Annotated in this window: 59 protein-coding genes and 2 pseudogenes (1 of these 61 only partly in view); 15 read left to right on the top strand and 46 right to left on the bottom strand. The window is 43.3% G+C overall.

The genetic code is table 11. The features are described 5' to 3' along the window. Positions 1-138: 138 nt before the first annotated feature. Both ybaL and D3222_RS04515 read right to left on the bottom strand, forming a co-directional pair. Complete coding sequence (gene ybaL / locus D3222_RS04520; RefSeq protein ID WP_118985073.1) at positions 139-1845, bottom strand: YbaL family putative K(+) efflux transporter; 1707 nt, start codon at positions 1843-1845, stop codon at positions 139-141. A gap of 241 nt (positions 1846-2086) precedes the next feature. Continuing rightward, positions 2087-3304 carry an MFS transporter gene (locus tag D3222_RS04515; protein ID WP_118985072.1) on the bottom strand — a complete coding sequence of 406 codons (1218 nt, stop codon included), beginning with the start codon at positions 3302-3304 and terminating at the stop codon, positions 2087-2089. Positions 3305-3557: 253 nt separating this feature from the next. Here D3222_RS04515 and ushA point away from each other — a divergent pair, with 253 nt between their 5' ends. Continuing rightward, positions 3558-5216, top strand: a complete 1659-nt coding sequence (gene ushA / locus D3222_RS04510; RefSeq protein WP_118985071.1) for a bifunctional UDP-sugar hydrolase/5'-nucleotidase UshA — start codon at positions 3558-3560, stop codon at positions 5214-5216. A 61-nt stretch (positions 5217-5277) separates the two neighbouring features. On the opposite strand, the gene ybaK is transcribed toward ushA, so the two are convergent. Continuing rightward, positions 5278-5754 carry a Cys-tRNA(Pro)/Cys-tRNA(Cys) deacylase YbaK gene (gene ybaK, locus D3222_RS04505; RefSeq protein ID WP_118985070.1) on the bottom strand — a complete coding sequence of 159 codons (477 nt, stop codon included), beginning with the start codon at positions 5752-5754 and terminating at the stop codon, positions 5278-5280. Between the two features lie 216 nt (positions 5755-5970). Continuing rightward, the gene (locus D3222_RS04500; protein ID WP_118985069.1) at positions 5971-6783 is read right to left on the bottom strand and encodes a TraB/GumN family protein; all 813 of its coding nucleotides are present in this window, start codon (positions 6781-6783) and stop codon (positions 5971-5973) included. A gap of 101 nt (positions 6784-6884) precedes the next feature. Here D3222_RS04500 and D3222_RS04495 point away from each other — a divergent pair, with 101 nt between their 5' ends. Continuing rightward, the gene (locus D3222_RS04495; RefSeq protein WP_118985068.1) at positions 6885-7052 is read left to right on the top strand and encodes an AbrB/MazE/SpoVT family DNA-binding domain-containing protein; all 168 of its coding nucleotides are present in this window, start codon (positions 6885-6887) and stop codon (positions 7050-7052) included. A 90-nt stretch (positions 7053-7142) separates the two neighbouring features. Here D3222_RS04495 and copA read toward each other — a convergent pair whose 3' ends face one another. Then, positions 7143-9878, bottom strand: a complete 2736-nt coding sequence (copA, locus tag D3222_RS04490) for a copper-exporting P-type ATPase CopA (protein ID WP_118985067.1) — start codon at positions 9876-9878, stop codon at positions 7143-7145. Positions 9879-10020: 142 nt separating this feature from the next. On the opposite strand from copA, the gene cueR reads away from it, so the two are divergent. Then, entirely contained in the window at positions 10021-10422 is a 402-nt protein-coding gene (gene cueR / locus D3222_RS04485; protein ID WP_118985066.1) for a Cu(I)-responsive transcriptional regulator, read from the top strand. On the opposite strand, the gene D3222_RS04480 is transcribed toward cueR, so the two are convergent. The 5 genes from D3222_RS04480 to tesA form a co-directional block, all read right to left on the bottom strand. After that, a complete protein-coding gene (locus tag D3222_RS04480; protein ID WP_118985065.1) occupies positions 10416-10871 on the bottom strand; it encodes an NfeD family protein in 456 nt (151 codons plus the stop codon). The two genes, cueR and D3222_RS04480, sit on opposite strands and share 7 nt — an antisense overlap. A gap of 2 nt (positions 10872-10873) precedes the next feature. Continuing rightward, entirely contained in the window at positions 10874-11794 is a 921-nt protein-coding gene (locus D3222_RS04475) for an SPFH domain-containing protein (RefSeq protein WP_118985064.1), read from the bottom strand. A gap of 24 nt (positions 11795-11818) precedes the next feature. Continuing rightward, positions 11819-12676 carry a co-chaperone YbbN gene (locus D3222_RS04470; protein ID WP_118985063.1) on the bottom strand — a complete coding sequence of 286 codons (858 nt, stop codon included), beginning with the start codon at positions 12674-12676 and terminating at the stop codon, positions 11819-11821. A gap of 68 nt (positions 12677-12744) precedes the next feature. Next, positions 12745-13530, bottom strand: coding sequence for an SDR family oxidoreductase (locus tag D3222_RS04465; protein ID WP_118985062.1), 786 nt, complete (start codon positions 13528-13530; stop codon positions 12745-12747). A gap of 51 nt (positions 13531-13581) precedes the next feature. Then, positions 13582-14214: a multifunctional acyl-CoA thioesterase I/protease I/lysophospholipase L1 gene (gene tesA, locus D3222_RS04460; RefSeq protein WP_198672742.1), complete on the bottom strand. Its 633-nt coding sequence runs from the start codon at positions 14212-14214 to the stop codon at positions 13582-13584. Here tesA and ybbA point away from each other — a divergent pair. Both ybbA and ybbP read left to right on the top strand, forming a co-directional pair. Next, a complete protein-coding gene (gene ybbA, locus D3222_RS04455; protein WP_118985061.1) occupies positions 14185-14871 on the top strand; it encodes a putative ABC transporter ATP-binding protein YbbA in 687 nt (228 codons plus the stop codon). The two genes, tesA and ybbA, sit on opposite strands and share 30 nt — an antisense overlap. Further along, the gene (ybbP, locus tag D3222_RS04450) at positions 14868-17300 is read left to right on the top strand and encodes a putative ABC transporter permease subunit YbbP (RefSeq protein ID WP_118985060.1); all 2433 of its coding nucleotides are present in this window, start codon (positions 14868-14870) and stop codon (positions 17298-17300) included. The genes ybbA and ybbP overlap by 4 nt, the downstream gene beginning before the upstream one ends. A gap of 77 nt (positions 17301-17377) precedes the next feature. Here the strand turns inward: ybbP and D3222_RS04445 are convergent, their stop codons facing one another. The 3 genes from D3222_RS04445 to D3222_RS04435 form a co-directional block, all read right to left on the bottom strand. Beyond that, the gene (locus D3222_RS04445; RefSeq protein WP_118985059.1) at positions 17378-18433 is read right to left on the bottom strand and encodes an LLM class flavin-dependent oxidoreductase; all 1056 of its coding nucleotides are present in this window, start codon (positions 18431-18433) and stop codon (positions 17378-17380) included. Between the two features lie 65 nt (positions 18434-18498). Next, entirely contained in the window at positions 18499-19770 is a 1272-nt protein-coding gene (locus D3222_RS04440) for an MFS transporter (RefSeq protein WP_198672738.1), read from the bottom strand. Between the two features lie 55 nt (positions 19771-19825). Beyond that, entirely contained in the window at positions 19826-20713 is an 888-nt protein-coding gene (locus D3222_RS04435; protein ID WP_232832395.1) for an outer membrane protein OmpK, read from the bottom strand. Between the two features lie 744 nt (positions 20714-21457). Here D3222_RS04435 and D3222_RS04430 point away from each other — a divergent pair. From D3222_RS04430 to D3222_RS04400, 7 genes are read left to right on the top strand one after another with little or no spacing between them, the layout of a single operon-like run. Continuing rightward, complete coding sequence (locus D3222_RS04430; protein ID WP_118985057.1) at positions 21458-22978, top strand: gamma-glutamyltransferase; 1521 nt, start codon at positions 21458-21460, stop codon at positions 22976-22978. A gap of 1 nt (position 22979) precedes the next feature. Further along, positions 22980-24344: an MFS transporter gene (locus D3222_RS04425; protein ID WP_118985056.1), complete on the top strand. Its 1365-nt coding sequence runs from the start codon at positions 22980-22982 to the stop codon at positions 24342-24344. Next, a complete protein-coding gene (locus D3222_RS04420; RefSeq protein ID WP_118985055.1) occupies positions 24345-24785 on the top strand; it encodes a bifunctional diaminohydroxyphosphoribosylaminopyrimidine deaminase/5-amino-6-(5-phosphoribosylamino)uracil reductase RibD in 441 nt (146 codons plus the stop codon). Next, positions 24782-25381 (top strand): GTP cyclohydrolase II RibA, encoded by a 600-nt coding sequence (gene ribA, locus D3222_RS04415; protein WP_118985054.1) that lies wholly within the window; start codon positions 24782-24784, stop codon positions 25379-25381. The genes D3222_RS04420 and ribA overlap by 4 nt, the downstream gene beginning before the upstream one ends. A 7-nt stretch (positions 25382-25388) precedes the next feature. After that, positions 25389-26249 carry a 3-keto-5-aminohexanoate cleavage protein gene (locus tag D3222_RS04410; protein WP_118985053.1) on the top strand — a complete coding sequence of 287 codons (861 nt, stop codon included), beginning with the start codon at positions 25389-25391 and terminating at the stop codon, positions 26247-26249. A 23-nt stretch (positions 26250-26272) separates the two neighbouring features. Continuing rightward, positions 26273-27058 carry a class I SAM-dependent methyltransferase gene (locus tag D3222_RS04405; protein ID WP_118985052.1) on the top strand — a complete coding sequence of 262 codons (786 nt, stop codon included), beginning with the start codon at positions 26273-26275 and terminating at the stop codon, positions 27056-27058. A gap of 2 nt (positions 27059-27060) precedes the next feature. Beyond that, complete coding sequence (locus D3222_RS04400) at positions 27061-27681, top strand: riboflavin synthase subunit alpha (RefSeq protein WP_118985051.1); 621 nt, start codon at positions 27061-27063, stop codon at positions 27679-27681. 191 nt (positions 27682-27872) lie between these two features. On the opposite strand, the gene D3222_RS04395 is transcribed toward D3222_RS04400, so the two are convergent. The 5 genes from D3222_RS04395 to ppiB all read right to left on the bottom strand — a co-directional run bounded on the left by D3222_RS04395 (position 27873) and on the right by ppiB (position 31208). Beyond that, a complete protein-coding gene (locus D3222_RS04395; RefSeq protein WP_118985050.1) occupies positions 27873-28109 on the bottom strand; it encodes a hypothetical protein in 237 nt (78 codons plus the stop codon). A 107-nt stretch (positions 28110-28216) separates the two neighbouring features. Beyond that, on the bottom strand, positions 28217-29305 hold the full coding sequence (gene purK, locus D3222_RS04390) for a 5-(carboxyamino)imidazole ribonucleotide synthase (RefSeq protein ID WP_118985049.1): 1089 nt from the start codon (positions 29303-29305) through the stop codon (positions 28217-28219). Continuing rightward, a complete protein-coding gene (gene purE, locus D3222_RS04385) occupies positions 29302-29832 on the bottom strand; it encodes a 5-(carboxyamino)imidazole ribonucleotide mutase (protein WP_118985048.1) in 531 nt (176 codons plus the stop codon). Before purE ends, purK begins: the two co-directional genes overlap by 4 nt. Positions 29833-29980: 148 nt before the next feature. Continuing rightward, on the bottom strand, positions 29981-30703 hold the full coding sequence (gene lpxH, locus D3222_RS04380) for a UDP-2,3-diacylglucosamine diphosphatase (protein ID WP_118985047.1): 723 nt from the start codon (positions 30701-30703) through the stop codon (positions 29981-29983). A gap of 10 nt (positions 30704-30713) precedes the next feature. Further along, entirely contained in the window at positions 30714-31208 is a 495-nt protein-coding gene (gene ppiB, locus D3222_RS04375; RefSeq protein WP_118985046.1) for a peptidylprolyl isomerase B, read from the bottom strand. 268 nt (positions 31209-31476) lie between these two features. Here ppiB and cysS point away from each other — a divergent pair, with 268 nt between their 5' ends. After that, positions 31477-32862, top strand: coding sequence for a cysteine--tRNA ligase (gene cysS, locus D3222_RS04370; RefSeq protein WP_118985045.1), 1386 nt, complete (start codon positions 31477-31479; stop codon positions 32860-32862). 62 nt (positions 32863-32924) lie between these two features. Here the strand turns inward: cysS and D3222_RS04365 are convergent, their stop codons facing one another. The 5 genes and pseudogenes from D3222_RS04365 to D3222_RS04345 all read right to left on the bottom strand — a co-directional run. Then, on the bottom strand, positions 32925-34502 hold the full coding sequence (locus D3222_RS04365; protein ID WP_118985044.1) for a phage tail protein: 1578 nt from the start codon (positions 34500-34502) through the stop codon (positions 32925-32927). 443 nt (positions 34503-34945) lie between these two features. Further along, entirely contained in the window at positions 34946-35605 is a 660-nt protein-coding gene (locus tag D3222_RS04360; protein ID WP_118985043.1) for a CoA transferase subunit B, read from the bottom strand. A 6-nt stretch (positions 35606-35611) separates the two neighbouring features. Beyond that, on the bottom strand, positions 35612-36268 hold the full coding sequence (gene atoD / locus D3222_RS04355) for an acetate CoA-transferase subunit alpha (protein ID WP_118985042.1): 657 nt from the start codon (positions 36266-36268) through the stop codon (positions 35612-35614). A gap of 249 nt (positions 36269-36517) precedes the next feature. After that, a pseudogene (locus D3222_RS04350) lies at positions 36518-37543 on the bottom strand (sigma 54-interacting transcriptional regulator); the annotation flags it as partial. Between the two features lie 437 nt (positions 37544-37980). Beyond that, a pseudogene (locus D3222_RS04345) lies at positions 37981-38278 on the bottom strand (transposase); the annotation flags it as partial. Positions 38279-38559: 281 nt separating this feature from the next. Here D3222_RS04345 and cspE point away from each other — a divergent pair. Beyond that, positions 38560-38775: a transcription antiterminator/RNA stability regulator CspE gene (gene cspE / locus D3222_RS04340; RefSeq protein WP_118985040.1), complete on the top strand. Its 216-nt coding sequence runs from the start codon at positions 38560-38562 to the stop codon at positions 38773-38775. 241 nt (positions 38776-39016) lie between these two features. Here the strand turns inward: cspE and D3222_RS04335 are convergent, their stop codons facing one another. The 23 genes from D3222_RS04335 to sctN all read right to left on the bottom strand — a co-directional run bounded on the left by D3222_RS04335 (position 39017) and on the right by sctN (position 57020). Continuing rightward, complete coding sequence (locus D3222_RS04335) at positions 39017-39409, bottom strand: CesT family type III secretion system chaperone (RefSeq protein ID WP_118985039.1); 393 nt, start codon at positions 39407-39409, stop codon at positions 39017-39019. Continuing rightward, positions 39406-40341, bottom strand: coding sequence for a YopT-type cysteine protease domain-containing protein (locus D3222_RS04330; RefSeq protein WP_118985038.1), 936 nt, complete (start codon positions 40339-40341; stop codon positions 39406-39408). Before D3222_RS04330 ends, D3222_RS04335 begins: the two co-directional genes overlap by 4 nt. 158 nt (positions 40342-40499) lie before the next feature. Further along, entirely contained in the window at positions 40500-41117 is a 618-nt protein-coding gene (locus D3222_RS04325; RefSeq protein ID WP_118985037.1) for an HrpE/YscL family type III secretion apparatus protein, read from the bottom strand. Next, positions 41096-41722, bottom strand: a complete 627-nt coding sequence (locus D3222_RS04320; RefSeq protein WP_118985036.1) for a Yop proteins translocation protein K — start codon at positions 41720-41722, stop codon at positions 41096-41098. The genes D3222_RS04325 and D3222_RS04320 overlap by 22 nt, the downstream gene beginning before the upstream one ends. Continuing rightward, positions 41722-42432: a type III secretion system inner membrane ring lipoprotein SctJ gene (sctJ, locus tag D3222_RS04315; RefSeq protein ID WP_118985035.1), complete on the bottom strand. Its 711-nt coding sequence runs from the start codon at positions 42430-42432 to the stop codon at positions 41722-41724. The genes D3222_RS04320 and sctJ overlap by 1 nt, the downstream gene beginning before the upstream one ends. 33 nt (positions 42433-42465) lie before the next feature. Further along, positions 42466-42804, bottom strand: a complete 339-nt coding sequence (gene sctI / locus D3222_RS04310) for a type III secretion system inner rod subunit SctI (protein WP_118985034.1) — start codon at positions 42802-42804, stop codon at positions 42466-42468. Between the two features lie 75 nt (positions 42805-42879). After that, positions 42880-43446 (bottom strand): YopR family T3SS polymerization control protein, encoded by a 567-nt coding sequence (locus tag D3222_RS04305; protein ID WP_118985033.1) that lies wholly within the window; start codon positions 43444-43446, stop codon positions 42880-42882. Next, the gene (locus D3222_RS04300; protein WP_118985032.1) at positions 43439-43792 is read right to left on the bottom strand and encodes a YscG family type III secretion system chaperone; all 354 of its coding nucleotides are present in this window, start codon (positions 43790-43792) and stop codon (positions 43439-43441) included. Before D3222_RS04300 ends, D3222_RS04305 begins: the two co-directional genes overlap by 8 nt. Before the next feature lie 2 nt (positions 43793-43794). Next, a complete protein-coding gene (gene sctF, locus D3222_RS04295) occupies positions 43795-44049 on the bottom strand; it encodes a type III secretion system needle filament subunit SctF (protein ID WP_118985031.1) in 255 nt (84 codons plus the stop codon). Next, on the bottom strand, positions 44042-44254 hold the full coding sequence (locus D3222_RS04290) for an EscE/YscE/SsaE family type III secretion system needle protein co-chaperone (RefSeq protein WP_232832394.1): 213 nt from the start codon (positions 44252-44254) through the stop codon (positions 44042-44044). The genes sctF and D3222_RS04290 overlap by 8 nt, the downstream gene beginning before the upstream one ends. Further along, entirely contained in the window at positions 44251-45522 is a 1272-nt protein-coding gene (sctD, locus tag D3222_RS04285) for a type III secretion system inner membrane ring subunit SctD (protein WP_118985030.1), read from the bottom strand. Before sctD ends, D3222_RS04290 begins: the two co-directional genes overlap by 4 nt. Beyond that, positions 45519-47369, bottom strand: coding sequence for a type III secretion system outer membrane ring subunit SctC (gene sctC / locus D3222_RS04280; RefSeq protein WP_304598665.1), 1851 nt, complete (start codon positions 47367-47369; stop codon positions 45519-45521). The genes sctD and sctC overlap by 4 nt, the downstream gene beginning before the upstream one ends. Continuing rightward, positions 47357-47779, bottom strand: a complete 423-nt coding sequence (locus D3222_RS04275) for a YscB family type III secretion system chaperone (protein WP_118985029.1) — start codon at positions 47777-47779, stop codon at positions 47357-47359. The genes sctC and D3222_RS04275 overlap by 13 nt, the downstream gene beginning before the upstream one ends. Positions 47780-47793: 14 nt before the next feature. Beyond that, the gene (locus D3222_RS04270; protein ID WP_118985028.1) at positions 47794-48627 is read right to left on the bottom strand and encodes a T3SS regulon anti-activator ExsD domain-containing protein; all 834 of its coding nucleotides are present in this window, start codon (positions 48625-48627) and stop codon (positions 47794-47796) included. A 114-nt stretch (positions 48628-48741) separates the two neighbouring features. Then, a complete protein-coding gene (locus D3222_RS04265) occupies positions 48742-49560 on the bottom strand; it encodes a helix-turn-helix transcriptional regulator (RefSeq protein WP_118985027.1) in 819 nt (272 codons plus the stop codon). Between the two features lie 774 nt (positions 49561-50334). Continuing rightward, positions 50335-51390: a type III secretion system export apparatus subunit SctU gene (gene sctU, locus D3222_RS04260; protein WP_118985026.1), complete on the bottom strand. Its 1056-nt coding sequence runs from the start codon at positions 51388-51390 to the stop codon at positions 50335-50337. Further along, complete coding sequence (gene sctT, locus D3222_RS04255; RefSeq protein WP_118985025.1) at positions 51387-52175, bottom strand: type III secretion system export apparatus subunit SctT; 789 nt, start codon at positions 52173-52175, stop codon at positions 51387-51389. The genes sctU and sctT overlap by 4 nt, the downstream gene beginning before the upstream one ends. Beyond that, the gene (gene sctS, locus D3222_RS04250; protein ID WP_049582485.1) at positions 52172-52438 is read right to left on the bottom strand and encodes a type III secretion system export apparatus subunit SctS; all 267 of its coding nucleotides are present in this window, start codon (positions 52436-52438) and stop codon (positions 52172-52174) included. The genes sctT and sctS overlap by 4 nt, the downstream gene beginning before the upstream one ends. Positions 52439-52440: 2 nt before the next feature. After that, positions 52441-53094, bottom strand: a complete 654-nt coding sequence (gene sctR, locus D3222_RS04245) for a type III secretion system export apparatus subunit SctR (RefSeq protein WP_113024615.1) — start codon at positions 53092-53094, stop codon at positions 52441-52443. Continuing rightward, complete coding sequence (sctQ, locus tag D3222_RS04240) at positions 53091-54020, bottom strand: type III secretion system cytoplasmic ring protein SctQ (RefSeq protein WP_118985024.1); 930 nt, start codon at positions 54018-54020, stop codon at positions 53091-53093. Before sctQ ends, sctR begins: the two co-directional genes overlap by 4 nt. Next, positions 54017-55225, bottom strand: a complete 1209-nt coding sequence (locus D3222_RS04235; protein WP_118985023.1) for a type III secretion system needle length determinant — start codon at positions 55223-55225, stop codon at positions 54017-54019. Before D3222_RS04235 ends, sctQ begins: the two co-directional genes overlap by 4 nt. Positions 55226-55236: 11 nt before the next feature. Beyond that, complete coding sequence (locus tag D3222_RS04230; protein WP_118985022.1) at positions 55237-55698, bottom strand: type III secretion protein; 462 nt, start codon at positions 55696-55698, stop codon at positions 55237-55239. Then, a complete protein-coding gene (gene sctN / locus D3222_RS04225) occupies positions 55698-57020 on the bottom strand; it encodes a type III secretion system ATPase SctN (protein WP_118985021.1) in 1323 nt (440 codons plus the stop codon). The genes D3222_RS04230 and sctN overlap by 1 nt, the downstream gene beginning before the upstream one ends. 305 nt (positions 57021-57325) lie before the next feature. Here sctN and sctW point away from each other — a divergent pair, with 305 nt between their 5' ends. Continuing rightward, positions 57326-57671, top strand: partial view of a type III secretion system gatekeeper subunit SctW gene (gene sctW, locus D3222_RS04220; protein ID WP_118985020.1) — the 5' portion only. Its footprint extends 527 nt past the window's final position; only the first 346 of its 873 coding nucleotides appear in the window; the start codon lies at positions 57326-57328; the stop codon falls past the right edge of the window.

The following is a 57671-nucleotide window of genomic DNA, read 5'->3' as shown; positions in this document are numbered from 1 at the left end:
AAGTTTTGCTCCCTCTGAGCTGCCCTTATCATTGGTAGTTAAAGTGATAAGAACGGCTCATATGGTTCATTATAGAATAGAAGGGAAAACCCTACTCAGTAATGAATAGGGAATTATTCCATCAATAGTCGCTTTTCCTCAAAGTAATGGCGAAAAGGACGAGGCAGGGGGAGGCTCAGTTGGATAGCCTTGCTCACTGTTGGCTAATACACTTGCCATTGTTTTGGCAATTTCATGCTCACCAATAATGACGTGGCTAGCCCCACGCTCCGTGATATAGGTAACTTCATCGTCATAGTCAGCTCGGACAATGATATTAATATCTGGGCGTACTTCTCTTGCACAGGCGACAATCTCACCCGCTTCATAGCCATTAGGAATAGTCAGCAGGAGGGAGCAGGCGCAATCCAAGCGTGCCAATGACATAATATCTTTGCTGGCAGCGTTGCCCATGACCGCACTGATACCTTGTTCACCGAGTTCCTCAAATTTGGCTCTGGTGTTTTCAATAACAACCAGAGGGATCCCTTTTTCCTGCAAGCGTTGGCATAGCAAGCCGCCGATACGCCCGTAGCCGACAACGATAGTGTGACCGCAGATATCGACAGGAATTTGCGTCTCTTCTTCCAACGTTTCTTCCAATAACTGTTCTTCAATAGTTTCTGTTTTTTCCAGATAGCGATCCAACAGGCTAAATAGAACTGGGTTTAGCATGATAGAAACAATCGCGCCCGCCAGAACAAGGTTACGGGCATTTCCATCAAGCAGGCCGAGTGCAACCCCAAGACCAGCCAGAATAAAGGCAAATTCACCGATTTGCGCCAGACTGACTGAAATCGTCAATGCGGTCCGGCGTGAGTGGCCGAACATCTTTACGAGTAACATTGCAGCGGCGGACTTACCAATAATAATGATTGCCAACGTTGCCAGTATCGATAGCGGTTGTTGAATGAGGACCATTGGGTCGAACAGCATGCCAACGGAAACGAAGAACAATACGGCGAAAGCATCTCTGAGTGGCAGCGTATCCTGGGCGGCACGGTGGCTTAGTTCTGATTCGTTCAGTACCATACCGGCGAAGAACGCCCCTAGTGCGAATGAGGCATCAAACAGAGCAACGGCACCGTAAGCGATACCCAAGGCGATAACCAACACGGCAAGGGTAAATAGTTCCCTGGAACCGGTACTTGCCGTTTTTGCCAGTACCCACGGGATTAGACGGCGGCCAACAACAATCATCAGCAAGATAAAAGCGATAACTTTGCCGACTGTCATGGCGAGTTCCATAATTAACTGCCCGATATTGGCTTCTTTATTACCAAGAATACCGGCAGCCGCGGGCAGTAATACCAGAGTCAGCACCATCGCCAGATCTTCGACAATCAGCCAGCCAATAGCTATTTGACCTCGTTGGCTATCGATCAATTGGCGCTCTTCTAGCGCTCGTAACAGAACAACGGTACTGGCGGTTGATAGACAGAGGCCAAAGACGATACCGCTAAATAATTCCCAACCCAGTATTGCTGATAGCCCTACTCCAAGTAGTGTCGCGACCAGTATTTGTGCAATAGCACCAGGGATAGCAATGGATTTTACTGCTAGCAGATCTTTGAGTGAAAAATGCAGTCCGACACCAAACATCAATAAGATGACACCAATTTCTGCCAGTTCGGGGGCCAGTGATGCATCAGCGACAAAACCAGGAGTGAAAGGACCAGCGAGTACTCCCGCAGTGAGATAACCAACCAGCGGTGAGATTTTCAGGCGTTGTGCCAACATACCAAGCAGATAAGCGATAAAGAACCCGCCAACGATAGTGGTGATAAGTGGTGTCGAGTGCTCCATTAAGACTCCTTCTTGCTGAGGCTAGTAAATAGCATAGTGAAGAGGTAGGTGTAACTGTATTTTATAGATAATTCGAGGTAAATTCGCTAAAAAAATGAATAAAACATCAAAAAATATGGGTTGAAAGGATTAAATTACCCGTAACAGGTATTTGTGTTGTTCTATTTGAATATTTATGAGGTAAATAAGCACTGTTCCCACATAAAAAGTAAATTTTATGTGGGGTTGTATGGTGATTTTTCTAGTTATTATCTTCTATATTAGGTAATAAAGCGGTAAATATGCCAAGTAACGGTAGAAAAGCACAAATCTGATAAACCAGTTCAATACTTGTTCTGTCCGCGATATCACCAAGTACCGCTGCGCCAATACCTCCCATACCAAAAGCTAGCCCGAAAAACAGGCCGGATACCATCCCTGTTTTACCTGGAATAAGTTCCTGAGCGTATACCAGGATTGCAGAAAACGCAGATGCCAGAATCACCCCAATAATCACTGATAGAATACTTGTCCAGTACAGAGAAGCGTAAGGCAGAACTAATGTAAAAGGTGTAACTCCAAGGATAGACATCCAGATAACATACTTTCTGCCGATCTTATCACCAAGCGGTCCACCAATAATGGTTCCTGCCGCAACTGCGAATAAAAAAATAAACAGGTGAAACTGAGCGCTTTGTACGGAAATGCCAAATTTGTGTATTAAGTAAAAAGTATAATAGCTACTGATACTGGTGAGATAAAAATATTTGGAAAATATTAAGATTAGCAAAATAGCCAAGGAGCCTATCACGGTTTTTCTTGATAAAACTTTGGCGGCAATGTCAGTTTTAGCTTGATTTTTCTTGATGTAATTCTGAGCGTTATACCATTTACTGATCTGTAGTAGCACGATGATGCCCAGTAATGCTGCCAAAGAGAACCAGCCAACGTTGCCTCTGCCATAGGGAGCAATAAATAGAGCGGCTAGCAAGGGCCCAAGGGAGCTGCCAAAATTACCGCCGACTTGAAAAAGAGATTGGGCTAAGCCGTGGCGACCACCGGATGCCATACGTGCTACGCGCGATGATTCCGGGTGGAATACCGAAGAACCTGTTCCGATTAATGCCGATGCTAATAGAATTAATGGGAAATTGTTGGCATAGGCCAGCAGTAATAGACCGGATAAGGTGAAACTCATCCCAATGGGTAATGAATAGGGCTGTGGATGTTTATCAGTATAGAGACCTATCAGTGGTTGTAATAAAGAGGCAGTAATCTGATAGGTCAATGTGATCATGCCGATTTGCACAAAACTTAGGTTGAATTCTAATTGTAGTAAAGGATAAATCGCCAGAATCAGCGATTGGATCATATCGTTCAATAAGTGTGAAACACTGATTGCACCAAGAATAGTAAAAACGGTATTCCTGGTTTTTCTTGGGTGAGATGGAACTGTGGTGGTATTGCTTTGTTCGCTCATATTAGCTGCCAACCTGTCTTAATCAATAGTCAGTATATTGGTTATTTGTTGAATTTTAATACATATTAGGTAGAGAGTTGATTTTTTACTATCTTGGATATAGTTTTATAGTATTCTCGTAAAGACGAAACAAAACATGTTCTAATAACTGCATAACATAACCTGTCTCAAGAAATGACCAATTTATCCCGCCTTGTTAGCTTTTAAAGCTGTTTTTGCATGGCAATTCACTAAAAAAGCATGGAGATATACCATGAAACTCTCGTTCAAGACCTCAGCTTGTGCTTTGGTTGTATCTATAGCACTACTTCCAGCAATCGCAAATGCATGGGAGAAGGATAAAACCTATGACATTACCATTTTGCACACTAATGACCATCATGGTCATTTTTGGCATAACGATTATGGTGAGTATGGTTTAGCTGCTCAAAAAACGGTAGTTGATGAAATCCGTCAGGAGGTCGTAAAAAAAGGGGGTAGTGTGTTGCTGCTTTCCGGCGGAGATATTAATACCGGTGTACCAGAGTCTGATCTGCAAAATGCCGAACCTGATTTTAAAGGCATGAACTTGGTGGGCTATGATGCAATGGCGTTGGGTAACCATGAGTTTGATAATCCTCTGTCAATACTGCGTCAACAGGAAAAATGGGCAACTTTTCCATTTCTGGCTGCCAATATTTACCAGACAAGCACCGGTAAACGTTTGTTCAAGCCTTATACCATTTTCGATAAACAGGGTGTGAAAATTGCAGTTATTGGCCTGACGACTGATGATACGGCGAAAATCGGTAACCCGGCTAATTTTCCTGATGTTGAATTTCGTGTTCCCGCTACAGAAGCCAAAATGGTTGTTGAAGCACTAAAGAGAGATGAAAAGCCAGATGTGATTATTGCCGCAACCCATATGGGGCACTATGACAACGGTAATCATGGTTCTAATGCACCAGGTGATGTTGAAATGGCTCGCAGTTTGCCTGCGGGTTATCTGGATATGATTGTCGGTGGTCACTCACAAGATCCGGTCTGTATGTCTGCGGAAAATAAAAATTATAAGCAGATCGATTATGTGCCAGGAACGCCATGTTCACCGGATCGTCAGAATGGTACCTGGATTGTTCAGGCTCATGAATGGGGTAAATATGTCGGCCGAGCTGATTTTCAATTTCGTAATGGTGAATTAAAGCTGACTCACTATCAGTTGATCCCTATTAACCTCAAAAAGAGAGTACAGAAGGAAGACGGTTCTACTGAGCGTGTTTACTACACTCACGAAATTGCCCAAAATCCGGAAATGATGCAGTTGTTGACGTCGTATCAGGATAAAGGTGATAAACAGCTTGGCGTAAAAGTGGGTTATGTTGAGGGTAAATTGGAAGGTGATCGCAACAGGGTTCGTTTTATTCAGACTAATATGGCTCATGTTGTTCTTTCTGCCATGATGGAACGCGCGGGTGCTGATTTTGCGATTATGAGTGGTGGTGGTATTCGTGATTCGATTGAATCAGGTGATATCACTTATAAAGATGTGTTGAAAGTGCATCCATTTGCCAACACATTGGTTTACGTTGATATGAAAGGCAGCGAAGTCGAACAATATTTGGCGGCGATTGCTAATATGCAAGTTGACTCTGGTGCTTATGCACAGTTTGTGAATGTTAGTCTGATTGCTGATGGAAAAGGTGTTAAAGAGGTAAAAATCGGTGGAAAGCCACTAGAGCCGAATAAAACTTACCGCATGGCAATGCTTGACTTTAATGCTATCGGTGGTGATGGCTATCCACATGTTGATAATTATCCAACCTATGTCAACACCGGTTTTGTTGATGCAGAAGTTTTGAAAGACTATATCGAGAAGCATTCACCATTGAAAGCGGCTGATTATGAGCCAAAGGGTGAAATTATTTATCAATAATCCCTGATAGAAGGATAAATCGAAAGGGTTGCAATTTTGGCAGCCCTTTTGGGGTAATAATTTAAATTTTTGCAATATCAGCGAAATTGCCTCTCACCAACCTACAGAGATCAGACAACGCCAATTCAATATCTAACCCTCGTTTACCACCAGAGACAAATATAGTTGGGAACTGTTGCGCCTGGTTATCAATAACTGTTGGTAAGTGTTTTTTCTGTCCTAACGGACTGATCCCGCCGACGAGATACCCTGTTACTTTCTGGGCGATTTGGGGATCAGCCATCTCTGCTTTTTTGACTTTAAAAACTTTGGCGACCTTTTTTAAATCCAATTCACCTGAAACGGGAGTGACGGCTACCACCAAATTTTTAGTCTCACCATTAAGTGCAACCAGCAAAGTTTTAAATACTTGCCTGGCATTGAGTCTTAATTTCTTTACTGCTTCATCACCAAAGTTATGCTCATTTGTGTCGTGTTCATAGGTATGAAGAGTAAAGCTAACTTTCTGTTTCTCTAACAAAATGATCGCAGGTGTCATGATTTCATTACATAGGATAATTTTGTAATTAAGGATAACGGATGAAATGGAATGATGGAATTGATAATCTAACCATGGCTCTGTTGCTTGTATACAAACAGGTAATATCCCGAACTAAGAATAACGAAAATGACAGGTTATTCCTCTTTGATTGGCCAATACTTCTTTGACTGGGCAACATTTCTTTGACTGGTCAATAGTAATATTGGCCTTTTTTTAATCCTGTTCTTCCGCCAGCATCTGAGGCAAATTCCCTTCACCGTACAGATGCAAAGCACCAACAGCGACAAGATATCGACCGGTAGGTAATTCCCGTAAACGCTTATTCCATCGTTTATTACGTTCAGTCATCAATAGTTGGTATATCTCTTTACTGAAAGTTGTTGGTAAAACATGTTCTTGTTGCTCAGGTTGATAGTCCATCCACCAACTGATCATTGTTTGTAAAGCGCGGGCATTTGCGTGCCAATGGGTTAATGTATCTTCCAGTAGTGGCAGGCCGTTATTGGGAATTTGATTAAGTAAATTAATTTGTGATTCAGTACCTTCTAGTTCAATAATCGTTTTCCCTTGAGCTTTGGCTGCATTCAGTAGCTGATAATCGATACCGTAGTGGGGATGCAATCCAAGGTTTTGTGCTTGTCCAGCTTGTAAAATTAAAGCGATTTGCCATGAGGGTAATAAATTGAGGAATTCTTCCTGCTGTTGGATTTCATTGCAGCAGTCTTGAAAATTCTGATACATTTCAGAAGATAAACGTTGTTCGATACGGTGATATGATTGAAACTCATCATGAAATGGGGAGTCTGCCTGAGTAATATCTGCTTCCACGATTAAGGTATCGGACTGATTAAGCTGTTCTAGCAATATTTCCGAAAGTGGGAACATATTTTTCGTACCCATGTGAATACTGCCTACCAGGTGCAAATGTCTATCACCTGCCAGTATAATATCGTGAGCGGGATAGGGATAACGGTGGGAAGACTTTATTCCCAATATATTGGTAAGGTGTTTAATCAGTCGTCCCATTTGTGTTCCGGTTTAGCATTTATATTTTTAAGGTGACTATCAATATTATAGCTGTACTTCCGCTGTATCTTTATTTATTTCCATAGAATTGGAGATTTGCGGTGACATCTATCTATGAACTTGCAACATTGAATTCCAAAGGTCAGATAACGATACCTAGGTCTATCCGCCAGGCATTAGGCATTGATACAGGTAGTAAGCTGGCCTTTGAGTTGCGTAATGGTAATGTTAACGTCAAGTGGCTAAGCGCTTTGGCCGTTAATTTGTGAATTAGAATGGGGGAAATGTAGAGTGCGATTATTGATACCGCACTTTTACAATCCCCCCAACAGCGCCAAAGCAGATTCATTTCTTGAGGCTTAGGATTTAGGCTTAAACCTCAGTAATCGATTAGCATTACTCACCACCGTAATTGAAGAAAGTGCCATTGCCGCACCTGCTATTACAGGATCTAACAATGTTGCGGTAAAGGGATAGAGCACACCAGCGGCGATCGGAATCCCCAATATGTTGTAGATAAATGCGCCTAATAGGTTCTGTTTCATATTGCGCAGAGTGCCTTTGGACAGTTCAACTGTATCGGCCACACCGTGTAGACTATGGCGCATCAGTGTTATTGCTGCGGTTTCAATGGCAATATCACTACCCCCTCCCATTGCAATGCCCACATCAGCCTGCGCTAAGGCAGGCGCATCGTTAATACCATCCCCCACCATGGCAACCTTGCGACCTGCTGCTTGCAGTTTCTGAATAGCCTCAGCTTTGCCATCAGGCAATACACCCGCAATCACTTGATCAATACCTGCTTCTTTTGCAATCGCATTGGCAGTCACTGGGTTATCACCGGTCAACATCACTAAACGGTAGCCCTGGTGATGTAATCGTTCTAATGCGGTTAGGGTATCTTCACGCAGTGGATCGCGAATTGACAGCACGGCGGCAACTTTGTTTTCTGCTGCCAGAATAACCGGCGTGATGCCTTTTCCTGCCTGTTGCGCAATTAGCGGTTTTAATTCCTGCGTATCAACTTGATTTTGTTCTAGCCATGCTTGATTACCCAGCAACAATGTTGTGCCATTCACTTCACCACTGATACCTAGTCCAGCTAGAGTGCGGAATTGTTCAACTTGCGGCAACGCCAGTCCTGCGGTTTTGGTAAGAATGGCTTTAGCTAATGGATGGTTAGAACCTTTTTCCAGTGCACCCGCCCAACGCAATACCTCTTGTTCACTGCACCCATTGAAAGTATGGATATCAGTCACTTGAGGCATGCCTTCCGTCAGCGTACCGGTTTTATCGAAAACAATGGTATCCAATGTGCTAGCTTGTTGCAGCGCATCGGCATCCCGAACCAGCACCCCAAATTCCGCCGCTCGGCCGACACCAGAGATAATTGACATAGGGGTTGCCAACCCAAGGGCACAGGGACAGGCAATAATCAGCACCGTGGTAATAATAACTAATGAATACATGATCTGTGGTGCTGGCCCTACCAGATACCAAATAGCGCCGGCAATCAGGGCAATCGCGACAACAACGGGAACAAACACAGAGGAAATTTTATCTGCTAACTGACCAATTTCTGGCTTACTGCTTTGTGCCTGACGAACCAGTTTAATAATTCGTGCTAATGTTGTCTGACTGCCGACTGCGGCGGCAGTAAACAGCACTGTACCGTCTTGCACTGTCGTACCGGCATGGATGTTATCGCCTTTGGATTTTTGCTGTGGAATCGGCTCGCCGGTGAGCATTGCCTCATCTATCCAAACTTCACCTTGAACGATTTCACCATCAACAGGGACACGATCACCGGTTGTCAGACGTAACGTCATGCCGGGTTTGACGTCAGCCAATCGCATCTCTTTTTCGCCATCTTCTGTCACCACGCGGGCAGTCGGTGGTGTCAGATCCAGCAGACGTTCCAGAGCTTTTGAGGAGCGCTGACGGGCACGTTGTTCCAGAGCATGCCCCAGATTTATCAGGCCGATAATCATCGCGCTGGCTTCATAATAGAGATGACGGGCTTGTGGTGGAAAACTATCTGGCCATAGGTTAACACTGATGGAGTAAAGCCAGGCCGCACCTGTTCCCAATGCCACCAATGTGTCCATTGTCGCACTACCATTTTTCAGGCTTTGCCACGCATTGCGATAGAAGTGACCACCGGCAAAAATCATCACGGCAAGCGTGATAACGCCAATAGTCAGCCAGATATAATGGTTTTCAGGTGTGAGCATCATATTATCGCCCATCATGCCCCACACCATCACGGGAATACCGACGACCAATGCTAATGCTGACTGCCAACGAAAACGGCGCATATTAGCGTCGGAAACTTGTTGTTGGCGTTCACGCCGCTCAGTTTCGTCCTGAATCAGTTCTGCGCCATACCCGGCTTTTTCTACTGCTTTAATCAGTGCCTCCGATGAGGCACTACCGGTAATTAAAGCGCTGCGTTCAGCAAGATTCACTCTGGCATTTTCCACGCCATCAACACCTTGTAATGCTTTCTGAACTTTATTCACACAGCTAGCGCAAGTCATGCCATCCAACAGCAATTGGATGCTCTCATCGTTATCACTCACAACGGAGGCATCCGTTTTTTCGACCGGAACGGAGGAGATTGCCGCTGCCAACGGTTCCGGTCTGTTTGAAGCAGGTAATGTCAGCGGCTCAGATTTTGGGGAGTTTTGACTAGAAGGCAGTTTTGCGTGGTAACCCGCCTGCTCAACGGCGGCAATCAAGGTATCGGCATCGGCTTTACCGTAAACTTTAGCTGTTTCAATATTCACTTTTGCGGCAATAACGCCATCTACGGCTTCCAGCGCTTTACGTGTTTTACCTGCACAATGCATGCAATTTAGGCCAGAAAGCGCCAGTTCAACATCAGGTTGGTTGGCGATTATCGCGTCGTAACCGGCTGCTTTAATTGTTTCAATTAATGATTCAGCAGAGGCTTCGCCGGTTATTTTGGCATAATCAATCGTAATATCCGCCTGTTCCACATCTGCGCGATTTACTAGTGCCTTTTTCACACTGCTAACACAGTGCATACAGGAGAGTCCCTGCAAGGTTAAAATAGTTGTGTGTGACATAAAAAAACCTCCTAACACATAGTGATGTAATTATTCTTCACATCGGTATGATAATTGATGATGATATCTACACAGTTCAAGTGAATTTCTGACTTGTTGCGAAGGTTAAACCTTCCCACAAGGGTAAGGTCAAGGGGAAAAAATGAACATTAGTGAGATTGCCCAAAAAACCGGTCTTACCAGCAAAGCTATCCGGTTTTATGAAGAAAAAGATCTGATTACACCGCCGGAAAGGGGGGATAACGGCTACCGTTATTATCAGCAGAAACATATTGATGAACTAACGCTGTTGCGCCAGGCGAAACAAGTGGGTTTTACGCTCGATGAATGCCGTGAGTTTTTAGTGTTATTTCGCAACCCCAATCGTCATAGTGCTGATGTAAAAGCGGCAACATTGCATAAAGTGACTGAAATAGAAAGGGCGATTGAAGAGTTGCAAAAAATGAGAAGTAAATTGTTATCTTTGGCGGAAGAGTGCCCCGGTGATGATGGGGCTGCATGCCCCATCATAGATCATTTATCAGGTTGTTGCTCTCATCACTGAGAACTGACTGGCTTTACTTTCAGGGTAATGCCATCAACAGCGATTACTTCTACTTCGGTATGGGCTGGTAGTTCACTATCACAGTGAACTCGCCAGCTTCCATCAGCCAGTTTGACCCGGCTGTAACCATTTTCAGTATCTGTAGTCAGTTTGGCTCGGATACCGATGAGCTGGTGGTCTTTCTGGTTCAGGGTATCGCTGCCTTTTGATGGGCGGCGACGTAACCAGTAGCGCCATAGCATTGCGGAAAGTAGCGTTAGAATGGCAAACAAAATGCCTTGCCATTCCCAGTCTATTCCTGGTAGCAACCAGGTGACAAATGCAACAACGATAGCGGCTATACCCGTCCATAACAGATAGCCGCCGGTTCCCAGAAGCTCTGCAATTAACAGTAAGCCGCCGAAAGAGAACCAGAGCCAAGGGGTTTGTGCCGCAATCTGTGCAATCATGGTTATTTACCTTTTTTGCTTTCGCCAATCAGTTCAGTAATACCGCCAATCGCACCCATTAGGTTGCTCGCTTCCAGAGGCATCATAATGACTTTGCTGTTATTGGAGGCGCCAATACTGGTCAGTGCATCCGTATATTTCTGGGCAACAAAGTAGTTAATTGCCTGCATGTTACCGCCAGCAATCGCATCGGACACCATTTTAGTTGCGCGAGCTTCCGCTTCGGCGGCACGTTCACGTGCTTCTGCCTGGAGAAATGCCGATTGACGTTCCCCTTCTGCTTTCAGAATTTGAGACTGTTTTTCCCCTTCTGCTTTCAGAATAGCTGCCTGACGGATACCTTCCGCTTCCAGAATATCAGCACGTTTTGTGCGCTCCGCTTTCATCTGGGCGTTCATGGCAGAGATCAACTCTTTTGGTGGACGCACATCACGGATTTCAATACGGGTAATTTTCACCCCCCAAGGGTTAGTGGCTTCATCAACAATATGTAATAGACGGCTGTTGATGGAATCACGTTGCGACAACATTTCATCCAGTTCCATTGAACCCAAAACGGTACGGAAGTTGGTCATCGTCAGATTGATGATAGATAGCTCAAGGTTGCTGACTTCATAAGCAGCTCGAACAGGATCGACAACCTGAATAAAGCAGACCGCATCAATGGTAACATTGGCATTATCGCGGGAAATCACTTCCTGTGAAGGAATATCTAGCACTTGTTCCATCACATTAATTTTACGGCCAATGTGATCGATAAAAGGGACGATAATATGCAAACCCGGCAATAAAGTTCGGGTATAACGGCCGAAACGTTCTACCGTCCATTGATAGCCTTGTGGCACTGTTTTTACGCAAGTAAAGACAATAACCACCGCAATGAATATCAGAATGGGTACGGCACCAAAAGCGAATAAATCCATAGCAATTCCTTACAATTAAATAAATCAGTAAAGCAGCGAGTAAACCTGGCGACGATATTTCGAAGCCAGGGTATTACCGGTCCCCATTGCAGACATAATATCCATCATTGTTTTCCGTACTGCACCGTTGGCAGCGGAAAGGTCCTTTTTCAGGAAGCTGAGTAATAATTCCAGAGCTTCTTCATTACGGCTAACTTCGTGCAGTTTCAGCGCGAGCTTAACAGCCAGCTCTGCATTTTCCGGTTGAATGGCGAATTCTTGCTGCAATTGTTGGATCTCTGGTGTATCCGCCGCTTGCTTTTGTAACTCAATTTGAGCCAGTAAACTGTGATAATGAGTATCTTGATCCTGTAATGGAATAACACTCAAAATTTCCTGGGCCTCTTCTATATTATTGAGCATAATTTGCACTTCGGTCAACATAAGTGCAATTTCACTGTTTTTGGGGGCTAATTGCCAGGCTTCTTTCAATAACGGTAGTGCTTCCTGATGTTTTCCTGCTGCGATAAGCTCCTCAGCTTGAGCGGCTTTCAACTCTTCTGGCTTGGGTAATACGCGGGCAAGCATCTCTCTAATAACTTGTTCAGGTTGTGGCCCTTGAAAACCATCTACGGGTTGACCTTGCTGCATAATATAAACCGTAGGAATGGCACGTAAGCCAAACTGGGAAGCGACCATTTGTTCTTTATCGCAATCCACTTTTGCTAATATGAATTGATTTGCATATTCTGCCGCCAGTTTATCCAGTGTTACGCCTAATTCCTGACAATGAGGGCTACGTTCAGACCAAAAATAAAATAAAACAGGCACAGTCATAGACTGTTCAACGGTTTGATGCAGGTTGCTTTCGTTAATATTAATTCCAGTAGAGGTTGGTAACATATAATTAGTCTCTTAAATTTGGTTGTCGCAGGGTATGATTAAATAGATTGAGGTTATTTTCCTAACTTTCAAGTTGTACCACTCTGTTTACTCAATATCTTATCCATGACTCTTCCTGGCAAAATCCGGCGCATGATAGTGACCGCGTGGGTTATCCAAGTCACTGGATAACGTAATTTAGGGTTCGGACTTTCCAAAGCATGAATCAGTTTGCGCACAACAGCTTCGGGGGTTAGGGTAAAATGGCGGGCGATCCTGGAGTTTCTGACAGGTTTATCACTTTGCGTTTGATTCACGTTTTCTGTAAAACGTGTTTTTATCGGGCCAGGGACAATCAGACAAGCTTTGATTCCTGTTCCGGCTAATTCCATTCTTAACGCATCTGACCAGGCTTCCAAGGCATATTTACTGGCAGAGTAAGCACCGCGGCCTGGGGTTGAAATCAGTCCCATAACTGAACTGGTTTGGATAATACGGCCTTCACCATGAAGTTGCATTGCTGGAAGTAATAGACAGGTAAGTTGATGTGTACCAAATAGATTGGTAGAGAATTGCCGTTCTAGTTGTTCACGACTGATAGTATTGAGCGGGCCATAAATACCAAAGCCGCCATTATTAAACAGTCCGTAAAGACGGCCATTGGTTAGCCTGATGACCTCGGCGGCGGCGCGTTCAACACTCATTTTGTCATCAAGATCCAATTCGATAGGTTCCAGTCCTAACTCGCGCATGCGCTGTAAATCTGCGGGTTTCCGGCAAGCTGCCAAGACTCGGTAGCCCCGCTGATGTAGTGTTTTGGCCGCCACCAGACCAATTCCACTGGAACAGCCTGTGATAAGAACTGACTTTTGCATAACTTTAACCTGTTTATAGACATCAATTTGTTGAAACTAATAGTGTACTACTTAAGAATAATTAAGATGTGCTGATAGTGTGTCAGACATCCAGTCGGCGATAAATGGTTGGGCGGCCAGATTAGGATGTAATCCGTCTTGTTGCACCCATTCTGGTTTAATAGCGACTTGTTCCATATAAAACGGGAGTAGAGGGATTTGATTGTGTTCTGCCAGTTTGGGGTAAATCTTGGCAAAAGATTCGGTATAACGGCGCCCATAGTTTGGTGGCAGACGGATCTGCATCAATAAAGGCTGAATATTGGCTTGTTTTACTAAAGCAATGATTTGTTGCAGATCTTGTTCTGTTTGTTGTGGGGGAAAACCGCGTAGTCCATCGTTGGCACCCAGTTCTATCAGTACCCAACGGGGTTTATGTTGTTTAAGTAATTCAGGTAGCCGTGCAAGGCCCTGAGCGGCGGTATTACCGCTGATGCTGCCGTTGATGACCGTGATTTTATTGCCAGATTTCTGCCACTTTTTCTCCATCAGAGCAGGCCATGACTGTTCAACAGGTAGATGGTAACCGGCACTAAGGCTATCACCGAGAATCAGAAGGGTATCAGCCGCGATCGCTCTGGCGCTAAATAGCACCATCAGTAAAAGGAAAAGTAAATGGTAACGGGGAATATTCTTGAAGTTCAGCATCTCAGTAAGCACGTTGGTCAGGGAGAACATAAGATCGCTATATTGCAGGGAATCGAGTTGGTTGTCGAGTCGGCACAGACTATCGCTTTGGTGGGAGAATCGGGTTCGGGTAAATCCACATTGCTTGGCATTATTGCCGGGTTAGATGATGGCGGTGACGGTGAGGTTCGGCTGCTAGGGCATAATTTAAGCCAGATGAATGAAGAGCGGCGGGCGCAACTACGGGCTGAAAGTGTTGGTTTTGTTTTTCAGTCATTTATGTTAATTCCGACGTTAAACGCATTGGAGAATGTCCAGCTTCCTGCTTTATTACGTGGTGAGTCTGAAAATAGTAGTAGGAAACAGGCGGCTGAATTACTTGAACAACTGGGATTGGGGAAGCGCTTGAAACATATGCCAGCACAACTTTCTGGCGGTGAACAACAGAGGGTGGCATTGGCACGGGCATTCAGTAGCCAACCCAAAATTCTGTTTGCTGATGAGCCAACAGGTAATCTGGATCGGCAAACCGGTGATCGTATTGCTGATTTACTGTTTTCTCTGAATCGTGATTATGCCACAACATTAATTCTGGTGACTCATGACAGCCAGCTAGCTGCCCGTTGTCAACGTTGCTTGCGGTTGGTTGATGGAAAATTGAGGGAAGAACGATGATTTGGCGTTGGTTTTGGCGCGAATGGCGTACCCCTTCTTTACTGATTGTCTGGATATCTCTTACCTTGGCGGTAGCTTGTGTACTGGCGTTGGGGAGACTAAGTGATCGCATTGATCAAAGTGTTCATTACCAGAGCCGGGATTTTCTGGCGGGGGATTTAGTCCTGCGTGCGGCTTATCCGGTCGATGATAAGTGGTTACAACAGGCGAAAAACCTGGGATTGAAATTGAGTCGCCAGCTCTCTTTCACCACGATGACTTATGCCGGGGACATTCCTCAACTTGCTAGTGTAAAAGCCGCAGACTATGACTATCCATTGTATGGGGAGCTCGAAACCCATCCTCCGGGTTTGAAAGCGGAAAAAGGCACGGTGCTGGTTGCGCCTCGTTTGCTTGAACTATTGAAAATCAAAGTGGGGGATAATCTCGATGTGGGTGATACCACGCTTAAGGTGAGCGGAGAATTAATTCAGGAACCTGACAGTGGTTTCAATCCCTTTCAGATTGCACCAAGGATTTTGATCAATCTTGATGATGCGCAATCTACCGGGGCGATTCAGCCTGGTAGTCGTCTGACTTATCGTTATATGTTTTCGGGTGATAAAGAAGCGGTTTATCAGTATCAGCAGCTCATTGATCCCCAACTTAAAGCTGATCAGCGCTGGTATACCTTGCAACAGGATAGTGGGGCGCTGGCAAAATCTATTGAAAGGGCACAGCAATTCTTGTTGTTATCGGCTTTGCTGACGTTATTACTCGCTGTGGCGGCGGTAGCAGTATCAATGACTCACTATTGCCGTAGCCGCCATGATTTGATTGCGGTGCTTAAAACATTGGGTGCGGGGCGTTGGGCGCTGCGTAAATGGGTGATTGGTCAATGGCTAGTGATATTGATGGCGGCGGCGTTGGTGGGGACGCTTCTGGGATTGATGTTTGAATATCTGCTTGTACGGATTTTGGCGCCTATGTTGCCGAAGACGTTACCAGTAGCAGGATTCTGGCCGTGGATATGGGCATTAGGCGCGTTATCTGTTATCGCCTTACTGGTGGGAATACGTCCGTACAAGCAGTTAATGGCAACCCAACCATCACGGGTGCTGCGTGATGATATTATCGCGCCTGTCTGGCCGTTGCGTTATTACCTGCCGTTGGCGGCATTAGTGATCATTAGCGGGCTGAGTCTGTTAGTTGGTGCCAAGCCCATGTTATGGGCGCTACTTGCAGGCATGATGATGGTTGCGCTATTACTAGCCGTGTTGGGTTGGGGAGGATTGTGGTTATTACGTCATTTGAAACTCCGCCAACTCAGTTTTCGTCTGGCGGTTAATCGACTACTGCGGCAGCCGTTTCAGACTGTGGCCCAATTGGCGGCTTTCTCTTTATCATTTATGTTATTTGCTTTGTTGCTGGTGGTCCGGGGAGACTTGCTTGATCGTTGGCAGCAACAATTGCCACCGGACAGTCCAAACTATTTTCTGATTAATATGACTGGACAGCAAATTCCACAAGTAGAAAATTTGCTGGCTCAGTATCAGGTTAAACCTACGGCATTCTATCCAGTGGTATTGGCCCGCTTGACGGAAATTAATGGTCAGTCAGCCATGGCGTGGGCAGAGGTCAGAGAATCGGATAGCAACACGGTTCAGCGTGAATTGAACCTGACATGGAAAGAGGAGTTACCCCCGTTTAATACCCTGGTGGCAGGTCACTGGCCGCCAAAGGCAGATGAGGTTTCTATTGAGCAGGGGCTTGCTGAGCGTTTGGCAATCAAAATTGGCGATAAACTAACGTTCAGTGGTGATACGCAGCAATTCAGCGCCATGGTTAGCAGTATTCGGCTGGTGGATTGGGAGAGTTTGCGGCCAAATTTCTTGTTTATTTTCCCGAAACAAGCATTAGAGAATCAGCAGCAAACCTGGCTGACCAGTTTCCATTATGAGGGAGATGGTCGCCTTCTGACGGATCTTAATCGTCAGTTTCCAACATTGAGCCTACTTGATACCGGCGCGATGATTAAGCAAATTCAGGGTATTTTGCAGCAGGTAAGTAAGGCATTGGAGGTCATGGTTGGGTTGGTTATGTTCTGTGGTGCATTACTGCTATTGGCACAGGTTCAGGTAGGGATGCATCAACGGCAACTTGAACTAGTGGTTTACCGCACCTTGGGAGCCCGTAAGCAGTTACTGCGTCGTACACTTTGGTATGAATTTGCTTTGCTTGGATTAATGGCGGGTTTTACTGCGGCACTGGGGGCTGAAGTTGCGCTCTGGTTGTTGCAGACCAAGGTATTTGATTTTCCGTGGCAGCCAGAATGGCAGATGTGGCTGTTATTACCAATAATCAGTAGCTTGTTACTTTCATTGTGTGGGAGTTGGTTGGGGCTCCGATTATTACGGGGTACGGGATTACACCGGCGAGTTCAGGGGTAAAAGAGCGTTCAGGGAATGGGTAAGCTCGTCAAGATGTGGTGAACCCATTCCCAGGCTTATTGGCCTATTATCGTTGTTTAGGTAAATTCTGCTCTAAGCTGCGGCAAGATTTTCTCGCCAAAAGTGGTCAACCCCTGAACATAATCAGGGAAGATCAACATAACCCCATTCAGTTCGCATTCACGCAATAAATCTGACAATTGTTTACGGCACGTTTCCGGGTTGCCAATAGCTGTGTGGGTCATAAAAGCATTTTGAGATCTTTCAACCATAGCATTACTTTTTTCGCCAACATCGACGCCAAAACTGTGCATCATGCTTTTAACTGCGTCGATATCCAGGCCATCTCGATAGAACTGAGCCAGAGTTTCAGCTTCTTCATCTGTTTCAGCGCAAATAATCGTACACATACAAAAGGTTTTGGTGGTTGTTCTGTATTCGGCTGCAAGACGTTTAGCCATCAGACTGATTTGTCGCGTTTCTTCTTCATCTTTACCACCAATGAAACACACATCGGTGTTACGTACACTAAAACGTAGCCCACATTCTGATTGACCGGCACAGACCAAATAAGGGCGTGGAACGGAAATAGGTTTAGGTTCAGAAACACAATTCTTTAAATTAAAGTAGTCTCCCTGATGATTAACTTGCTTCTCACTCCAAAGCTGTTTGATCAATTGGGTCCATTCTTCGGTCATTGCGTAACGTTGATTGTGATCTAAATTGCTATTCCATTCCCCCATCTGTTCAAATTCGTCTTTGAATGAGCCAGAGACAATATTCAGCCCGGCGCGACCATGACTAATTTGATCCAGTGTCGCAATCATTTTGGCTGTTACGGCGGGATTATGCAGCCCAGCATGCATGGTTGCGATAAGTCGGGCATGATGAGTGACTTCGGCAATGCCAGCCATCATCGTAACGGATTCCAGCGAACAGCCCCAATGTTCCGTTTCTCCACCAAAGCCGCGCCATTTACTCATGGACATAATGAAATCCAAACCAATTTGATCAGCCAGAATAGCTGCTTCACGGTTTTGCTGATAGGAAGCATCGAGTGGTGGTGTATTTTTTGAAATAATCCATCCGCCTTTAGCTATGGGTAGAAATACACCGAATTCTTTCTTTGCCATTTATTAATTCCTTGTTTATCTGTTGTAAGGAATATCTTATAGGTTCATTTTATTTTTAAATTCAGTTAAGTAATTGTGTTGTTATCAGAACATTTCTTCACAATTTGTGAAGGTGGTTGCATTATGAGTGTGACAATCAGAATAGTTAGCACCGGTACGGCAATAATGAGAAATGCGGGGGTAAAACTACCTGAATAATCCTTAATTGCGCCCACCAGAAAAGGGGCGATACAAGCGATAGTAGAGATCAGATTCATCACCGAGAACAGTTCCAGGTAAGGCGTGCGTCCAAAATAATTGAACAGCAATATACTGGATGCTAGAAAAGTCATGCCATAACCGATGCCAATGCACAACGTGAATAGGATTAAAAATGTCCATGAAGAGGCAGCACTTAGTGCGATAAGACCACAGATAATTATTGACAGACTGCCGATAAGAAGCTTTTTGGGATCGAGCCATTCACCAACAGCTCCTCCGGCAAATCTTGAAAACGCATTGATAAAAGCCAAAATACTGAGCGAGGAAGCGGCAACAGACTCACTGAATCCATTTTCGGTGATGTGGGCTACAGCAAAACTGTTAACGGTTATTCCGCACAGTAAGAAAGAGGTATAAGCTGCCGCAATGGCATAGAACTGCCAGGTGCGCAGTGCTTGCCGGGCATTCCATATTTCTTTGGTACGATAGATGCTGGAAGTGTCTTGTTCTTGTTGATTTCTGCTGATTTGTTCTGCGTGGGCATTTTCCTTTTTGCCTTCGCGCATAACCAAAATAGTCAGCAGGCTAATCAGCACGAGTAATACACCGGAAATCGCCCAGTGCATGCGCCAGCTTCCCCAGGATACTATTGCTAGGAAATAGATCCACGGACCAACTACACCACCCAATCCGCCAATAGTGAAATAGATACCAAAGGCCAGCGACTGTTTTTCAAAAAGCCGGCTAATGACGTATGTTCCGGGAACGGTAGCCATAAGGCTAAAACCGATCCCCAGCAGCGTTGTGCCGGTGAAATAGGCAGTGATACTGTGGGTATTGTATAGGATGTAAAAACCGGTGATGAAAATTAGCGTACCGATCAGCAAAGTGGCCCGGACACTCGTATGGCGAATAAGCATCGCCGGAAGGTAACTGGACAGCCCACATGACAGGCCAAGTAAAGTGAATCCCAAACCTGCGTCAGTCCAACTCCAGTGTAATTCCTTGATCATGCTGGGTAACACAACGCCCAATGAGGTAAATGTCGTTGCGGTGGCCAAAAAATAAACCAGACCCAAAAGTATCAGCAGGAGCCACTGATAAGTACGTCCGAACTTGTCATGTTGAATGGGCATCTTGACTCCATAATGGATAAAGGTCATCAAAAATTTCTGATATTTTATTTCGGTATCAGAAAAAACTATATCGAATAAAGATCCCGTAGCTAAATTGATCCGTTCGATAATAAGGGGTATCTTTTATTTTGTATTTATTTTTTATTGGGTTCAGGACGATGCCAGTCCATAAGTGACCTGGTTGATTGCTTAGGAATTTTCCTAAATCATAGTGCAACTCGGGTTTGAAATCGATAGTTTTGGGTTGTCCATGTAAGCCTAATGTATAATCGAAAGTCCCGACAACCCGGAAATCACCTAAACGGTTATTGAAGGGAATTCCGTAGTCGATGTGGATTCTCTGATCATTCCAGCTTCCTTTGGCATTATTCTCGAAATAAAAAATTGTCCGTAACCAGCTAATCCAGCTAGCTTGCCAGTCAATACTGATACCGGGGAAATAGTCGTAATCCATCCCCTTGGTTTTGGCAACCCATTGAGCGAACAAAATATCTTTTACCGGCCCAAAAGAGATATCATTACCAGTAACTTTACTCAAGCTCACTCTGGGGACAAATTTATAATAGTAGGTGCTCTTATCACCTTGATAATCACTTTGCAGTGAGTTTTGCCAAATACTATAAACGTACATATCGCCGACACGGTAGTCGCCGAAAGCCTCTAAAATCGGTGAAATCGTTTTTTTGGGATCGACCCGATTTTCAAACTGCATATACAGACTGGTATCAATAGATTGAAAATTAACAAAATGACTGGTTTGAGCTTGAACGATTATTGGTAGTAATAATAACATTGCAGATAATCCACTTTTTTTTAATTTGGCGTTGAGCCAATGCCAGGTTGTTGCCTGATAAATAGTGGGAGAAGATGGAATCGAGGGCCATAAGTCGGAAAAAAACGGTAGACAGTTTTTAGTATCTTGGACTTTCCAAGTAAATAACACGAGGGTTCCCCTTTTCGTACGTTATCGGACTAATAATGGCAATAACATTGAGCTAATGGAGCAGTTTTGTCAAAGGGATATTTGCTTTTATTGATGAATGGTGAGTCGTGTAGAAAAATAAGATTATTCTAACTTTAGTCATTTTTCAGTGTCAGTAATATGTTGATTGTTTTTGATCTTTATTAGTTGTTTTTTTAACTTTAGATAGGAGATATTTTTGGATTTTAAATATTACTATAGCTTACATTCGCATAATAAGTGCAAACGACTTTACCTATACTATAAAATAACTTTCTTTATTTAAGAGTAACTCATTAGGTGTTTTATACCCCAATGTCTTACGTGGGTGATGCGATTTTTTATTTTTCCTCTTTCTGTACCGTTTGCGATAAGGCTTACTTGCAATCCGAAGATGTGTCTATAAATGCATTTCCCTTTGGTGAGTAAGATGCTGAAATATAGCAACTGACCGCCGTTCCTGAGGGATGAAATTATTAATCGAATCCGCTTGGTTATGGGTTTTTATTTTTAAGTCGAAATGAATTAAACAATAATTAGATATGGAATAGTCTTTTCAAGTTATCACAATTATATGAAATAACATTTTGTATAATTGTGATAAATGTCACTGTTTTTTTGATTGTAATATTATTTACTAAATTCTATTTAATAATGAAAGTGTATTTTACATCAATGTAAAATAATAAATAAATTTTTCGGTTCAAATGGTAAAGGATAATAATTATGTCTAACCTGGCTTGGGGTAATAGTATTTGTTTTTCATCACCTCATTACAAATCAACTGTATCAGGTATAAATGAATATATTATTGAAAAAAATAACTCTTTTTCGTTATGTAATGGTGCTATGAAAGTGAGTATGTCTTTATTTTTTAATTTACCACATCTTTGTGGTTTAGGTGGTGACGCTATAATAATGGAAAGAAATAATGGGGAAATATCTGCTATAAATGGAACGGGTAAAACAGGAACATATCAAAATGCAATTTCTTATGAAAGTAAAGGGTTAAAACGCATTCCAAGGAGGGGGATATATAGCACTATGATTTATGGCGCCCCTTATGCGTTTGATATGTTAGCAAGGAAAAGGAATGTAGATCTAAAAAGAATCACAGAAACGTTAATCACAGATGATTTCAATAGAGGGTTTATTAAAATTCCTCAAATTAAAAAATTATTAAATAAAGCCGAATTGGAGTTATCGGAAACCACGGAAATGAATGAATGGAGAATGTTACTTAATGGAGAAAAACATATAAATCATTCATTTATTGATATGATGAGAAGGGTTTCTACGGCGGGTTTCTTGGACTTATACAAGGGGAAATTAGGAGATGAAGTTTACACGCAGTTAGCAAAGTATGATAATAGATTGTATTCTGAATCTGACTTTTTAAACTTCATACCTAATTATAGTGAAGTTAGAACCATGCGCTTTATGGAGTGTAATGTTTTCTGTCATGGAGCGAATAGTCCCTGGAGAGAGCTTTTTCTGTTTTTAAAGATTTATGAATTATTTGCGAAGAAAAATCAAAAAATTGATTATGCGAAAATTTGTAATCTTGCACCGTACATAGAAGAGAAGGCTATCCATATTGAACCTAGTATAATTAATTATGTAGATAAAATTGAGGAAGTAGCAATATCTCTATTTGACATGATTGAAAATAGCTTTTTAGATGAGAAAGATATCATTAATAAACAAAGTCATACGATATTTCTTGCTGGTGTTAATCGAGATGGTGATTTAATAGGGATTTCGAATTCAATTTTTACGCCTTTAGGTGCTCTTTTTGAAGTGAAAAATACAGGGATCTTACTTTCTAATAGATGCTATGCATTTAACGAAATAAGAAAAGGAGATGATTTTAGGAGCTATTCTCCTGTTAAACATACCAATAATTGCGTCATTGTGGAATCAGATGATATTAGTTTTGTAATAGGGACATCGGGTGGTCCGGTGCAGTCTCAAACTTTATCATTTATTATTAACAAAATAATGGCTGAAGAATATCAACCATATGAAGCAATAAAAGAACCAAGATTTGCTAACATGGGATATCACCCAAAAACTAAAGAGATAACTTATCTGACAGAAATGAAAGGACTTGGAAAGCCATTCATTTGTACAAATGGCCTTAGTGATAAATTAGGAGTAGTACAAATGGCTGGTATCAATAAAGTAAATGGATTGCTTTTTTCAATATCAGATCCTAGAAGTTATGGTGTAGCATTAGGTTATTAAAATGAATAAAAATATTAATAACAGAATTGATATTTTTATCGTTTCCGCAGCATTTTTTTTAGAAGTGTTGGATGCGACAATATTTACTCCATCATTGATAGATATATCTGATGATTTAAACGTAACAATAGGGATAACGACAATTGCCATAGCTTCTTATGTATGTTCTTTGGCAGTTTTTACTCCATTGAATATGAATTTTTTTAGTAAAATTAAAGTAAGAAAAAAATTCATTATAGGTATGATTATTTTTTTTATTGCATCTTTTTTATGTAGTATAAGTAATAATATATATATATTGTCTATTGGCAGGGTAATTCAAGGTTTTGGTAGTGCATTAGTTGTACCTGTAGGTAGAGCGTTAGTATTAAGTAAAACGAATAAAGAGGATATACCTATTGTAATGGCATATTTGGTATGGCCTGCTCTATTTGCTCCTGTATTTGCTCCTATTATAGGAGGATATATAACTCAATATTATGGTTGGCGATATATATTTTATTTTGTTTTGTTACTTTCTTTATCGATTATTATGATATCATTTAAATGGTTATCGAATGGTGAGCATTTAGCTAAAGATAATGAAAAGATTAATTTTAGATCATATTATCCTTGGCTTGGTATTGTACTATCTATTTTTGCATTTTTTGGTTTTATAACTAATAAATATATAGAGTTGTCATTTTTTTCAATAATTATTACCTTTTGTTTTGTATATTTACTTGTAAAATCAAAGAACAATAGAATATTTAATGTTGATTTGTTGGTAAACGATTTTTTTAGGATGAATATAGTTATTGGTAGTTTTTTCAGAGTGGCAATATATTGTTTTCCCGTTTTCTTAACGTTGTCATTGATAACTATTTTTGGTTATACGCCACTTGAAAGTGGGGTTTGCATTGTATTTATTTTTTTGGGGAATGTTATTACGAAGCCGGTGGCAGCTAATGTTTTGGTTCATATAAAAAACATAAGATGGTATTTTATATTTTCATCTTTTATGACATTAATTTCAATATTATTTTTCTGGTTTGATTTTATATATAAAAATATTCAACTTGTTTATTTATTGTGTTTTTTACATGGAATTGCTAGGTCTTTTCAATTTCTAGGCTATTCTTCGGTTGCTTTTTATGGATTAAAGAAAGAAATCCTATATCAAGCTAATATATTAAATAGTTCTATAATGCAACTTAATTCTATGCTTGGCCAATCTATCCCTGCGCTATTATTTACTGTTATTGAATTTAATGATGGGTTGACTGTAAATGGAGATTTTTATTTATACTCATATGTTTCAATTATGTTTTTTTTACTTTTAATTCCTTTTTTAAATTCTTTTTTTATTAAAAACAAGGTGAATTAATTGGATGAGATTAATGAGGGTTTTATGAGGATGGCTCTGTATGAGTCAATGAAATCATTACCTATGTGTTTACCCAATCCACCTGTTGGGGCTGTGATAACACATAATAATAATGTGGTAGGAAAGGGGATTACTCAGAAATATGGAGGCAAACATGCTGAAATTATTGCAATAGAGAGTATATCAAAAATACCATTAAATGAATGTGAAATTTATATTACGTTGGAACCTTGTTCTTTTTATGGGAAGACTCCACCTTGTGTGGAAAAAATAATTGAACATAATTTCAAAAGAGTTTTTGTCGGTATTATTGATCCACATTCAAAAAATAATGGGAAAAGTATCAGTATATTGAGAGCTAAAGGCGTTGATGTAAATGTTGGATTATTAAAGGATGAAATAGAAAATTTTATTGAAAAGTATTTATGGAGTGAAGAATGAAAAATATAGAAATCAGAAAAAGAGTACTTATACCAATTGAAAATACATCAAAGGAGACTAATTTTATTACATTTTTTGGTTTGGAAGACGAACATTTTGCAATTAGCATAGGTAAATTGAAAACTAACGTTCCAGTCTTAATAAGGATACATTCTGAATGCTTAACTGGTGATGTTTTTGGCTCACATAGATGTGATTGCGGTTTTCAATTACAAGAATCTATAAAAAAGATAGATGAAAGAGGTCATGGGTTAATTATATATTTACGTCAAGAAGGAAGAGGGATCGGATTGTATTCTAAATTAGATGCCTATGAATTACAAAATAAAGGTATTGATACGTTTACTGCAAATGAGCTCCTTGGTTATAAAGATGATTTAAGGAGCTTTGACGATGCAGTTTTAATACTTAGAGCCTTAAATATTAATGTTGTTGACATAATAACTAATAATCCTGAAAAGGTAGATTGTTTATTATCTGGTGGGATCACTGTAAATCAAGTTATTCCTACTGGAGTATATATAACAAAAGAAAATGAAAGTTATCTGAAAAGTAAAATTGAGAAGAAATTTCACGTAATAAATATTTATAAGTGAGGAGAAAATGAATGATTTCATATTGAACTTTGCCCCTACGGGGATGGTTCCAACAAAGAAAATGAATCCTAATGTACCTATCTCAGTAAATGAAATTGTTGAAGATGTATTGAAGGCATCAGAATATGGTGCTTCGATAGCACATATTCATGCAAGGGATGAAATCACAGGTAAACCGATTATATCTGCTGAAGCATATGGAAAAATAATCTCAGGTATTAGAAGACACAATAAAGATATTATTATTTGTGTTTCTTTGAGTGGGAGAAATGTTACAGATCATCATCAAAGAGCCTCACCTTTGGAGCTGGATGGTAATATTAAACCAGATATGGGAAGTTTAACATTGTCATCCTTGAATTTTATTAATCAAGCAAGTGTTAATTCTCCAGAGATAATTCAATTTCTAGCTGAAACAATGAAAAATAAATCTATCTCACCTGAGGTGGAAATATTTGATCTTGGAATGGCTAATTGTATTTATTTTCTGATGAAAAGGAAAGTAATACCCCAAAAGATATATGCTAACATACTTCTTGGTAATATCTTTGGAGCTCAAAATAGTTTTTCAAATATATCAGCGTTATTGGCAAATATTCCTGATAATGTGACGTGTTCATTTGCTGGTTTAGGAAATTACCAGTTACAGACTACGTCATTAGCACTTGCTTCAGGATACGGTGTCCGTATTGGTTTAGAAGATAATATTTGGTATGACAGAAAGCGAACTGTTTTGGCTACTAATGAAGATCTTATTAAAAGAGTAATCAGATTAGCGGATGAATTAGAAATAACTCCAGCTAAATCTGCTGATGTTCGTCAAAAGCTTGGTTTAGCGCCTGGAAATGGTCAATACGGGTTGCTTTAATAATAATATACGAGGAGTTACTTATGGAAAATGTATGGTTTAAACCTGAAGGATATCAACGTACATCTAAAAATTTACAATTTAAGTGTTTAGAACTGTTGCTAAATTTTTCCGAAATAGAAGGTGATATTTTGGATGTTGGTTGTGGAACGGGGAATGCATTAAATTTTATAAAAGATAGTAATATTAGAAATTATCTTGGGATTGATATTTCACAAGATATGGTTAATTATGCACGTTCACAAAATTCCAGTGAAAAATGTAGTTTTATAGTTTCTGATTTTTTAAATTATCAGGAGACTGAAGTAAAGTTATATGATTCAGTAATTTGTGCGGCTTGTTTACATTGGTTTATCCCCAATGAGCAAGAGGTTATAAATAAAATACTGCACCTTCTACGCCCAGGTGCAAAATTTTTCTTATCGTGTGCTTTTGACTTCAATTTTTCATTAGGAGAGAAAGATATTCAGGGTGAAGTATTACAGAAAATTAGGGAAAAACACCCTCCAATTTCACCTTTGGTCGTGTTCGATGATTATCGGTTTAACAGTGAAAAATTTATTAATTCTACAAAAGGATTTGATATAATCAAAAGCCATAGGATTGAAGAGTCTGTTAACTTTTCAACTTATGAGGATTTTAGAGATTGGCATTTGGGGAGTGGATCTGTTGTATATCAGCAATTTGATAAAGGAGATCAAGAAAATGCCATTAACGAATTTTATGATTCTCTTTATCAAAAATACATTTCTGGAGAACATAAGGTTTCTTATTCAACAGGGTTATTTCTGCTTAAGAAAAAGGAGTGATTATGTATACTGGAATTGTGCAAGGAAAAGAAAACGTATTATCTCTTGAGAAAAGAGAAGGATTTAGTACATTGACCGTCAGTAATGATAACCATTTCTTTGATGATGTTCCTGTGGGGGCTAGTGTTGCGATTAATGGTACATGCCTGACTGTCACGCAATTTAAAAATGATATCGTTTATTTTGATATATCAGATTTTACGGCTGATGTGACCACATTAAAGTTTTTAAATGTAGGGGATGAGGTTAATATTGAAAGATCACATCAAATGAATAAAGAAAATGGCGGTCATAGCTTATATGGACATATTGAAGGTGTAGCAGAAGTCGTTAATTTTATTAAAACTGGTGAAACTTATCGATTAGTGATTAATATTCCTGGAGATAATATAAGATACTTTTTTCATAAAGGTTTTATTGGGCTGCATGGTTGTAGCTTAACAATCAATGGCATAAATGAAGAAGACAAAACCATAGCATTAAATTTAATTCCAGAAACGTTAAGGGCTACTAATTTGGGTAATATTAAAGTTGGTGATTTGCTTAATTATGAAATAGATCAAACAACGAGAACGATTGTAGATACTATATCTAGATCGATTAATACTAATAGAACAATATGATAATTGAAGGAATATAAATGAGCTGAAATGAGTTGAGGTGTGAAGCGGTAAGTCACTTTACTTCCGCTTCCACAATTAATCCCAAGCCATTAAATGACAAACGCCTGATTATTTTGATGTCCATTGGTCATATGTGCCATGATAAATAGTCAACCTGAGTTTTGCTTAAAATAGTGAATTCTGAGCATATTTTATTGGAAAATTTTGCCCCAAAATTCATCTATGGTATCTACACTTGTACCTCCACCACTTTCCAGTTCATGGATAGATATTTGCGTTGTAGCATTAGTAACATGGTGTTCTTTTGTTGCTCTAGTTAATACCAGACGAACAAAGCTAGACATGTCCAAGCTATTATCCTGAGCGGCTTGTGCTACCGCATTTTTCAGATCTCCAGAAACGCGAGCTCTTAACGTGGCTATATTCATATGTGCCTCTCTATCTCTTACTATTTGTATCCTTACTGTAGGGCTATTGTGTACACAAATCAGGATGATCAGTTTAATAAACAAATAATGCCAGTGTCAGACGTTAGTTAAATTAATTTTTCCTGCGCCCATTCAAGGCCACTCTGATATTCAGATGGCAACATGGGGATAAGTTTCTGCAATGTATTTTTTAATTCATTTTTATCAAAGTGAGAAAGATTAAGGTGACCCACTTTACGTGCGGGGCGGACTTCTTTCTCATACCAATGTAAATGTACCAAGGGCAAACTAAGCCATTGTGTATTGATATCTGTACCAATCAAATTGATCATCACTGACGGCTTGGTGACTTCTGGCCGAGGCATGGGCAAATCCAGAATAGCACGGAGATGTAATTCAAACTGGCTGATAGATGCGCCGTTTTGAGTCCAATGACCACTGTTGTGAACGCGCGGTGCGAGTTCGTTGATCAGTAAATTATCATCGACAATAAAACATTCCATGGCCATCACGCCGACATATTTCAACTCGTGCATAATAGCTGACAACATATTCTCGGCCTGTTGTTGTAAATGGTAATGTTGTAGTCGTAAAGGGTAATTTTCCAGAGGAAAGACAACACTGGCACGGAGAATGCCATCTTGATGCAAATTGTGCGCTAATGGGTAGAACACACAATCGCCATTCTTATTGCGGGCACCTATCAATGAAACTTCGCCAGAAAAAGGAATTGCTTGCTCAGCAATACATTCACCATAAATATCGGCGGGTAATTCTGTTTCATCTCCAGGACGAATGCGCCATTGTCCTCGGCCATCATAACCACCAATGCGGCGTTTAACGATAACAAAATTACCGAGCTCAGAGAATAATTGTGGCCATTGGTTGGTATCAGACAATAATTGCCACGGAGCGGTTGCTAACCCAAGGCTATCCATTAACTGCTTTTGTGGCAGACGATCGGCCAGACGGGGAAAGATATCTCGATTAGCGAAAGCCTTATGGTGGGCTAGTTCCTGGGTAAGGGCCGTTTCTGGCCAGCGCTCAATTTCAGCGGTAATAACACTATTCTGATAAGGAACCGCTTCCGGTTCTGCATCCAGACCAACAGGATAAACCGTGATACCTAAAGGTTCACCAGCTTGACGTAACATGCGACCGAGTTGACCATTTCCCAATACACAAACTGGCTTCATGCTTCCTCCCGTGGATCGGGATTATCGAGTACATCCTGAGTTTGTGTTTCACGCCAATGGCTGAGGCGTTTCAGTAAATCTTTATCATGACGAGCCAGAATTTGTGCGGCCAATAGAGCTGCGTTTGCCGCGCCGGCTTTCCCAATCGCAAGCGTGCCGACAGGAATCCCTTTTGGCATCTGTACGATAGAGTAGAGACTGTCTACCCCATTCAGCGCAGCGCTTTGTACCGGTACGCCGAGAACCGGCACCAGCGTTTTAGCAGCCAGCATGCCAGGTAAATGAGCGGCGCCACCGGCGCCAGCGATAATGACATCAAAACCATTTTGTTCAGCTTGGTGGGCAAAACTGAATAGTTTATCGGGTGTACGGTGAGCAGAAACAATTTCAACATGAAAAGGTACATTAAGAGAAATGAGAATATCAGCCGCGTGCTGCATAGTCGTCCAATCGCTTTTAGAACCCATGACAATGGCGATTTTGGCATTGTGTTGAGTTGTTCCTGCTAAATCAGGTTGGGCAGTCATAAATCAAATGCTCCTGTGCTTTAACGTCCACCAGAATGAAAATAACGCTTTAAGGCCGCGGATCATATCATGCTCACAAGCTAAGGAAAACGATTGCGTTACTTTATACTTTCATTAGTGATACCCGGATGTGGGTGTTCCTGGTTAATCAGAATGGGAAAGAGATGAGATCGATTGATTTATCCGTTATTTTGAACATTGATCCCTGATGATGCCATGCACCAAGTACACCACGGTAAACGGTTTTATCATGCAGAGGAACTTCATGTACAAAAGGGCGGTGGGTGTGTCCATGAATCATCCAGTCAGCTTGATGCCGCTTAAAAGTGTCAATAATAGCTTGCTGGTTTACATCCATAATGGCTTCGGATTTTCTGCTGTTGACCGATTGGCTGTTTGCTCGCATTTTGACGGCAATTTTTTGACGGATAGACAGAGGTAATAATAGAAACAGACGTTGGATCCACGGGGTATGAACCCGCTTACGATATCGTTGATAACCTTCGTCATCAGTACACAAGGTATCGCCGTGCAGAATAAGCACTCGCTTACCGTACAGTTCCAGTACTTTTTCCTGTGGAAGAAATATGATGCCACTCTCTTTAGCAAAGCGCGAGCCGAGCAGAAAGTCACGGTTACCATGAATAAAATAACAGGTAACACCTTGTTGTTGCACGGTTTTTAATGCATTAGCGATTTCACGGTGGAGAGGGTTGTTGTCATCATCGCCAATCCAGTAATCGAACAGATCGCCGAGAATATAGAGGCTATCTGCCTGAATAGCATCCTCACGCAAGAAACGCAGAAAACCGGCAGTGATTGCCGGTTCATGTTCGCTGAGATGTAAATCCGCGATAAAAAGTGTGCACATATACAGAGAATTATTCGCTGACGGTGACTTTTTCGACGATAACATCTTCGAGTGGTACATCTTGGTGCATACCGCTGCGGCCGGTAGAAACGCCTTTGATTTTATCAACAACATCCATACCTTCTATCACTTCGGCAAAGACGCAGTAACCCCAGCCATCAGGGCGCTCAGAACGGAAGTTCAGGAAATCATTATCAACAACGTTAATGAAGAACTGCGCTGTTGCTGAGTGTGGATCGTTGGTGCGAGCCATTGCCAAAGTACCACGGTTGTTTTTCAGACCGTTATTGGCTTCGTTTTTGATAGCTGCATCATTCGGCTTTTGTTTCATACCAGGTTCGAATCCACCACCCTGAATCATGAAACCGTTAATAACACGGTGGAAAATAGTATTATCGTAGAAGCTATTGCGGCAGTAGTTCAAGAAATTCTCAACAGTTACAGGAGCTTTATCGGCGAAAGTATTGATTACGATATCGCCAAAATTGGTATGGAAAGTCACCATAATTGAAATCCTAATAATAGTTTTGATTAACCCAGTTTAGGGCATTTGGACCAGGCGGCTTTTATATCACATCTACCATAATGAGTCAGTACCTATTAGTTTCAGTGGGCTATATTGATCGCCAACCTTGCAAAGCGCTTAATATCAGGTTTCAATATCCTATTGGACTATGCCATATCGAGCATTTATTGATGAGATAAGGACATAAATCCAGAATTATCAATTCGTTATTTTTAACACACGTACAGTGAATTTACGGAAAATCTCGATGCTAAAAATTTTCAATACCCTCAGCCGTCAGAAAGAAGAATTTAAGCCAATCCATCCAGGGAAAGTCGGGATGTACGTGTGTGGTATCACGATTTATGATCTGTGCCATATTGGTCACGGCAGAACCTTTGTTTCTTTTGATGTGGTTGCTCGTTATCTGCGCTATTTGGGATACGATTTAACTTATGTACGCAATGTGACCGATGTTGATGACAAAATCATCAAGCGCGCGGCAGAAAACAGTGAAAGCTGTGATGATCTGACCGGTCGTATGTTGGCGGAAATGTATAAAGATTTTGATGCGCTGAATATCTTACGTCCTGAGCTGGAACCTCGTGCGACCCGGCATATCCCGGAGATTATTGAGCTGACTGAATCGTTGATAAAACGTGGTCATGCTTATGTCGCAGATAATGGTGATGTCATGTTTTCCGTCGAGAGTGATCAGGATTACGGGTTGCTTTCCCGTCAGGATCTCAGCCAGTTACAAGCAGGGGCGCGAGTGGAAGTGGCTGATGTTAAGCGTAACCCGATGGATTTCGTATTGTGGAAAATGTCCAAGCCTGGGGAACCAAGCTGGGAATCGCCGTGGGGAGCGGGCCGTCCTGGTTGGCATATTGAATGTTCCGCCATGAACAATAAACAGTTAGGTCATCATTTTGATATTCATGGTGGTGGGGCTGATCTGATGTTTCCGCATCATGAAAATGAAATTGCGCAATCTACTTGTGCCCATGATGGCCCGTATGTGAACTATTGGATGCACTCTGGGATGGTGATGGTGGATAAAGAGAAGATGTCCAAATCGCTGAACAACTTCTTTACTATCCGTGACGTATTGGAATATTACGATGCCGAGACGGTACGTTATTTCTTGCTGTCAGGCCATTACCGCAGTCAGCTTAATTATACAGAAGATAACCTAAAGCAGGCCCGTACCGCACTTGAACGACTTTATACCGCTCTGCGAGGTACAGAGGCTTCTGTACAGCCGGCCGGTGGTAAAGTATTTGAGGTGCGTTTCATTGAAGCAATGAATGATGACTTCAATACGCCAGAGGCTTATTCGGTACTGTTTGATATGGCACGTGAAATCAACCGCCTGAAATCAGAAGATATGGACGCAGCGAATGGTTTAGCGGCTGCATTGCGCAAGTTGGCGGGTATTTTAGGTTTGTTGCAACAACAGCCGGAACAATTCTTGCACCGTGGTGTTCAGGCTGACGATGAAGAGATTGCTAAAATTGAAGCGCTGATTAAGCAGCGTAACGATGCCCGTAAAAACAAAGATTGGGCGCTGGCGGATTCTGCTCGTAATCAATTAAATGAGATGGGTATTGAACTGGAAGATGGGCCGCAGGGGACAAGCTGGCGTCGTAAGTAAGTTCGATGTGTTTTTGGTGTTAATTTATAATTTAGGCTCCTTTTGGGAGCCTGCCTTCATTATTATGGTTTTTCAGGTAGTTGCACACGAATATTAATTACTCTTCCGTCTGGAATATCGCATGGTTCAGCATCATTGTAATAAACGACTTCCCCTGTTGCAGTTACACTTTTTACGCGCTGATTTTGAGCAAATTCCGGAGCGTCTTTATTTTGACGATGGTAACATTCAATTGTTATATCGCCGCTGGCTGTGTCTACCGATTCACGAATCCAAATCAGATTTAACCCGTTGCTGTCTGCCGGGATGATAGTTCCACCGTGAATTCCCCATGCACCATCTTTGGCAAAACCGTTGCAGTCGCTGATACGATATTTCCCTGTATCCATACGTTTAACCGTCACTCCCTCAGCTTCGCTGGTTAACTCGTAAGTTCCGTCTGGGTGAATATCGACAACTGGGCTGGATACTCTGAGAATGCCGTTAGCGTCGGAGCGGGCATTTTTATCTGTCCAAAGTCGGCTAACTTTTGTATTTCCGCCTCCATCATTTCCGTGGATAAAGCTAATACCGGCATTGTCATAATGCGCGACAAATCCTGCCCATATGTCATTCATTCTTGTTATGTAGCCGCCCGACCATGCATACCCAATACCACTATCATTCGCTCCAAATCTGAATGCATGACCGCCCTGCGGCAATGATTTTATCCATGCGGTAAAATCACTTATATTTGCCTGATTAATATATTTTGCTTGGATAAATTCAGATCCCTCGGATTTTGCATATGCCCCAACATCCGCCGCCGTTGGTTTATTTTTTGTTGTATAAATATCAGTCCAATCTTCCTCAAAGCCATAATTATCACGGGCAGAGCGATAAGCAATCCCTCGGTTTTTGTACAGCACTTTCAACTGAAAAGCTGGGCAACTTCCAATGCCATTATTGAAATGAGCAATATGAGCAGAATCTATTCCAGGGTTCAGCAAATCATATAACCCTGTGCCTGCATTCCAAGGGACTTGATTATTAACAGTGTATCTTTCTGTTAATCCGAGCCTAAATGCTCCCACGTCCCCGGCATTCAGAATGACATCCCCGGTTAACGCTTTCCCGTTAATTTTTCTACTATTCGGCACTGCATTTTTAGCTAAGTTGACGGTTTCTGCTAAGCCAAGATTTTTCACAAACGCGTTTTTATCAAGAATGTCTGCGCCATTTTGGTTTTTTGCTAATCTGTTGTTAGCATTATCATTTACATCAGAAACAAGTTTTTGAGTTACTGCAAGTGAATTGCTATTGCCTGTTTTATCTGTGAGTTGAACAATTCCTTTTTGGGTTAGTGAAGCACTTGGAACTTCTGTCGCGATCTTTTTTTCTAAGGCTCTATTTAATTGAGTAGTGAGTTTGATTATATCCCCATCATCCAGAACATCATCGCCATATTGTGTAGCGATAAAGTTAGCTATCACAGATGATATTGTTGAAGATTGACGTAATACTTTATTGAGTAAATGAGTAGTAATATTCTCTGGTGGAAATCCAGTCTTTAAAGCCGGGTTTGTTTCATACCCTTCTTGGCTTACTACGTTAGCATTATTACTAATAGAAAAAGCTTTAAAATCATTCTTGAGACTCATATACTTTCCTTAAATTAAATAATACTATTTTATAATTAACATATTGAATTATTGTAAAAACAATTCCTGCCAACTCACGCCGATCATAGTCTAGTTAGGAACGAGAATAATGGAATATTCTTATATCTTATAAGATTAATTATTTTTGTATGGTTGATAGCAATAAATAACCGGAAATTTTGCAACCAGAAATATATCAAATAATGCCGGATGTTGGGGTGGATTTATTTCTTGAGTGAAAGTAGACAACAAAGCAGCAGCTTGAAAGATGAAGGGTATATATCAAACTGGCAGAATATGAAGGAGAGTTGGGCCTATTCATTCACTGACATTCGGCTCTTTGCTATTTATAATCCGACCAGTGAATATTCATGCGTGGTCGCATCACGGCGATTGGTGAAGTGGTGGAATAGTACGGATAAAACCAGTCAGGATATCGCTAATCATAGACTGTCCTTTGGTATAGGCATGATTTTGAGGTCATGTGCGATATTAAATTCTGCCTCGGTTTTTTCCCGCAGAGTCTCTAATGTGACATTTGGCGCATGTTCTTTCAGGATTAACTGGCCCTGTTCAAAACAGAAAACACCTAATTCAGTAACAATCATGCTGACTTTGTTGACGGCGGTTAGCGGTAGGGTACATTGCTTGAGGATTTTTGCTGAGCCGTCTTTGGTGCAGTGTTCCATTGCAATGATGACTTTGCGGGCACCAGTGACAAGATCCATTGCCCCTCCCATACCAAGGACCATTTTCCCCGGTATTACCCAGTTAGCTAGATTGGCATGTTGATCAACTTGCAGAGCGCCTAGCACACAAGCATCTATGTGACCACCACGTATTAAGGCAAAAGAGAATGCACTGTCAAACATGGCGGCACCGGGCAGGATGCCACAGGGTTTTCCACCGGCATTGACCAGATTCGGATAGGGTTCTATAACGGGACCAAGACCCAGAAAGCCGTTTTCTGACTGGAGGGTAATATGAATGTTATCGGGCAGATAGTTCGCGACTAGCGTGGGAATACCGATGCCAAGATTGACAACGTCGCCATCTTGTAATTCACGTGCAACACGGTTGGCAATAAGTTGTTTGGCGTTCATTATGAGTTATCCTTCTGGATAAATGATGTAATCAATCAATGCGCCAGGTGTCATAACGCAGTCCGGTGCAATCTCACCCACTTCAACCAATGCATCCGGCTCGGCAATCGTGATATCCGCAGCCAGAGCGATCACTGGGTTAAAATTTCGGGCGCTTAACTGGTAGGTCAGGTTACCATGATGATCAGCAAGATGAGCTTGAATCAACGCTAGATCGGCGCGTAGCGGGAGTTCTAGCAAATAGTCTGTTCCATTGAGGGTTATTTTTTGTTTTCCATTTTCTACAATAGTACCCACTCCGGTAGGGGTTAGGAATCCGCCCAGACCGGCTCCTCCGCAGCGAATACGTTCGATCAATGTTCCCAAAGGAACCAATTCTACTTCTATTTCTCCAGCAAGCATTTTGCGTCCGGTTTCCGGATTAGTGCCAATATGTGAGGTGATGACTTTTTTCACTCTGTTATTAACCACAAGGGGGCCGATGCCGGTATCGATACGGCCTGTATCGTTGGCAATCAGAGTCAGATCTTTTACACCAGAGTTTAGTAATGCGGTGATTAAACCAGGAGGTGTGCCTACACCGATAAAACCGCCAACCATAATGGTCATGCCGTCATAAAAATGCGCTATAGCTTGTTGTGTGTTAATGAGTTTATTTTTCATATCGATTCCTATATGTGATATATGGATATAGGCACGTATTAGTAAAGCAATAAGTGTGCCAGTTACTGGATTTAAATAAGGATATTTTATAATTAATTGAAATTTAAATGGTTATATTTAATCTAATTGAGTAATTGAGGAAAGTGTGTGCAGGCTTGTCGAGTAATTGAGAATAGGTGTGCAAAATCTTGCACAGGTGTGCACGTTTTGTTTCGCCATCAGCGTTCTGTTTTGCCGGTGTAGGATTGTCTACTCCGCCAGATTCAGTGGATCAATACGATATTCTTGAAGTTTATACATTAGCGCCCGGCGACTAATACCTAGAATTCGAGCGGTTTGTGCCCGATTGCCCTGATTGCGTGCTAACGCCGCACTGATCAATCTGCGTTCATAGGATTTAATGCTTTCTTTCAGGCTGTGGCCGTGCTCCAGCGTATGTTGAGGCTCGGAACTTAGCGGTGGAGGCGGTTTGAATAACAGATGTGCAGGTAGGTCGTCGGGGAAAATAACCCGTCCAGTGCTCATAATGACTGCACGCTCAAGGGCGTTGGAAAGTTCGCGAACGTTACCCGGCCAGTGATATTCTTCCAGAATTGACAGTGTACTGGCATCCAATTCGATGATCTCTTTATTGTTTTCCGTGCTGAATTTTTGCAGGAAATGATAGGCCAGCAAAGTAATATCTTCAGGACGTTCCCGTAGCGGAGGGGGAGAAAGATGAATAACGTTAAGGCGGTAAAAGAGATCCCGACGAAACTCTCCTTGTTCCACCATGACAGCCAGATCACGGTTGGTTGCTGCGATCAAACGAATGTCGGTTTTAATGGTTCGGCTGCCACCAAGACGCTCGAACTCTTTTTCTTGCAAAATGCGCAACAGTTTGGCTTGTAGGCTAAGGGGCATTTCGCCAACTTCATCCAGTAGTAGGGTGCCTTGATTAGCACGCTCAAATAGCCCCTGACGCTGTATCTGTGCGCCAGTAAAAGCCCCTTTTTCATGGCCGAACAACTCGCTTTCGAGTAAGGACTCTGGTAAAGCCCCGCAGTTAATTTTGATGAACGGTCCTTTAGCCCGCGGACTATGATAATGAATGGCTTTAGCGATGAGTTCTTTACCAGTACCACTTTCGCCAGTAATTAATACCCTGGCGTGGCTACGGGCAATTTTTGCTGTATCACAGCACAACGCCATCATTTTGGGGCTGTTAGTCAAGATACGATCCCAACCGTAGCTGTCGGATAGGGTACGATATCGTTGATTGATTTCCTGTTTCATCAGTTAACCTCCGAGAAACCTCGTCGTTTAGGGTGAAGAAGAGGAAACGAGGCGCTTTTCCTGCTAACGATTAATTTTTGCATTTTTACATTTTCCTATGTATTTCCTATGGTTAGAGAGAGAAATAGTCAACTTTCCGCGCAAGGCACGTGGTGAGAGCGTGTTAACCCATTGTGTAAACCCGATAAAGGCTGAGTGCATAGAAAACAGATCCTAAGTGATAACAGGTACTATGTAACAGAAACCGCAGTGTTAGGAGTATAGAAAGCCTTGCCGAATGGGAGCAAGGGGGAAAATGGGTAAGTGTGAGGGGCTTCTAATGGGTTTAGTTCACTTTAGCCTTATAGGTGTATGGTGCAGGGATGATTTGGTTATACCGAGAGGTACGGCATTGTATTTAATGCCGTACTTTTAATCTATTTGCTAAGGTAATTGTAGGTTAGGATTTCTAAGAGAGTGCCATAACCACCGCGTGAACGACCCTGCGCATGATCGTCAGTGATATCAGGATATTTTTTTCGCCCCTGCGGCATTTTTACTGGCGCGAATATTACTGCCATCCAGACAAATCTCAGACCTGTCAATTAAGCCTTTTTCATCGAGAGTGGACAATAAGTGGTTAAATATTTTGTCGATAATGCCTGATTTTGACCAGCGGTTAAATCGGTTATAAACCGTTTTCCAGGGGCCATAACGTTCAGGTAAATCGCGCCACAGAGCCCCTGAACAGAGAACTCAAAAATTGATAAAGCCGTAATTTAGGAAAAGGTAAAGATCAAATAGGGAAAAATAAATGAAATTAAAATTTGCTAATGACCAATCAATGTGATTTAATAGCGTCACTGGTTTGGAAGTACAGACCTATTTATGAAAAGAAAGTTAAAGCAGTTCACCATTTAGCGCTATCCCCGATACCACTTCATTGCGAATTCCTTCTAATTAGTACCCATAAGTAAAACTGAAAAACAGACCTCATAACGCCTTATGGCAACTTAATAAAATTAAAGGAAAATTCTATGTCTAATGCAATGACTGGTTCAGTAAAATGGTTTAACAACGATAAAGGTTTTGGATTTATTTCTCCGAAAGATGGTAGCAAGGATGTTTTTGTTCATTATTCTGCAATCCAGGGTAATAATTTCAAAACATTGGAAGAAGGTCAGGAAGTTTCATTCTCTGTTGAGAGTGGCGCTAAAGGTCCATCCGCAGTAAATGTTATCGTATTATCTTGATTTAACTTAACTGTTTAAATCTATTAGCGACTTTACGATAGCGATGAAGGTAATATCCTGAGTAGTTAAAGTTGTTAATGAGTAAAAACCCGCTTAGTTGCGGGTTTTTTGCATGGTGACAGAGTAGTATTTTATTTGATTCTCTATTTGGCTTATTTAACTTTTACCTTTCAGTTTAAAGAGGACTAAATATTGAAGTTCCCATTGAACTTATATCCCGGTAGTGGCTTGTATTTAGCGATCAAACCCGCATCAAGGAAGGCGGCAGATTTTTAGGCTGTTGGGTTGTGTTAGGTGTCAGGCGTTGTTCAATATCATCAATAAATCGTTCTAACCAGGCTTGTAGTTCCGCTACATCTACTTCGGCTAAAGGGCGTTGTGACCATAGAATGGCTTGTCCATCCAAATCTCCCTGGACATGAGCCGGCCAATGTTGCCCAAAAAGATTGTTGGCATGACTGACTTCGGACCCTAATTCGCAGAACAACTGTAGCCAGTTGTCGTGATAACAGCCAATCAATACTTGAAAACGTCCATCGACTTCCAGAGTGTAGATATCATCGTCGGTAGGGGACGCGGACACCCCGAGTTTAGAGAACAGCGCTTCTATAAGCTGGTGATAGTCGTGTGTCATAGTGTTTTAGGCTCGAAGTTTGAAATGTAGAAATTTTGACCTAGCCCGATTTCCTTGCTGTACATGGATTTGGACCAGAAATCTTGAGAGAACCAGTTGGAGAATGAAGTTTTGTCCGGGAAGTTGAACTCGCCGAAGTTAGGATCGAAGAAGGTAACTCCCTTCTGGTCATCTACATAGGCGGCTACTGTATGCCCGGCCATTTGTCCTTCAAAACTGATTTTCTTGTAGCCTGATCCTTTATCACCTGTATCCAGGATGGCGTTTAATAGATCTTTTGTACCTTTGGCGCCAGTTTCGCCGCTTACTTCAAGTGGACTTCGTGGTTGGATACCGTTCTCACGGAGCCAGGATTCGGTTATTTGGCTTTGCTCGGCATATGGATCTAGGCCATCCATCTGTAACTGCTTAATGGAAACCAGGGAATCAATATTAAACTGACCTTTTTGGCCGCCCACATAGAGCTGATCGAAGACACTTTCACCTTTGGCATGAGCGCTTATCCAGTGGGCAGAGATGGATTCACAAACCCCGCCGGAGGTGTCACTATGTTTCATGATTTGGTCCAGAAAGGCACCTTTGGTCTGGGCAAATTTGAAAGTCACTTCGCCGCCGTGCTTACTCGCAGAATCCCGAACGCTCCCTAGCTTAGTGCTCACCGCAAAGTGAACAATTCTGTCCTTTATCATGCTGAACGAGAAGCGGCTTTCCTGATTCTTCTTGCCATCGGTAGTTAGTTGGCGATCGAGCATGGAGTGGCCCGGTAGATTGCGTTGAATCGTCGCTGAAAGGCGTTCTAATAATCCTGGTCTGGGTGAAGAGATTTTTAGGGATTTACCCGATAGTTCCCCCTGTGGTTGATTAACGGCTGTGATATCGAGTTGTTGGGTAGGAAATATTCTTTGGTGATTAATACCTGAAATGGGAGACAATGGTCACTCCTTTAGTGGTTTCTTTTGAGGAATATGCGCTTGGATATCAGATAGAGTGAATCATAATGTTTTGTCGAAATAGAGAATATTAATAACGGCAGAAGAAATTTTCACTTTCCGTCGAAAACTGGTTACCTCTTTGAAACGTGATGGCGTCGTCAATTTTGCCATTGATTATTGATGGCTGACATCAGCGCGTCTAATTGGCTATCCAAACTGGCATCAATGATCCCGACTTCTGTTTCTAAAATACAGCCCCCTTGATCGAGACGCTCATCAGCAGTGATCTCTAAGTAGCCGATTTCAGGGAAATCTTTGTGTACCCGTGATATTTGTTCGCGAACTGTTGCGGCCTGTTCAGGATTAACGCGCAGGATAACCTGTTTTTGGTTACTGACTAATGACAGGGCCTCACGAACTACCTGTAAGGTGAGGGAAACTTGGTCATAATTTTTTAGGATTTTACGTACAGCCTGTAATACTACATTGCTCATTTGTTGTTCGACCTGCCGGTAGTATTGCTGGCATTGCAACTGGGTTTGATGAATCAGGTTAGCTTGTTCTGCGCGGGCAGCATCAATGCCTGCTTGCCAACCTAACTCTTTTTGTTGCTCATACACCGCCTGCGCGCCACGTTCAATTTCTTGTGCCTGGAGCCGGGCAGCCTCAAGCAGAGATTTGGCACTGAGGCAGGTTTGATAGTCCGCTTTACGCAGTATTTGGAGTTCAGGAGACAGTTGAAGATGCTCTGCTGTTATTTTAATAAATGGTAACATTCTGTGTTCACTTGCTTAGCCAATTTGAGACACAATGCTTGTGCCAACGGTCGTTCTGCCTGGCTGATAGGCCAGGCCGCGAGGTTTTCATGAGAGGGAAGCCGCAGGCTCAGGCGCTTAGCGAAATCGATAGGAGGAGACTCCATCGCCGTTAGCCAGAACTGTAAGGCACTGGTACGAAAATAGTTTGCATTGATTTCTGATGGTAATGAGCGCTGCCAGCCAGTCGGCCAGTTGCCGATAATGATGTCGAGATACTTTAAGCAGAAGTGATGTCCCTCTTTTCCTAGTGAGCCATGTAAGTGGCGAAGTTCTGCCGCCATTAGGCAATGGCGGATAGCTTGCCCGTGAAGTAAAGCGCCTAGCCAGGTAAGAAGTTGTTCTAAGCACGATTGCTCTAACAGGGCGATGTTTCCCAATCCAGTTGGTAATTCATAATCCACATTCAGATCAAATTGGGTTAGTAGTAGTCCATTAAGCCTGGGAGAGTTTCTCCACTCAGGTAGGGAAGATAAGACTGCAAGCCATTCTGGTGATAGATGATCAGAATGAATATAGCTGGCAGGGCAAAACCGAAACTGATAGGGCGTTAATGCTGTTACCATTATTGCATCCTGCTTCGGTGCCACAGGAATTGTGCCAGATTGCTGATAAATAACAGGGCCAATAATAGCACAAACAGTCCAATCAGCCGCCCTTGTGACTCTTCAGTCACTTGGATAGAGAACAGAGTGGAGTAGCGTGGTGCCAGCGGTACTTGACGTACGCCTGCTGCGGGTACTAATACGACACTGATCCGATCATAACTCAACCCTTCAATGCTGTTATTAACCAGTTGCTTGATTTGAGGGATGTAAGTGTCGAGTTGTACGTCCGCTGCGTGTTTGATAAACACCGAGGAAGAGGCTGGCGATAGCTTTTTGCCCAATCGGTCTTGCTCCTCGGGTAAAACAACGTGTACTCGTGCTACAAGCACGCCATCGATTTCGGAAAGTGTTCGGGCAATCTCCTGCGCTTTGGCGAAGTTGAGCCGCGCACGTTCTTCTATTGGCGAGGAGATAAGGCCGTCCTTGGGGAAGACATCTTGTAACGAAGAGAAGTTCTCCCGTGGATATCCTTTACGTTTGAGCACTTCAACAGCTTGTGCCACATCAGACTCTTCGACTAACAACTTGATATTGCCATCTTTGTCTGGTTGCTTATCAGAGGAAATGCCCGCTTCCCTGAGCAAGGCCAGCATTTCGTTGCCTTCTTTTTGGCTCACATCGGTATAGAGTTCGATTTTACAGCCAGTTAGCATCAGGATAGCGAGCATAACGCAGATTATATAGTGTTTCTTCACAGCTCCTCACTGGGCTTTCATTAGGGTTTCAATGTTTTGATTGAGTCGTCCTACCGTTTTGGCAATCAGCTCTTCTTGCAGGGTGATCCGCATCAGAGACCACTGCATTTGCATCAGGCTGTTAGGATCACTGCTAGGGACCGCTAGCTGTGTTTCCAGATCTTGTTTCGCCTGAGTAAGTTGTTGCCTGATCTGACCTAATTCATTGATCAGATTGTTTTCAATCCCCTGATCTTGATTGGACATAGCAAGTTCAAAACTCGCAATATTTTCGGCACTGGCCTGAGATGTGTTGAGTTCATCCAGGCTGGTGATCAGTGTCTCGCTTATATGTGGTAGATCCATTGTTCCTCCAAATTTAAGGTGTGTTGAGTTTATCTAGGTTGTCTATCCTTGTTTTACTGAGTGGCGGTAGATCCATTATTCTTCCAAATCAGGTTTGTGTGAGTTTCGCATCAGGTTATCCACCATACCGTTACGGGGGATCAATGTTTTCAACTCCTGCCGGATAAGGTCACTCAGGTACTCATTGCCAGGAATAGGTTCAATCTTGCCGAGTATCTTGAGGAGCACTGTCTCCTGTTGTCGACCTGTGGGGGCGAATTCACGAACAATCTTTCTAAGTTCTGGCATATCCAGTGATGGCTTGATATTGCCTGTCAAGCCACCAAACTGTGACCATAGCTGCTCTTGTACCGGAGCGATCAGCTTGTCTTCTAACTGAGCACGTTGGGAAGGCTGTTTGTCAGACGATAAAGCCTGATACCACTGCCATGTCACTTTGCGCTGTGTCGCTGGATCGAAGTCGGCTAAAACGTTTTCCAGCGGTTCTCCCTGAAGCCAGCGTTGCTGGCGCTCTTTCAGCATTTGCTGATCAGGCGTGGTTTCCAGTGCTTGCTCAAAGCTGTGCTGGTGCTTGGAACTGACCGAAGGCTGTACCGTTGGTTGCGACACGGTGTTATAGGATGGTCCTTCAATCCTATTCATGAGCCAGTTGTTCCCGCATGCCGTCAACGAAGGAGAGCAATTGTGGATCGTCGCTGCCCGCCATTCGCGTCAGTCTCTGCTCCAGAGCTGATGCCAAACCCAAACGCCACTCACACAACGCTAACCACGGTTCCAGACTGGGCCAGGGAAGATCCCGACCAAAATCCAGAGCCTGTTGATATTTGCCTTGGTTCGTTAGAGAAGAGAGCCGAATCAGGTTTGCTGCTTCTTGTCCTTCCTCGCTTGACATCAGCCAGTCGGCAATAATATTGGCTTCGTCATGACAGTGATGGCCGCTTCCAACCAGAGCAATATCTGCCAGTAGTCCTTTGAGTGAACGTGTCATGATTAGATCTTCTGTAATATGCCCTGCATCAGGTCTTTCATGGACCGGGTGACAGTAGAGTTAATGTTGTAAATTACCGACCACTTGTTGATTTTGTGTTGTAAATCAGCTAGCAAAGCAGGGTTATCAGGCCCGCCGCTGAGGGCGGCGATTGCGTCATTAACGTCGGAGTTAGCTGTGTTGGCTTGGGTCTTAAGCTGCTCAGCAACCTTATCGAGAGTATTCACTGTTGTTGCGGAAGTAAAAATTTCAGCCATGATGGTTTCCTTCTGTTGTGTTAAGTATTGTGATTGCAGCTTGGATGGCATCAGCCTCCAGTTGCCATTGTTGGTATTCTTGTACTGAACCGCCGCGTCTCAGGCGTTGTTTGATATCGTTCAGCGCCTGAGCGAGACGGTGTTGCATTTCGTTGACATAAGTGGGATTAGCACCAAACAGTCGTGCTTCCAGGGATGTCATCATGAAGCTGGGCTCCTGTTAAGTTTGACGATAAATTGTTGTCCACCCTTGATGATAACGATTGCATCTTGACGGATGGCCTCAATTCTTAAACCGTTTTCTGTGGTTGCTCCAACCGGGTAACGTAGGTTGTTTTTAAGTACCACATAGGGTACACGCCCGAAAGAAACAGCCCGGACGTCGAAATTGAGCTCATCATTGCGAGTGAGACGCTTATTATTCAGTAATACCAGTGTTGGCCGGCTGCCGAACTCTTGTTTAAATACCTGCTGTAAGCGGTAGAAGTTATGCGTCTGGTGCTCATCCAATTGACCAGTGAACTCGATACGATCATTTTTATCTTTGTAGATCAGCGAGTCGGGTAAATCATGTTTAGCCAATAACATATCCAGTCGCTTGAGGTGATTACCGGTGAACTTCGTCTGGTTTTCTATACCAAGTAAGCCCGGAACATCACGTTTGAGTAGTGACTCGATATCGTTCCATTGCTGGCTGGTATCAGTGACTTCTCCCGTAAGGCGGATCCAACCGGGTTGTTTGCCATTGCGGCTTTGCACCTGGGCATAGCCTAATTTTTGTAAAATGAAATCCACCCCCTGACGTAATTCTTCCATCGTACGCAACTCCAGCCGATAACTGAGAGAGTGAGTATCGAGATACTGTTGCAGCGCCAGCCGTTGTTGATTGAGGTCCACATAACCTTTGAGCAGTAGTGGCCCATGATCGGGCATCATTTGTACACTTATCTGGCGATAGGCTGAATCGCCATTGAGAAAACGGCGTAGTTCTTGCTCGGCGAGGCCATTGGACATGTTGCTCCTTTGCCATCCTTCATGCCCAAGCAGTGCCAGAAGACCGAGTGCCAATACAAGACAAAGTATCAACATCCCGCCTGCTACCCGGCTACGATTTTGGCGGGCAGGGCGCTGGCGTGGTGTGACCGCCAGTTCAGCGAGTTGGTTCGGGAATGCATGTTGTTGGTCACAAAAAGCCCACAATAACGGGCCAGCCTCCTGACGGGCCAGCGCTTGCAATGTCGCACCCGGTGACAGCGGTTCGCCATTCTGACTTGGTGCGACTTCACCGGCCCATTCCAACAGGCGAATTGAGTCTGGTTCGACTTCTAAGATCAGGTGCACAGGCGCAACATCCTCATCCACCAGAACGATATCTGCCTGTAGGGGGTCTGAGCCGATGGCTAAACGCCCCTCAGCTAAATTAACCTCAATACTTTTATTCAGTCCGCGGTAAAAGCGAATTTTCCAACTCATCTGTTCGCCTTATTTTGCGCACGAACACACCAGGTTTCCTTCAATGAACATTGTTGTTCAATGACTCGCCATCCGTAAGTTTTACCCATTCGGCATGAGGATAGAAATGAGCTTTTACCTGCTTGCCGTAGAGTTTCCTGTACTTGGCGGGCTGAGGATAATGGTTGGCATTGTGCACTTCCCAGAACTTTACTCAGCGATAGGCTCTGATTAGAGATATCTTGTGTTGCCAGTAATCCAGGGCGTAGATCTTGCCCGTTACCAAGAGCCAGATAATGGGCGATTCCACTGTCAATCAGACGTGGTTCAATAATGAATAGCCGTACTGATCGCCTAACTTGCTCACTGGTATTGCGAAACAAGACACCCAGATAAGGGATATCGCCTAAAAATGGCACCTTGCGTGTTATTTGACTCATTTCGTCGCGGTAGATGCCGCCAATCAGCAGACTTTGCCCATGTCCAACTCTGGCGACGGTATCGACAATGGTTCGGCTGATGGTCGGGATGCCATCCTGTCCTGAGCTATTAGGTTTCTGGTTACCGTCCTCAATATGCAGGTCTAAACTGATTTCAGGAGAGTCTCCTACTTGGATGACTCTGGGGATCATGCGTAGCATAGTGCCATAGGTAAGGCTTTTAAGCTCGGCCACCCGTTCGCCATTCACTTTCACGTAGTAGGTTTCATTGTTGTCAATGACGGCTTGCGTATTCTCCTGCGTTAAAAGCGTTGGGCGGGAAATCACCTGAGCGCTTCCTTTACTTTCTAGCAAAGTTATTTTGGCGAGCAGGTAATCCAGGCCACGGCGATCGACCAGGCTACTTAATGCGGCTGAACCGATGCTTTCCCCTTTTTCCTTACTTTCCTTTTTCCCCCCGGCGGAGGTTGTGATATCAATAATATGACGAGGCCCGGTGTTGATGCCAACTTGCCAGTCAACTCCCAGTTCTGAAAGGTTGTTTGCGTCGATGTCGACGATGGAAAGGGCAACTTCAATTCGGGCGGAGGGTTTGTCCAGTGCGTTGATCAAATGGGCGTACATGGACATCCTTTCCGGGTTATCCCGTACAATGATGGCATTTAGGGAGGGTTCTGCCTGTACGACAGCCCGGCTTGAGTAGCTTCCTCCCATAGAAGAAGATGCTTCACCAGTAACCGCGGTTACATTGGTATCACTGAGCAGACGGGAGAGAATGGTGGCTATGCCAGGCGCCTCAATACTGGTATCACGATACTGAATCTTGCGATCGACCACTGAGGCGTATTTGAGCGGGAAAATTTCCACTGTTAAGGCGCCCGTTTTTTCGCTACGTAATAATGATTGCTGTTCTAGTGCGGATGCAGTCTGATCAACCAGTTCAAGATAACGGGGAGGGCCTGATACGTAAACCAGTTGGTTACCTGGATCAGGACGCCAGCCAAAGCGTGGCTCCCAAATACCGGAACGTTTTAGGGCTTGCTGTAATTCCGTTGCGTTGGTTCGCTCAAGTTTAAGCAGGCGCGATTGTATTTCACTGTTTTTGAATACATAAAGCACACTCCCGTCGTAGTACCAGACCAAATTATAGAGAGAGGATAAATGTTGCAGGAATTCCTGAGGAGTGTCCTGCTCAAAATGGCCGTTAACTTGATCGGTCACCTTGTCGCTGACAATCACTGATGCTTCATAGTTGGCGCCGAAATTAACCAGTACATCCCGCAAGCTTTCTCCTTTTGCCAGATAGTTATAAGGCGCGGGAAACCAATCTAGATCTTGGCTATAAGCAGAGGGAAGCATCACACCGCTGATACTCAACGACAACAGTAGGGAACGGCATAGCCTTTGGAATGGTTTCATGGTTGCCATATTACCTGTTTCCATTGAGGGGCGGATTGGGTTTCCGACAATAAAGCCATGACTTGTTCCAGTAGATCGACGTGCAGAGTTAGCATCTGTTCCAGTATTTGAACATCCAAACCATCAAGGTCAAGGCGTGCTTCCAGAATAAGATTCTCTGATTCATCCAGGGTCAGTGCATGGGGAGCATGGCGTCCCCAGCGCGTAACTTGTTGCAATAGTGTTTTCAGTAATTCAGCGCCTGACGGATCTTTTGGGTTATGGCGCCAGCTTAGCGGGCTGGATAACACAAGTTCAGTTCCCTGTTGGCGAAAAAATAGGTTGTAGTTATCAATGTGCAAATGGTAATGCCCTTGTCTATCGGAAACAAAGGGCTTCTGGCCTAAGCGACTGGCCAAATGATTGAGTAGAGTTTGCATGTTTCCTCTAATAATTAGGTCGTCGATTGCCAGTGAAAATTGTCCTGTGGCAGGCACAGAAAACGGGCACAAAGCCATTTTTGCAAGTGAGTAGCCGCCTCGGTGTCATGTTCTAAAGTCGTCAACCACGCCCAACAGGATGACAGTGCTTCGGGAACCGGCATAAAAGTGGTTAGGTTGCCGCCAGTCTGGAGTGCATCTAGCCCAGTAAACCAATTGGGCCATGCTTCGCGAGCCTGGGTTTCCGTTGTCAACAGCCTTTTTTCTAATAGTTGTTTGCGTTGGTTAAGCGCTGTTTGCAAAGATATAACCTCTTGATGTTGTTGTTCTCGGCATTGAGATGAGACGCTTTCGGCTTGTTGCCAAAAATGCGCTTTAGCACGCAGTTGCCGTTCTTGGATCTGTAACTGATCAAATTCAGTGAACCAGAAGTCTATCTCTGGCTCCAACAAATGGAGCCACCAGTCAAATAGCGGCTGTAATACCCAGTGCTGTAAAAGATTTCTGTCAGCCAGGTTTATGCGGTCACCCAGTACCTTATTCCAGTCACATTCCGGTTCTGCCACCGCTCTGATGAGCTGTTGTAGGTCGTCACGCCGCAAAGTTTGACCACAATTTAACCGTCTACGAAACCAGACGGACTTCATCAAGCTTTCCAGCAGGTGTCTGGGTAGCAAGCGTTGTAATAAAATAAACTGTTGGCTATTAATAATGTCTCTATTCTGATACTGAATAGCCGATGATTTTCCGATTAATTGATCCCGGCGTGGAATTCCCGACTGCGTGACAGAGATCTTGCGGCCGAGAAACATGCTGGTTCGAGTCTGATTATGGTCTTGCTGGCTCATGCTATGCTCATCTTGCTGCTAGTCACTCTTGTCGATTAAATTAGGAATGGCCTTATTTTATCTGTCAGGCCAACGGTTAACTTGTAAAAAACGTCAGATTATTTTAGCCAATCGTTACTCTTTGCCATACCTGGCTCGACTGGGCGTGCAATTAAAGCGTCTCCGATAGCTTTGAGTGAAGTAGGATTGGCTGGAAAATCCTGCTTCCATCGAGATATCAACAATACTCATCTCACTATTGAGTAGTAGCTGATGTGCATAAAGAATGCGGCGTTCACTGATCCAGGCGCGTGGTGATATCCCGTATACCGAACGGAACAGCTCCTTGAAAGTGGTTAATCCCATACCAAATTCTTTAGCGAATTCACTGAGTTTCCACTCCTTAAGGTAGTGATTTTCCATAAAACTTTGCAAACGTCCCACTTGGCGATTGCTCAATTGTCGTAATACTGACATGAGCAAAGTGCCTTGCTCTCCAAATGCCAGTAACAATAACAACTCTTCTGTTCTGAGTTGACCCAAAGCTGTGGGGTAATCGTGAGCCAGTAGATCGACCAACCCATTTATACTTTGAGATAACAGAGGCGACGAGGTAAATGCAATTAATTCGGGTGTTGACATATTGTGCCGCTCAACTTCACTGAGCAGAGTACCAAAACGTTGCAGAAAACCGTGGAGAAAAGGGGTACTCAGGGGCAACCAGAGTAGCTTACAGGTATCACTACGCGTTTTTGCTGCATAACTGCCACGACGAACAAAAAGCAATTCGTTGTGGGAGATATCGTAGGTATTGGTGCTGTCCTGCCATGTCATTTCACCTTCGAGCAGGATATATATCCCTTCTTGAGGGTGCTCTATAACGTTAAAAGCAGGCATGCTACGCTGGAATAGCGAGATATCCATTCCCTTCCCTGATGTTGTGATGCCGTTCATTCTATTGTCCTGGATCTGTTGGTGTATGTCTTAAAAATACAAATCACATTATTATTATTAATAGATATTTTCTTTAGTTTCGCTGCCTTAAATAGACAGAAAGAATAGTTCTACGTATTTAACCTGATGGTTAACTATAGCACCTTTTAATTAAAATGATTTTTGCTAGTGGGCCTATTATGTTCCTTGGTCCAAATATCGTATTATTCTCACGTTTTATAAACACTTTATAAACGAAGAGTAAAAAGTGATCATTCTTTGCACGATAACGATTGCTTATAAATTTTGCACTCTTTAGCTATAAACTAAGCCTTTTGTCTTGACTGATATTGATAGTTATCTCCTTTTATTCAGGCAATCTATTAGTGATTCATAATACGTTAGTAATTATAATGGATGATAGCGAGAGTAATATTAACGAATTAACCGATATAGAAGTCAGCGCAAAGTGAAGTCCAAATAGCTACGTGTAATATAAATCACTTATTAATAAATTCAATCTGGTTTCAGCTATTTGATCAATCGATAAAAACAGAAAATCAACCTAACCGAATTGGATTGTTTATTATAATATTGTTTAAGTAATGTTAGGTTATTAGCAGTAATTTTTATTTATATTAAATTTGTTGTTATTATGTAATTGAATCGTAATGCTTAAGAAACGAATCTGAATTATATTTCATTTGTATTGAACATTGGCGAAGTATTTTAAACGCCAATGTTCAGTTTATATATGTTCAGTATGACCGCCAAAAAACGCTGTTTAGGAACAGGTTACGGCTCGGAAGCACGATCTTGCCACTGTTCTAGCCAGCGTAAAACTTCCGCGGTAGCTTGGATAAGATCAGCCGGAATATAGTGATCTATCAGGCTATCTTGATAAAGTGCTCGTGCTAGAGGAATGCGTTGTAATACCGGAATACCTTCCTCTTCGGCAATACGTCGAACTTGTAGGGCCTGCGCATCGGTGAACTTGAGTGTAATAAGGGGTAACGGTGTCTCTCCTTTCTTATAACGGATACCTACTGCAATGTGAGTTGGGTTGGCGACGATCACTGATGAATTCTTGACGCTAGCGCGCATATTGCTTGATTGTAATTCTTGGTGAAATTGGCGTCGTTTGCTTTTGATCTCTGGGCTACCTTCACTCTCTTTATACTCCCGTTTGATCTCGTCTTTGCTCATTCTAAGCTGTTTAATATGTTGGTAATGTTCAAAGGCATAATCGGCAATAGAAATCACGATAAACCCTATGCCACATACGGTCATTAGTTGGGTTAACATTATTCCGAGTACAGGGATAATGCATCCTTCCCCACACTCTGGCAGGCGCAGTAATGCTTGTAGATTGCCTGCCAGAGTCACCCAGACCAAGGTACAGAGCAGCCCTACTTTAAGTATCGATTTGATGAATTCCACCAGACTTTTGATAGAGAAGATTCTCTTGGCACCTTCAACAGGGTTGATCTTTTTAATATCAGGCTTGATGGAATGTCCACTAAGTAGAAAACCGTATTGAGCGAAGTGTGATACCAGCGATAGCAAAGCGGAAACGCTTAGAATTGGCAGGCAGAGGTAGACCAGCTCTTGCATCAGGTTTTCAACCACATGGTTGAAGGCTTGGGGAAAGGGTTTGTCCAGCAGATTAGCTGGGATTAGCATCAGTTTACTCAGATGCTCCAAATAGTATTCAGACATGACCATCATCATGCCGACCAGCCCCAGGATCAAGGAACTCGATACCACTTCGTTACTTTTGGTTACCTGGCCTTTCTTCCGGGCATCTCTGAGTTTCTTTGGGGTAGGTTTTTCAGTCTTTTCTCCGCTCATGGCGTCTCCAAGATAGGGATTAACATACGTACCGGGGAGAGAATTAACAGCACCTTATCATGGGCATGGTGCATCAATAACTGGATATAGATAACCAATAACAGGCTGGCAATTGCGCTTTTGATCGGCATTGCTAACACGAAAACGTTGAGAGAAGGAGCGAACCGGCTAATCAGTGCCAGTCCGAACTCTGCCAGAAACATGGCGATTAGCAAAGGAGCTGCCATTAAAGCGCAGAGTTGTAGTAGATAGCTAAACTGTCCATAGAAAAAGTGGAGCCACTGGTTGGTAATTTGGGGGAAAAATTGCGTTACCGGCCAACTGTTATAACTCTGAAATAGGGCACCGAGTAGACCAAGAAAAGCGCCGCCGGAGAAAAAAAGTGTGATCAGTGTTTGAGTCAATAACAGACCCGTGGGGGAGGTTTGACTTCCCAGGGAAGGGTTAAGCACTGAAGCCATTGTTGCTCCCCGTTGGTTATCTATAATGAAACCCGTGGCTTCCATAGCCCAAAATGGGATAGAAGCGATAAAGCCGATGAGCAGACCAAGCAGGACTTCTTTACCGAGCAACAGAGTCAATTCCAGGCTGCCTAATGTGGGCAGCTGACCACCGGCTACTGTTGGATAAGCATAAAGGGCCAGTGAGCAGGCTACGCCGTTGCGAATTAGCCCACCACCTAGCATCTGTTTGCTGAGCACGGGAAATATCACAAAGCAGCTCATGATGCGTGGTAACAACAGGGTATAAGCAAGTATTTGCTGCTGGAGCTCTGGTAGGGTCATTTGATCAGTGGCACCTTAAGAAAGGTCATATTGGCGAAGCTGTAGAGTTCGTTGCCAAGCCAGGTAGCTGTAGCGAATAGGGTAATAATGACCGCAACTAATTTGATAACAAAACCCAATGTTTGTTCTTGTATTTGGGTGAGTGCTTGGATCAACGAGACCAATGTTCCCACTGCCGCAGCCATGAGTACCGGTGGTAGGGAAAGGATTAACACTAACCAGAGAGATTGGCTAGTGAAATGCAAAATATCAGCATTACTCATATTCAATCTCCATAACTGATAACAAGGCCATGTGTCAGGCGTGTCCAGCCATCAAGCAGGACAAATAACAGTAATTTGAAAGGCAGAGAGATAGTCATTGGAGAAACCATCATCATCCCCATTGCGAGCAGAATGTTAGAAATAATGAGATCGATTGCAATAAACGGTAGATAAAGAAGAAACCCAATTTCAAAAGCCCGGGTTAATTCACTGACGGTAAAGGCAGGTAACAGTATCAATAGGCTGTCTGGTTCTAGCCGATCTGCATACTGGCTTGGCCAAATTTGTCGGGTACTATCGATAAAGAAAGTACGTTCACTGGGCTTAATATGTTGTTTGAGAAAATTCCGGTAAGGTGTCAGGCCCTCTTCCACAAATTTATCGACGGATTGCGCATTGCTGAATGAAACTTCATTTTGACGCAGGTAATCTTGAGTGGCGAAACCCACTGGAGCCATCACATAGATAGTGAGGATAATTGCCAATCCGTACATAGCCATGTTGGGTGGGATCTGCTGTACGCCCAACGCGTTACGCAGTAAGGAAAATACCACAGCCAGTTTGAGAAAAGAGGTTGCCATCACGGCAATAAAGGGAAGCAGAGCCAGTAAAGCCAGACCGATGATGAGATCCAATTCGTTCGGTAGTTGGATCATGATTGTTTCTCCACGGAGAGATGTTCGACTCTTACTCCCAGACGTCCCTCAATATCCACCAACCGCCCTGAGCCCAGGCATTTCTGATTGACGAGAATACGAACTTCACCGTCCGAAGGAACACCAAGATCGAGTAATGAGCCGGGTTGCAGGCTGGTGAGTGTCTGTAGATCCAAGGTCTGACGGCCCACTTCGAAACTGATATGAACCTCAAGATCGTTTAAGTCTGTTACTGGCAGAGTGTTGTCGGAACTGTCAGGAGAAGGTGTGTGCATAGTGATTAACTCCAATTTATGGTCATGGGATTTAAAATAGGCCCAAGGGCGTCCTTCCAGATGTACTAATAAAGGGTCATCTGATTGTTGCTGTGGGGGCAGTAGCAGCACATCCCCTGATTCCAGAGTACGAAACCTATCTAAAGTCAGGATTATTGCCCCCCATTGTAGAGAAAGTCGTAATGGAATAGGCAGGCATTCGCCAAGTTGACGTTTTGGCAATATGGCAATTAAGGGGGATGGCTCTGGTAACCAGAGCGGCAATGTGGCCCCTGGCCGTTCAAAGCATAGTCGTAAACAAGCTGACAAAGGGCGTTCTGACGTGGTACTCAGTGCTGACCATGATAGAGTGGGTAGCACTTTGCTCTGATATTCCAGTAGTGCCAACAGCAGATCTTGAGGGAGTGATGTGAGGTCCGCTTGTTGTAGATCAGGAGCGAGCCACAGCGCTAGCTCGGCTGCATGGCAGTAAAAGGAAAAAGTTTGTCCCTGCCAATGGGCGATCAGTACCCTGTCTAACGTTTGGGGAGGGGAGATCACATCTAGGGAGAGATGGCTATTATCCCAACTAAATTGTTGCTGGTGGCGACTCAGAGTCTGATGCAGCGTTAATTCTTCCAATGAAACTTTGGATAAGGTCAGGCTATTCATGCATCTTTTTTCCATTCTTCATATACACTGCGACGTTGACGTGATCCGTGTTCACCATCCGTTTGAGACGGAAGGGAGAGTTCGACAGTTTGTGTTGGGTAAAGAAGCTGTAAACGTTCAATCAGTTCAAAACGTGCCTGTTTCAAGAGTTGTTGAGCGGCGGGATTCGCCAAAATCTCTATTTGAAGTTTGCCATGCTCGTTGGTGAGTTGGATCTCAAGCTCCCCCAAGCCAGGGAGTGTCAGATGTAATGTCGCCGGACGCTGCTGCTGTGTTAGTTCGATACTGATCTCCACACTCAGTTTGTCGATCAACGCTGCCAAAAGAGGAGATATGGTTGAAGTTGCTTGCATTGAGGCGAGGATGCGCTCCCCCGGCAGAAGTTGTGTTTGTGGGAAGAAAGGCGTTTTCCCTTCTGATCCACCAGAGTGAGAGGATTGAGAGTCGGACTCTTTTGGCTTTGATACCAACAACTGGTATGTCTCGATTTCAGCTAGTGTTTTTCTTTCCGCAGTGTTGATTTCGTTGGCATGGCGGGCAGGTATAGGTAAAGTCGGGTCTGTCTGTTGATGAAGAGTGGAACCGTATTGTGTGTCTGGCTGAGATGGGGATCGGCCAGGCGTTGTTTGCATCCCAAGTGTTGTTTGCATAACTGTATGATATGCCAGTTCATCGTTTGCGTCTTGCGGTACAGGAATCTCGGTTGTGTCAGGATAAGAAGTCACAGAGGACATGATATCAACCGGTTTTAGGTCAGAAACTGACAAGGTGTTCAGGTTTGACTGACGTGTTGGGACTTCGGGTGTTGGCAGAGACTCCCTTATCTCGTTAGTGATCTCACTAAGGTGATGAACGGAGCCTAATAAGCTTTTTTTCTGATTTTGAGGCAATGTAGGTATGTTATGACCTGACAATGCTAGGGCTTGCTTGCGTGGATCATCAATTGCCAGAATTGCCGGTTGGGGAGAGTCGAATGAGGGCTGCTCCTCATCTGAGTCATGTGTGTCATGTTGATCGGCAGTTTTACTGTTTGTTGTCGTGTTGGTTAACGGTTGTTCCGCCCGTCGTGTGGTTGACTGGCGTGTGTTGGCGGCGTGAGAGGTGATAGCTAGCTCGAAACGGCGTTGCAAATCTGCGTCTGCCTCTGTGGGGGACGACGTTGGGAGGGAGGAGACACCTTTGCTGATGGCTGTCAGTGGGTTCATACTCTTCTGTTTTACACTCTTTCTTGGCGATGGAACTCTTCTTGTTCCAGCTCTTCCTGGTATTCACCTTGGGCACGGATCGCCTCTTGTTGCTGGCGACCCAATTCATTAAATTTTTCTTGCTGTTGGCGTGCGTGGTGCAGTACACGTTGACATTCTTGTAATTGACGGAGTTCCAGCTCCACTTTTTCGGTCATTTCAGCCACTTGTTTTTCCAGTTGCGCTTCATTTTCGCGTAACAGGGCAACTTGTTGCTGCCAGCGTTCAAGACCTTTGCGGTCAATAGGTTGGCCCTGACATAATTCAAAAAGCCGTTGCTCTTCTTCTATTCGCCATTGACAGTAATCTTGCAAGGTTTGCAAAGCCTGCTGATGGTGCTGACGGGCCATTTGTAGTTTCGTTTGTTGCAAGGAAAAATGTTTTTCAGCGCGTTCGACTCGCAAGGTTTTTATGCGTTGTAAACGGCTAATCATTATTTTGTTATCTGCTGTAATTGAGCTAAGGTTTGCGGTAAATCACTCGGCTCATGGGTGCCTTGGCGTAACCAGCCACGTATTGCTTCAATGCGCGCAATGGCAGTGTCGGCAACGGGATCTTGCCCTTTTTGATACTCTCCAATCTGCAACAAGAGCTCAATTTCTTCATATTTAGCTAGCCATTTGCGCAGCAGGCCAGCCTGAGCCTGATGTTCAGGAGTGATAATTTGATTCATCACCCTGCTGGCGGAACGTAACACATCAATAGCTGGATAGTGGTTAGCCGCAGCCAGCTTACGTGACAAAATAATGTGACCATCAAGGATAGAGCGGGTCTCGTCTGCCACAGGCTCTGTCATGTCATCGCCTTCCACCAAGACGGTATAGAGGGCGGTAATCGAACCTTTGTCGGATTGACCAGCACGTTCCATTAGCCGTGGCAAAGCGGCAAACACGGACGGGGGATAACCACGTCGGGTTGGCGGCTCGCCGGCAGCCAGACCTATTTCTCGTTGCGCTCGGGCGAAACGGGTCACTGAATCCATCAGTAGGAGTACACGTTTGCCTTGATCACGAAAATATTCAGCGATTGATGTAGCGACAAATCCTGCTTTAGCTCGCTCCATTGCTGGGCGATCTGAGGTTGCTACCACCAGCACTGAGCGTTTTAGCCCCTCTTCACCGAGATCTGATTCGATAAATTCCCGCACTTCACGGCCACGTTCACCGATGAGTGCCAGCACGGTAACGTCGACTTCGGCGCTACGAATCAACGTAGATAACAGTGTACTTTTTCCGCCACCGGCTGCGGCAAAAATCCCCATACGTTGACCTTCACCACAAGTGAGTAAGCCATCAATAGCTCGCACACCGAGAGAGAGCGGGTGCTCAATCCGTTTACGACTCATGGGGGCCGGCGCATCTCGGTAAACCGGATACCAGGCTTGTGGCTCCGGTAATTGACCGCCGGAAAATGGATTACCTAGCCCATCAAGGACTTGTCCTAACAGGTAGTCACCCACGCCAACTTGGTGCATGGCTCCGGTTGGACTCACTTCAGTATTTGAAGAAATACCAAACATCTCGCCAAGAGGTGTTAGCAAGGCTTGATGTTGTTGGAACCCAATGACTTCTGCCAAAAGTGACAGCGAGTTATCAGGATTACGTAAATGACAAAGTTCACCTATCCGCACACCGGGAATAACGGCTTTAAGTAGTGTACCCGTGACCTGAGTAACCCTGCCGCGAATCTGAATTAGTCGGCATTCATTAATGGCGTGGCGCATTTTGCCGGGAATATGGTCAAGGGAAAGCTTCATGATCGTTTATATAACCTCTGCTACGAATACTATAAAGAAGGGAAGGAGGAAGGGATTGCAATCTGAGTCGGGAGTTTTTAGAAAATGGTTGGAGTTTACCTGGCTGTTCTCTGCTTTATCGGTGAAATTTTCTATTTTATTCACAGCGTGTTGCTCATGTTTTATAAGTCTTATATCAGAGCAAAAGGGCTCTTCCTTGAGTTACGGCAGGTTTTGCTAAAAATTCACGACTGATTTTGGCATAGGCACTGGGACGGTATCTTTATAATTTGTTCATTATTAACTCTGACATGACAAGGTAGACTATGGATATTATCCAGAATCATCTTCATTCGGTAACTTTATCAGAACTGGGTGCCGGGGTTACCGCACAACAGGAACAGGCTAAGGTAGGTCAATTTCAGGGAGAGAAAGTCGTGCTGGTATCAGCATCCCAGTCTTTTGCTGATGCGGCCGAAGAGATGACTTTTGCATTTTCGGAACGCAAGGATATGCCACTCTCTAAACGTAAAGTTAGCGATGGACATGCCAGGGTGCGAGAAATTGAGACGCTGGTGGGTGAATATTTGCAGAAGGTGCCAGATTTAGAGCGTCAACAAAAAGTCAACGCATTGATCTCTCACTTAAATAGTGCTCAGTTGACTAATATTG

It is taken from the genome of Photorhabdus sp. CRCIA-P01 (genome assembly GCF_003545805.1).
Classification (GTDB): domain Bacteria; phylum Pseudomonadota; class Gammaproteobacteria; order Enterobacterales; family Enterobacteriaceae; genus Photorhabdus; species Photorhabdus antumapuensis.
The sequence above is the reverse complement of the archived record's forward strand: the minus strand, read 5'-3'. Positions and strand labels throughout refer to the sequence as shown.

What these genes read in the sequence shown, in the direction of transcription:
- D3222_RS04445 (WP_118985059.1), bottom strand. Translation starts at nt 18,433, where the DNA reads ATGGCAAAGAAAGAATTCGGTGTATTTCTACCCATAGCTAAAGGCGGA.
- D3222_RS04365 (WP_118985044.1), bottom strand. Translation starts at nt 34,502, where the DNA reads ATGAGTCTCAAGAATGATTTTAAAGCTTTTTCTATTAGTAATAATGCT.
- ybbP (WP_118985060.1), top strand. Translation starts at nt 14,868, where the DNA reads ATGATTTGGCGTTGGTTTTGGCGCGAATGGCGTACCCCTTCTTTACTG.
- D3222_RS04470 (WP_118985063.1), bottom strand. Translation starts at nt 12,676, where the DNA reads ATGTTACCAACCTCTACTGGAATTAATATTAACGAAAGCAACCTGCAT.
- atoD (WP_118985042.1), bottom strand. Translation starts at nt 36,268, where the DNA reads ATGAAAAATAAACTCATTAACACACAACAAGCTATAGCGCATTTTTAT.
- D3222_RS04305 (WP_118985033.1), bottom strand. Translation starts at nt 43,446, where the DNA reads ATGAATAGGATTGAAGGACCATCCTATAACACCGTGTCGCAACCAACG.
- D3222_RS04270 (WP_118985028.1), bottom strand. Translation starts at nt 48,627, where the DNA reads ATGAGCCAGCAAGACCATAATCAGACTCGAACCAGCATGTTTCTCGGC.
- ribA (WP_118985054.1), top strand. Translation starts at nt 24,782, where the DNA reads ATGAAAAATATAGAAATCAGAAAAAGAGTACTTATACCAATTGAAAAT.
- D3222_RS04465 (WP_118985062.1), bottom strand. Translation starts at nt 13,530, where the DNA reads ATGCAAAAGTCAGTTCTTATCACAGGCTGTTCCAGTGGAATTGGTCTG.
- ybaK (WP_118985070.1), bottom strand. Translation starts at nt 5,754, where the DNA reads ATGACACCTGCGATCATTTTGTTAGAGAAACAGAAAGTTAGCTTTACT.
- sctS (WP_049582485.1), bottom strand. Translation starts at nt 52,438, where the DNA reads ATGAGTAATGCTGATATTTTGCATTTCACTAGCCAATCTCTCTGGTTA.
- D3222_RS04475 (WP_118985064.1), bottom strand. Translation starts at nt 11,794, where the DNA reads ATGGATTTATTCGCTTTTGGTGCCGTACCCATTCTGATATTCATTGCG.
- sctR (WP_113024615.1), bottom strand. Translation starts at nt 53,094, where the DNA reads ATGATCCAACTACCGAACGAATTGGATCTCATCATCGGTCTGGCTTTA.
- sctF (WP_118985031.1), bottom strand. Translation starts at nt 44,049, where the DNA reads ATGGCTGAAATTTTTACTTCCGCAACAACAGTGAATACTCTCGATAAG.
- sctT (WP_118985025.1), bottom strand. Translation starts at nt 52,175, where the DNA reads ATGACCCTACCAGAGCTCCAGCAGCAAATACTTGCTTATACCCTGTTG.
- purK (WP_118985049.1), bottom strand. Translation starts at nt 29,305, where the DNA reads ATGAAGCCAGTTTGTGTATTGGGAAATGGTCAACTCGGTCGCATGTTA.
- D3222_RS04325 (WP_118985037.1), bottom strand. Translation starts at nt 41,117, where the DNA reads ATGTTACCATTTATTAAAATAACAGCAGAGCATCTTCAACTGTCTCCT.
- ybaL (WP_118985073.1), bottom strand. Translation starts at nt 1,845, where the DNA reads ATGGAGCACTCGACACCACTTATCACCACTATCGTTGGCGGGTTCTTT.
- D3222_RS04425 (WP_118985056.1), top strand. Translation starts at nt 22,980, where the DNA reads ATGAATAAAAATATTAATAACAGAATTGATATTTTTATCGTTTCCGCA.
- D3222_RS04360 (WP_118985043.1), bottom strand. Translation starts at nt 35,605, where the DNA reads ATGAACGCCAAACAACTTATTGCCAACCGTGTTGCACGTGAATTACAA.
- cspE (WP_118985040.1), top strand. Translation starts at nt 38,560, where the DNA reads ATGTCTAATGCAATGACTGGTTCAGTAAAATGGTTTAACAACGATAAA.
- D3222_RS04410 (WP_118985053.1), top strand. Translation starts at nt 25,389, where the DNA reads ATGAATGATTTCATATTGAACTTTGCCCCTACGGGGATGGTTCCAACA.
- ppiB (WP_118985046.1), bottom strand. Translation starts at nt 31,208, where the DNA reads ATGGTGACTTTCCATACCAATTTTGGCGATATCGTAATCAATACTTTC.
- D3222_RS04515 (WP_118985072.1), bottom strand. Translation starts at nt 3,304, where the DNA reads ATGAGCGAACAAAGCAATACCACCACAGTTCCATCTCACCCAAGAAAA.
- ushA (WP_118985071.1), top strand. Translation starts at nt 3,558, where the DNA reads ATGAAACTCTCGTTCAAGACCTCAGCTTGTGCTTTGGTTGTATCTATA.
- D3222_RS04320 (WP_118985036.1), bottom strand. Translation starts at nt 41,722, where the DNA reads ATGGTAACAGCATTAACGCCCTATCAGTTTCGGTTTTGCCCTGCCAGC.
- sctC (WP_304598665.1), bottom strand. Translation starts at nt 47,369, where the DNA reads ATGGCAACCATGAAACCATTCCAAAGGCTATGCCGTTCCCTACTGTTG.
- D3222_RS04440 (WP_198672738.1), bottom strand. Translation starts at nt 19,770, where the DNA reads ATGCCCATTCAACATGACAAGTTCGGACGTACTTATCAGTGGCTCCTG.
- D3222_RS04400 (WP_118985051.1), top strand. Translation starts at nt 27,061, where the DNA reads ATGTATACTGGAATTGTGCAAGGAAAAGAAAACGTATTATCTCTTGAG.
- D3222_RS04300 (WP_118985032.1), bottom strand. Translation starts at nt 43,792, where the DNA reads ATGACACGTTCACTCAAAGGACTACTGGCAGATATTGCTCTGGTTGGA.
- D3222_RS04235 (WP_118985023.1), bottom strand. Translation starts at nt 55,225, where the DNA reads ATGAACCCACTGACAGCCATCAGCAAAGGTGTCTCCTCCCTCCCAACG.
- sctQ (WP_118985024.1), bottom strand. Translation starts at nt 54,020, where the DNA reads ATGAATAGCCTGACCTTATCCAAAGTTTCATTGGAAGAATTAACGCTG.
- sctJ (WP_118985035.1), bottom strand. Translation starts at nt 42,432, where the DNA reads ATGCTCGCTATCCTGATGCTAACTGGCTGTAAAATCGAACTCTATACC.
- D3222_RS04395 (WP_118985050.1), bottom strand. Translation starts at nt 28,109, where the DNA reads ATGAATATAGCCACGTTAAGAGCTCGCGTTTCTGGAGATCTGAAAAAT.
- D3222_RS04430 (WP_118985057.1), top strand. Translation starts at nt 21,458, where the DNA reads ATGTCTAACCTGGCTTGGGGTAATAGTATTTGTTTTTCATCACCTCAT.
- cysS (WP_118985045.1), top strand. Translation starts at nt 31,477, where the DNA reads ATGCTAAAAATTTTCAATACCCTCAGCCGTCAGAAAGAAGAATTTAAG.
- D3222_RS04500 (WP_118985069.1), bottom strand. Translation starts at nt 6,783, where the DNA reads ATGGGACGACTGATTAAACACCTTACCAATATATTGGGAATAAAGTCT.
- D3222_RS04275 (WP_118985029.1), bottom strand. Translation starts at nt 47,779, where the DNA reads ATGCAAACTCTACTCAATCATTTGGCCAGTCGCTTAGGCCAGAAGCCC.
- D3222_RS04335 (WP_118985039.1), bottom strand. Translation starts at nt 39,409, where the DNA reads ATGACACACGACTATCACCAGCTTATAGAAGCGCTGTTCTCTAAACTC.
- purE (WP_118985048.1), bottom strand. Translation starts at nt 29,832, where the DNA reads ATGACTGCCCAACCTGATTTAGCAGGAACAACTCAACACAATGCCAAA.
- sctD (WP_118985030.1), bottom strand. Translation starts at nt 45,522, where the DNA reads ATGAGTTGGAAAATTCGCTTTTACCGCGGACTGAATAAAAGTATTGAG.
- cueR (WP_118985066.1), top strand. Translation starts at nt 10,021, where the DNA reads ATGAACATTAGTGAGATTGCCCAAAAAACCGGTCTTACCAGCAAAGCT.
- D3222_RS04265 (WP_118985027.1), bottom strand. Translation starts at nt 49,560, where the DNA reads ATGAACGGCATCACAACATCAGGGAAGGGAATGGATATCTCGCTATTC.
- lpxH (WP_118985047.1), bottom strand. Translation starts at nt 30,703, where the DNA reads ATGTGCACACTTTTTATCGCGGATTTACATCTCAGCGAACATGAACCG.
- ybbA (WP_118985061.1), top strand. Translation starts at nt 14,185, where the DNA reads ATGGTAACGGGGAATATTCTTGAAGTTCAGCATCTCAGTAAGCACGTT.
- copA (WP_118985067.1), bottom strand. Translation starts at nt 9,878, where the DNA reads ATGTCACACACAACTATTTTAACCTTGCAGGGACTCTCCTGTATGCAC.
- sctI (WP_118985034.1), bottom strand. Translation starts at nt 42,804, where the DNA reads ATGGATCTACCACATATAAGCGAGACACTGATCACCAGCCTGGATGAA.
- sctN (WP_118985021.1), bottom strand. Translation starts at nt 57,020, where the DNA reads ATGAAGCTTTCCCTTGACCATATTCCCGGCAAAATGCGCCACGCCATT.
- D3222_RS04480 (WP_118985065.1), bottom strand. Translation starts at nt 10,871, where the DNA reads ATGATTGCACAGATTGCGGCACAAACCCCTTGGCTCTGGTTCTCTTTC.
- D3222_RS04290 (WP_232832394.1), bottom strand. Translation starts at nt 44,254, where the DNA reads ATGATGACATCCCTGGAAGCACGACTGTTTGGTGCTAATCCCACTTAT.
- D3222_RS04230 (WP_118985022.1), bottom strand. Translation starts at nt 55,698, where the DNA reads ATGATTAGCCGTTTACAACGCATAAAAACCTTGCGAGTCGAACGCGCT.
- sctU (WP_118985026.1), bottom strand. Translation starts at nt 51,390, where the DNA reads ATGAGCGGAGAAAAGACTGAAAAACCTACCCCAAAGAAACTCAGAGAT.
- D3222_RS04405 (WP_118985052.1), top strand. Translation starts at nt 26,273, where the DNA reads ATGGAAAATGTATGGTTTAAACCTGAAGGATATCAACGTACATCTAAA.